The organism is Mesotoga sp. Brook.08.YT.4.2.5.2., from assembly GCF_003351125.1.
Taxonomy (GTDB): domain Bacteria; phylum Thermotogota; class Thermotogae; order Petrotogales; family Kosmotogaceae; genus Mesotoga.
The window spans coordinates 1-57,671 of sequence record NZ_JPGZ01000056.1 but is presented as its reverse complement, the minus strand read 5'-3'; the positions used below and the strand labels follow the sequence as shown (position 1 = coordinate 57,671).

General features: G+C 47.1%; 53 protein-coding genes and 1 pseudogene (1 of these 54 running past the window's edge). 30 read left to right on the top strand and 24 right to left on the bottom strand.

Features of this window, described 5'->3' with window-relative positions; genetic code table 11:
- From Q502_RS13590 to Q502_RS13555, 8 genes are all read right to left on the bottom strand, one after another.
- Positions 1 to 563, bottom strand: partial view of a carbohydrate ABC transporter permease gene (locus Q502_RS13590; protein WP_099829699.1) — the 5' portion only. It extends 277 nt beyond the left edge of the window; the window shows 563 of its 840 coding nt (coding positions 1–563); the start codon lies at positions 561 to 563; its stop codon lies off the left edge, out of view.
- Positions 564 to 572: 9 nt separating this feature from the next.
- Complete coding sequence (locus tag Q502_RS13585; RefSeq protein WP_099829698.1) at positions 573 to 1,439, bottom strand: carbohydrate ABC transporter permease; 867 nt, start codon at positions 1,437 to 1,439, stop codon at positions 573 to 575.
- Between the two features lie 59 nt (positions 1,440 to 1,498).
- On the bottom strand, positions 1,499 to 2,809 hold the full coding sequence (locus Q502_RS13580) for an ABC transporter substrate-binding protein (protein ID WP_099829697.1): 1,311 nt from the start codon (positions 2,807 to 2,809) through the stop codon (positions 1,499 to 1,501).
- Between the two features lie 171 nt (positions 2,810 to 2,980).
- A complete protein-coding gene (locus Q502_RS13575; protein WP_099829696.1) occupies positions 2,981 to 4,363 on the bottom strand; it encodes a PLP-dependent cysteine synthase family protein in 1,383 nt (460 codons plus the stop codon).
- A 30-nt stretch (positions 4,364 to 4,393) separates the two neighbouring features.
- Positions 4,394 to 6,694, bottom strand: coding sequence for a xanthine dehydrogenase family protein molybdopterin-binding subunit (locus Q502_RS13570; protein ID WP_099829695.1), 2,301 nt, complete (start codon positions 6,692 to 6,694; stop codon positions 4,394 to 4,396).
- A complete protein-coding gene (gene ade, locus Q502_RS13565; RefSeq protein ID WP_099829705.1) occupies positions 6,687 to 8,435 on the bottom strand; it encodes an adenine deaminase in 1,749 nt (582 codons plus the stop codon). The genes Q502_RS13570 and ade overlap by 8 nt, the downstream gene beginning before the upstream one ends.
- A 63-nt stretch (positions 8,436 to 8,498) precedes the next feature.
- Complete coding sequence (thrS, locus tag Q502_RS13560) at positions 8,499 to 10,445, bottom strand: threonine--tRNA ligase (protein WP_099829694.1); 1,947 nt, start codon at positions 10,443 to 10,445, stop codon at positions 8,499 to 8,501.
- 13 nt (positions 10,446 to 10,458) lie between these two features.
- Positions 10,459 to 10,836, bottom strand: a complete 378-nt coding sequence (locus tag Q502_RS13555; RefSeq protein WP_099829693.1) for a RidA family protein — start codon at positions 10,834 to 10,836, stop codon at positions 10,459 to 10,461.
- A 57-nt stretch (positions 10,837 to 10,893) separates the two neighbouring features.
- Between Q502_RS13555 and Q502_RS13550 the strand changes: the two genes are divergently transcribed.
- Positions 10,894 to 11,679, top strand: coding sequence for a radical SAM protein (locus tag Q502_RS13550; protein WP_243392293.1), 786 nt, complete (start codon positions 10,894 to 10,896; stop codon positions 11,677 to 11,679).
- Here Q502_RS13550 and Q502_RS13545 read toward each other — a convergent pair whose 3' ends face one another.
- Positions 11,680 to 12,159 (bottom strand): hypothetical protein, encoded by a 480-nt coding sequence (locus Q502_RS13545; protein ID WP_099829692.1) that lies wholly within the window; start codon positions 12,157 to 12,159, stop codon positions 11,680 to 11,682.
- A gap of 412 nt (positions 12,160 to 12,571) precedes the next feature.
- Here Q502_RS13545 and Q502_RS13540 point away from each other — a divergent pair, with 412 nt between their 5' ends.
- From Q502_RS13540 to Q502_RS13470, 15 genes are all read left to right on the top strand, one after another.
- On the top strand, positions 12,572 to 13,690 hold the full coding sequence (locus Q502_RS13540) for an ABC transporter substrate-binding protein (RefSeq protein WP_099829691.1): 1,119 nt from the start codon (positions 12,572 to 12,574) through the stop codon (positions 13,688 to 13,690).
- A gap of 69 nt (positions 13,691 to 13,759) precedes the next feature.
- Complete coding sequence (locus Q502_RS13535; RefSeq protein WP_099829690.1) at positions 13,760 to 14,650, top strand: branched-chain amino acid ABC transporter permease; 891 nt, start codon at positions 13,760 to 13,762, stop codon at positions 14,648 to 14,650.
- Between the two features lie 10 nt (positions 14,651 to 14,660).
- Entirely contained in the window at positions 14,661 to 15,623 is a 963-nt protein-coding gene (locus tag Q502_RS13530; RefSeq protein ID WP_099829689.1) for a branched-chain amino acid ABC transporter permease, read from the top strand.
- 12 nt (positions 15,624 to 15,635) lie between these two features.
- Positions 15,636 to 16,394: an ABC transporter ATP-binding protein gene (locus tag Q502_RS13525; RefSeq protein WP_099829688.1), complete on the top strand. Its 759-nt coding sequence runs from the start codon at positions 15,636 to 15,638 to the stop codon at positions 16,392 to 16,394.
- 2 nt (positions 16,395 to 16,396) lie between these two features.
- Entirely contained in the window at positions 16,397 to 17,113 is a 717-nt protein-coding gene (locus Q502_RS13520) for an ABC transporter ATP-binding protein (RefSeq protein ID WP_099829687.1), read from the top strand.
- 1 nt (position 17,114) lies between these two features.
- Positions 17,115 to 18,362 (top strand): lactate racemase domain-containing protein, encoded by a 1,248-nt coding sequence (locus Q502_RS13515; RefSeq protein ID WP_099829686.1) that lies wholly within the window; start codon positions 17,115 to 17,117, stop codon positions 18,360 to 18,362.
- Complete coding sequence (locus Q502_RS13510; RefSeq protein WP_099829685.1) at positions 18,362 to 19,615, top strand: LeuA family protein; 1,254 nt, start codon at positions 18,362 to 18,364, stop codon at positions 19,613 to 19,615. The genes Q502_RS13515 and Q502_RS13510 overlap by 1 nt, the downstream gene beginning before the upstream one ends.
- On the top strand, positions 19,612 to 20,652 hold the full coding sequence (gene buk / locus Q502_RS13505) for a butyrate kinase (RefSeq protein ID WP_099829684.1): 1,041 nt from the start codon (positions 19,612 to 19,614) through the stop codon (positions 20,650 to 20,652). Before Q502_RS13510 ends, buk begins: the two co-directional genes overlap by 4 nt.
- Before the next feature lie 11 nt (positions 20,653 to 20,663).
- Positions 20,664 to 21,566, top strand: a complete 903-nt coding sequence (locus Q502_RS13500; RefSeq protein WP_099829683.1) for a phosphate acyltransferase — start codon at positions 20,664 to 20,666, stop codon at positions 21,564 to 21,566.
- Positions 21,567 to 21,576: 10 nt separating this feature from the next.
- Positions 21,577 to 22,407: a sugar phosphate isomerase/epimerase family protein gene (locus tag Q502_RS13495; protein WP_099829703.1), complete on the top strand. Its 831-nt coding sequence runs from the start codon at positions 21,577 to 21,579 to the stop codon at positions 22,405 to 22,407.
- Positions 22,404 to 23,129: a GntR family transcriptional regulator gene (locus Q502_RS13490; RefSeq protein ID WP_099829682.1), complete on the top strand. Its 726-nt coding sequence runs from the start codon at positions 22,404 to 22,406 to the stop codon at positions 23,127 to 23,129. Before Q502_RS13495 ends, Q502_RS13490 begins: the two co-directional genes overlap by 4 nt.
- Before the next feature lie 2 nt (positions 23,130 to 23,131).
- Positions 23,132 to 23,431: a UxaA family hydrolase gene (locus tag Q502_RS13485; RefSeq protein WP_039659601.1), complete on the top strand. Its 300-nt coding sequence runs from the start codon at positions 23,132 to 23,134 to the stop codon at positions 23,429 to 23,431.
- Positions 23,418 to 24,617 carry a UxaA family hydrolase gene (locus Q502_RS13480; RefSeq protein ID WP_207759741.1) on the top strand — a complete coding sequence of 400 codons (1,200 nt, stop codon included), beginning with the start codon at positions 23,418 to 23,420 and terminating at the stop codon, positions 24,615 to 24,617. Before Q502_RS13485 ends, Q502_RS13480 begins: the two co-directional genes overlap by 14 nt.
- Positions 24,614 to 25,717 (top strand): M20 family metallopeptidase, encoded by a 1,104-nt coding sequence (locus Q502_RS13475; RefSeq protein WP_099829680.1) that lies wholly within the window; start codon positions 24,614 to 24,616, stop codon positions 25,715 to 25,717. Before Q502_RS13480 ends, Q502_RS13475 begins: the two co-directional genes overlap by 4 nt.
- A 2-nt stretch (positions 25,718 to 25,719) precedes the next feature.
- Entirely contained in the window at positions 25,720 to 26,820 is a 1,101-nt protein-coding gene (locus Q502_RS13470) for an Ldh family oxidoreductase (RefSeq protein WP_099829679.1), read from the top strand.
- Positions 26,821 to 26,828: 8 nt separating this feature from the next.
- Here Q502_RS13470 and Q502_RS13465 read toward each other — a convergent pair whose 3' ends face one another.
- The 9 genes from Q502_RS13465 to Q502_RS13425 form a co-directional block, all read right to left on the bottom strand.
- On the bottom strand, positions 26,829 to 27,146 hold the full coding sequence (locus tag Q502_RS13465; protein ID WP_243392292.1) for a hypothetical protein: 318 nt from the start codon (positions 27,144 to 27,146) through the stop codon (positions 26,829 to 26,831).
- A gap of 21 nt (positions 27,147 to 27,167) precedes the next feature.
- Complete coding sequence (locus Q502_RS13460; RefSeq protein WP_099829678.1) at positions 27,168 to 27,731, bottom strand: hypothetical protein; 564 nt, start codon at positions 27,729 to 27,731, stop codon at positions 27,168 to 27,170.
- Between the two features lie 144 nt (positions 27,732 to 27,875).
- Entirely contained in the window at positions 27,876 to 28,319 is a 444-nt protein-coding gene (gene smpB / locus Q502_RS13455) for an SsrA-binding protein SmpB (protein ID WP_099829677.1), read from the bottom strand.
- Positions 28,320 to 28,533: 214 nt separating this feature from the next.
- Complete coding sequence (locus Q502_RS13450; protein WP_099829676.1) at positions 28,534 to 29,640, bottom strand: Xaa-Pro peptidase family protein; 1,107 nt, start codon at positions 29,638 to 29,640, stop codon at positions 28,534 to 28,536.
- A gap of 32 nt (positions 29,641 to 29,672) precedes the next feature.
- A complete protein-coding gene (locus Q502_RS13445) occupies positions 29,673 to 29,984 on the bottom strand; it encodes an antibiotic biosynthesis monooxygenase (protein WP_099829675.1) in 312 nt (103 codons plus the stop codon).
- Positions 29,981 to 31,342 carry an 8-oxoguanine deaminase gene (locus tag Q502_RS13440; RefSeq protein WP_099829674.1) on the bottom strand — a complete coding sequence of 454 codons (1,362 nt, stop codon included), beginning with the start codon at positions 31,340 to 31,342 and terminating at the stop codon, positions 29,981 to 29,983. The genes Q502_RS13445 and Q502_RS13440 overlap by 4 nt, the downstream gene beginning before the upstream one ends.
- 16 nt (positions 31,343 to 31,358) lie before the next feature.
- Positions 31,359 to 34,196: an AAA family ATPase gene (locus tag Q502_RS13435; RefSeq protein WP_099829673.1), complete on the bottom strand. Its 2,838-nt coding sequence runs from the start codon at positions 34,194 to 34,196 to the stop codon at positions 31,359 to 31,361.
- Positions 34,193 to 35,359: an exonuclease SbcCD subunit D gene (locus Q502_RS13430; protein WP_099829672.1), complete on the bottom strand. Its 1,167-nt coding sequence runs from the start codon at positions 35,357 to 35,359 to the stop codon at positions 34,193 to 34,195. Before Q502_RS13430 ends, Q502_RS13435 begins: the two co-directional genes overlap by 4 nt.
- Positions 35,360 to 35,369: 10 nt before the next feature.
- On the bottom strand, positions 35,370 to 35,795 hold the full coding sequence (locus Q502_RS13425) for a PPC domain-containing DNA-binding protein (protein ID WP_099829671.1): 426 nt from the start codon (positions 35,793 to 35,795) through the stop codon (positions 35,370 to 35,372).
- 168 nt (positions 35,796 to 35,963) lie between these two features.
- Here Q502_RS13425 and Q502_RS13420 point away from each other — a divergent pair, with 168 nt between their 5' ends.
- The 11 genes from Q502_RS13420 (at position 35,964) to Q502_RS13370 (ending at position 45,940) form a co-directional block, all read left to right on the top strand.
- On the top strand, positions 35,964 to 36,530 hold the full coding sequence (locus Q502_RS13420) for an isoprenylcysteine carboxylmethyltransferase family protein (RefSeq protein ID WP_099829670.1): 567 nt from the start codon (positions 35,964 to 35,966) through the stop codon (positions 36,528 to 36,530).
- A 20-nt stretch (positions 36,531 to 36,550) separates the two neighbouring features.
- Positions 36,551 to 36,967 carry a secondary thiamine-phosphate synthase enzyme YjbQ gene (locus Q502_RS13415; protein ID WP_099829669.1) on the top strand — a complete coding sequence of 139 codons (417 nt, stop codon included), beginning with the start codon at positions 36,551 to 36,553 and terminating at the stop codon, positions 36,965 to 36,967.
- A gap of 150 nt (positions 36,968 to 37,117) precedes the next feature.
- A complete protein-coding gene (locus Q502_RS13410; RefSeq protein ID WP_099829668.1) occupies positions 37,118 to 37,492 on the top strand; it encodes a hypothetical protein in 375 nt (124 codons plus the stop codon).
- 245 nt (positions 37,493 to 37,737) lie between these two features.
- A complete protein-coding gene (locus Q502_RS13405; protein WP_099829667.1) occupies positions 37,738 to 38,517 on the top strand; it encodes a MetQ/NlpA family ABC transporter substrate-binding protein in 780 nt (259 codons plus the stop codon).
- Positions 38,518 to 38,528: 11 nt separating this feature from the next.
- Entirely contained in the window at positions 38,529 to 39,518 is a 990-nt protein-coding gene (locus tag Q502_RS13400) for a methionine ABC transporter ATP-binding protein (protein ID WP_099829666.1), read from the top strand.
- Positions 39,518 to 40,150, top strand: a complete 633-nt coding sequence (locus tag Q502_RS13395) for a methionine ABC transporter permease (protein WP_099829665.1) — start codon at positions 39,518 to 39,520, stop codon at positions 40,148 to 40,150. The genes Q502_RS13400 and Q502_RS13395 overlap by 1 nt, the downstream gene beginning before the upstream one ends.
- A 138-nt stretch (positions 40,151 to 40,288) precedes the next feature.
- On the top strand, positions 40,289 to 40,813 hold the full coding sequence (locus Q502_RS13390) for a UPF0158 family protein (protein ID WP_099829664.1): 525 nt from the start codon (positions 40,289 to 40,291) through the stop codon (positions 40,811 to 40,813).
- Positions 40,814 to 41,652: 839 nt separating this feature from the next.
- Entirely contained in the window at positions 41,653 to 43,275 is a 1,623-nt protein-coding gene (locus Q502_RS13385) for an OPT/YSL family transporter (protein ID WP_099829663.1), read from the top strand.
- A gap of 18 nt (positions 43,276 to 43,293) precedes the next feature.
- Complete coding sequence (pgsW, locus tag Q502_RS13380) at positions 43,294 to 44,397, top strand: poly-gamma-glutamate system protein (RefSeq protein ID WP_099829662.1); 1,104 nt, start codon at positions 43,294 to 43,296, stop codon at positions 44,395 to 44,397.
- Complete coding sequence (gene pgsB, locus Q502_RS13375; RefSeq protein WP_099829661.1) at positions 44,394 to 45,500, top strand: poly-gamma-glutamate synthase PgsB; 1,107 nt, start codon at positions 44,394 to 44,396, stop codon at positions 45,498 to 45,500. Before pgsW ends, pgsB begins: the two co-directional genes overlap by 4 nt.
- On the top strand, positions 45,497 to 45,940 hold the full coding sequence (locus Q502_RS13370; protein ID WP_099829660.1) for a poly-gamma-glutamate biosynthesis protein PgsC/CapC: 444 nt from the start codon (positions 45,497 to 45,499) through the stop codon (positions 45,938 to 45,940). The genes pgsB and Q502_RS13370 overlap by 4 nt, the downstream gene beginning before the upstream one ends.
- 9 nt (positions 45,941 to 45,949) lie before the next feature.
- On the opposite strand, the gene Q502_RS13365 is transcribed toward Q502_RS13370, so the two are convergent.
- Positions 45,950 to 47,239, bottom strand: a complete 1,290-nt coding sequence (locus Q502_RS13365) for an SLC13 family permease (protein ID WP_099829659.1) — start codon at positions 47,237 to 47,239, stop codon at positions 45,950 to 45,952.
- Between the two features lie 171 nt (positions 47,240 to 47,410).
- Here Q502_RS13365 and Q502_RS13360 point away from each other — a divergent pair.
- Positions 47,411 to 47,629: pseudogene (locus tag Q502_RS13360) on the top strand (ISNCY family transposase); the annotation flags it as partial.
- 35 nt (positions 47,630 to 47,664) lie between these two features.
- On the opposite strand, the gene Q502_RS13355 reads toward Q502_RS13360, so the two are convergent.
- From Q502_RS13355 to Q502_RS13345, 3 genes are all read right to left on the bottom strand, one after another.
- Positions 47,665 to 48,018, bottom strand: coding sequence for a GntR family transcriptional regulator (locus Q502_RS13355; RefSeq protein ID WP_099829657.1), 354 nt, complete (start codon positions 48,016 to 48,018; stop codon positions 47,665 to 47,667).
- A 361-nt stretch (positions 48,019 to 48,379) separates the two neighbouring features.
- Complete coding sequence (locus Q502_RS13350) at positions 48,380 to 49,327, bottom strand: phosphotransferase enzyme family protein (protein ID WP_243392291.1); 948 nt, start codon at positions 49,325 to 49,327, stop codon at positions 48,380 to 48,382.
- 92 nt (positions 49,328 to 49,419) lie between these two features.
- Positions 49,420 to 50,697, bottom strand: coding sequence for an MFS transporter (locus Q502_RS13345; protein ID WP_374704118.1), 1,278 nt, complete (start codon positions 50,695 to 50,697; stop codon positions 49,420 to 49,422).
- 225 nt (positions 50,698 to 50,922) lie between these two features.
- Between Q502_RS13345 and Q502_RS13340 the strand changes: the two genes are divergently transcribed.
- Both Q502_RS13340 and Q502_RS13335 read left to right on the top strand, forming a co-directional pair.
- The gene (locus Q502_RS13340; RefSeq protein WP_099829654.1) at positions 50,923 to 52,116 is read left to right on the top strand and encodes a hypothetical protein; all 1,194 of its coding nucleotides are present in this window, start codon (positions 50,923 to 50,925) and stop codon (positions 52,114 to 52,116) included.
- A 25-nt stretch (positions 52,117 to 52,141) separates the two neighbouring features.
- A complete protein-coding gene (locus tag Q502_RS13335; RefSeq protein ID WP_099829653.1) occupies positions 52,142 to 52,687 on the top strand; it encodes a hypothetical protein in 546 nt (181 codons plus the stop codon).
- A gap of 409 nt (positions 52,688 to 53,096) precedes the next feature.
- On the opposite strand, the gene Q502_RS13330 is transcribed toward Q502_RS13335, so the two are convergent.
- On the bottom strand, positions 53,097 to 54,833 hold the full coding sequence (locus tag Q502_RS13330; RefSeq protein ID WP_099829652.1) for an ABC transporter ATP-binding protein: 1,737 nt from the start codon (positions 54,831 to 54,833) through the stop codon (positions 53,097 to 53,099).
- Positions 54,823 to 56,235 (bottom strand): radical SAM/SPASM domain-containing protein, encoded by a 1,413-nt coding sequence (locus tag Q502_RS13325; RefSeq protein ID WP_099829651.1) that lies wholly within the window; start codon positions 56,233 to 56,235, stop codon positions 54,823 to 54,825. Before Q502_RS13325 ends, Q502_RS13330 begins: the two co-directional genes overlap by 11 nt.
- Between the last annotated feature and the right edge of the window lie 1,436 nt (positions 56,236 to 57,671).

Genomic DNA, 57,671 nt, shown 5'->3' with positions numbered 1-57,671 from the left:
ATCTTCAAGAAATACTTGATAGGTCCGGCTCCATCGATTCTTGCAGCATCCTCCAGAGATAGGGGAATCGTCATGAACTGCTGTCTCATCAGAAAAGTGTTTGTTGCGCTGGCCATAAACGGAATAGTAAGGGCCCAATATGTATTCACCCATCCAAATCTGTTCATAAGCGAGAAGAGAGGAACTATCATTATCGTCTCTGCCGGCAGGAACAGCGTTGCAAACAGAAAACCGAAGGCCAGTCCTCTTCCGGTGAACCTAAAGTTTGAAAAGGCGTATCCCGCAAGCGTTCCCGTTACGAGCTTGCCAAGAGTAATCGCTGTTGACACGATTGCGCTGTTCAGAAGAAGGCGTGCAAAAGGAACTGTCTTGAAAGCATCAAAGTAGTTCTTGAAATAAAACGCAGTCGGGAAAAACTTCGGAGGAAAGGAAAAGACACTTTGAGGCGGCTGAAGGCTCATTGTAATAGCCAAGATCACCGGCATGATGAAAATGAAAGAGACCGAAATCAGCACGACTTCAATAATCACTGTATTCAGTAGTTTCCTAGTAGACTTCTTCATAGCCGCACCTCATTGGTAGTGAACTCGCCTTTCTGCAACGGCAAAGTAGATGATAGTAACAACTACCATAATCATGAACATTATTACGCTCTGAGCCGAGGCAGGTCCTCTTTTCTGGAAAGTGAAGGCATCCAGATATAGCCTATAAATCATGTTTGTCGTGTACCCTGCAGGACCTCCTCTTGTCATCACGTCTACTATTGCAAATGAGGAAAACATCGTACTAACAATATTCATAATTACCAGATAGAAAGTTATCGGAGAAACCATGGGGAAGATGATTCTCCAGGTTTTTTTCATCACCCCTGCCCCATCAAGAGTTGCAGCTTCGAGAAGGTCTCCCGAGACGTTTTGAATACTCGCGATATAGAATATCATATTGAAAGGCAGTATCTTCCAGACAGTGGCGAAGAGCAAGGCATAGAATGCATACGGTTTCGAAGTCAACCATTCGACCTGAATTCCGAAAAGCTTCATGAACACATAGTTGACATGACCAACAACCGGGTTGAGAAGGAAGGTCCACAGTGTGCCGGCAATCGCCGGAGAAACAGCATAAGGCGCAAAGAGAAAGGTTCTGTAAAGCTTCGTCCCCGGGACGTTTTGAGTAAGGAGCATAGCAATTATGAAGCCGAGGAATACAGATAGTGTTACAGAAAGCCCAACATAGACCACCGTTAGCTTCACTGAGGAAAGATACTGCTCATTGTTGAAAAGGTTTATGTAATTCTGAATTCCCACAAATGTTGTTTTGTTGCCAAAGGTGGAGACTCTGTAGAGACTCATCCTGAATGCTTCTACTGCAGGATAATAAATGAATAAAACAATAACTAGAAAGGTAGGTACCAGCAGAAGGTATGGTAACCACTTTCGCATTCTACACCTCCAGCATTAAGCGGAGCGGGCAGTCAGCCCGCTCCAACTAAAGAAAAGTATCAGTAGTTAGCTTCGTTATAATCGCGAATTGCCTTTGTTGCACCGTCCTCGGCATATTTTAGCGCCTGTGCAGGTGTCATTTCCCCTGCAATCATCTTCTCGATGGCAGTGGTCACAACCGTCCTGATCTCAGGAAAAGCGCCAGTTATTGCACCGTTTGTATTGTAGCTTTGCACTGAAAGCAGCAGCTGCAGTAACGCCGTTAGGTGATCGGGATAATCACCGTAGTAACCACTTGCAACAAGCTTTTCAACCGAGTCTTTCCTGACTGGGAAGTAGCCGGTCGCCTTGTGCCACTCAATCTGCTGCTCTGTTCCGGCCATGAATTTTATGAATTCCCATGCTGCCCTTGTTTCTGCTTCAGGATGGCCATCAATCAACCACAGACTTCCTCCGCCGATAATCGCTCCTCCGGCCTTTGAGTCTGCCGGTCTAGGCAAGAAAACACTGCCAAGTTCAAATCCGTTTGCCTTTGCAGATTCCATCATAAGAGCTACATCTGAAGTTGAAGTCATGAGCATTGCGGCTTTCTGAGAAATGAACAGGTTTCTTGCTGCAGTCCAATCCTCAAATTTCGTGTTAATCATGGTGCCTTCTTGGGACATGGCATTCCACCATTCAAAAATCGCAAGACCCTCTGGCGTGTTAAACACAGCTGCAGTAGGTCTCCCCGTTCTACCATTGTTCTGATTGATAAGCGGAGCATCTTGAGCTGCCATAAGCTGTTCAAAGAACCAGGAATTCAAAGATACAGTAAAGCCTGCCTGCTCAACATTCCCCGAGGCATCCTTCACAGTTAGCTTTCGCGCCACATCGATGAAGCTCTCGAAAGTCGTTGGTGGATCGTTGGGATTCAAGCCTGCTTTCTCAAAAAGCGTTTTGTTATAAAATACGATGGCATTAGAAGAGTTGAAGGGCATAGAATAAAGCTTGCCGTTCACTCTGTAATAGTTCAGCACCTGAGGCATGAACTTCCCGATGTCAAAGGACGGATCGGCCTCCATCATCTCTTCGATTGGAATTGCGACCTCCCCATCAATCATCATCTGAGTACCAATTTCGAAGACCTGAACTACATGAGGAGCCGTTCCTGCCTGAACACCGGCGATCATCTTGTTCAGAGTGTCTCTGTAGCTTCCAGTGTACTGCACTTCAACCTTGATGTCAGGGTGCAATTTCATAAATGCATCTGCCTGAGACTGCAGAAAGTCAATTCTCCAGCCACCCATTGCATGCCAGAACTGGATTGTTGTTGCAGAAAGTGCGAGTGAGAAGATCAGCACAATCGACAGAAGAAGAAGCTTTCTCAAAAGAACCACCTCCAGAATTGAGTTAGGAACTTAAGCCAAAGCAACTGCTCAGACCAACAAAGAGAAAACCGCCTAGTTTTGATCAGGGCGGTTTTCTCTTTGTCAGTACCACCATGTTTTCATTGTACTACAAAGCTTACAAAAAACAAAACATAGAATTACTCTTCTAGACTATGTGGTTCTTTCGCGGTAGTCTAGGAGGAGCCTGTCGATCTCACCAATCTTTTCACTTTCAGCCTTCCAGAAATCTTGAGACATCGTGCTGTTGAGTTCGTCAACTGTCCTCCCCTGTTGTTCAACCCAGGTATAATACTTCAAATTGTGCCATCTCATGCGGTTCTCCATTGTCCCTTCGAATATCCAGTCCGTCTTTGCTCCAAGGGCAAACGATTCGAACCTGTGCTTTGCTTCATCCCTGGTGAGGCTACCGTAAGTCTTCGTCATGTTCGCCATCACAGAATGATAACGATCCATGTTGTCTGTAGCAATGGTCACGATGTTATCTTTGTCGGTCATTTTGTAGTACTTCGCCATCTTTATCGCACCGACAACATTTGCAACTCCCGAGATACCAAATATGTCTGCCATTGTCTCTACATCTTCTTCCTTCAAAAACTCCTTCAAGAAGCTCTTGCCCTCGCCATCGGTCATAACCTGGAGCAATTTTTTGCATTCGATGTCGTCAAGCGCGACAACGGCATCGTTGTTCATCACATTGTGAATCCAGGTCACGTGTTTGTCTCCGATTCCCTGAATGTCGTGGCCACCATAACCATTGAGCGAAAGAGTCGGACACTGCACAGGCTCACCAGCAACGATTTTGACCTCAGGATACACTTCTTTTATCCTGTCTCCACAAGCTATTGTTCCGGCAGAACCGACGGTTGCAACAACTGCGGAGACCCTGCCGTTACCGAGCCTGAGCTCGTCCATCATCTCCAGAATCGTGTTTCCTGTCACATAATAATGAAATCTGTAATTTCCTAGCTCGTCAAACTGATTGAGAACACGCACTTTTTCTGGATTGGCTGCCTTCAATTCCTTTGCTTTGTCGTAAATCTCCTTCACGTTCGACTCACAACCGGGGGTTGCTATAACTCTCGCACCATACTCTCTAATTATGTCGAATCTCTCAGAGGACATCTCTTCCGGCAGAATTACCACGGAATCGAATTTCATTCTGCATCCGACCCAAGCGCCTCCGATTCCATAGTTCCCCGTGGACGGCCAGACAAGTGTGTGATAAGTTGGATCCACTTCGCCTCTCAAAACCTTTTCCATCAAAATCGAATAAGTCGCTCCCACCTTGTGGCTGCCTGTTGGAAAATCCTTTCCGTACAGGACAACAATATTTGCATCGACTCCTGTAAATTCTTTTGGAAGTACGAAGTAGTAGATCCTGTTTTCAATGTCTCTCCATGAGATGTTAAACAGGTTGATCGGATCCAGGGGATCTTCCTTTCTCATCTTCCAGGCGATCTCTCTCGTTTTTCTGTCGATCTTCTCTGGATGCAGCATTTCTTCAAACGTTGGACCAAGAACAAACTTAGCCATTATAAGCCTCCTTGTTAACTAACTACTGTATTATGAAGAAAAATCACTTTCAGTTAGTCGAAGCACGTACTCAGGAGTAACCGGTACCTGCCTTACTCGCCTTCCTATAGCCATAGAAACAGCGTTAGCAACTGCTGCAGGAACAGGCATAAGTGAGGGCTCACCTATCCCCTTGGCTCCATATGGCCCTTCTGGGAAGGGCTCTTCAACGACATCAATGACCAACTCATGAGGGATTTCGTGGACCGTTGGAATAATGTAAGTGTTGAAATTATCTGAAACGATCCTTCCATCTCTCTGCTTCAAATCCTCGTAAATCGCGTACCCCATCCCCTGAGCGAATCCTCCTTGTATTTGACCAATAACTCCTTCGGGATTTACGGACTTTCCCACGTCATGAGCTGTGAAAGCCTTCAAAACTTTGGTTGAGCCCGTTGCTAAATCGACTTCAACCTGTACAACCTGACTCGCATAAGAGTAGGTAACGTAAGCCTCGCCTATCCCGTTTTCCATGTCAAAACTCAATTTGGGAGTCTCATACCAACCTGTCTCAAACAACTTGACATTTCTCTTGTAGGCCTCTTCGACTATTTCATCGAATCGCATTCTCTTTCCATCTTCATAATAAACAGAGCTGCCTCCAAACTTCACACCGGCGGGGCTGCCACCCGTTATTTCGCAGAATACGCCAACCAATTTCTCTCGCAATGCAATACAGGCACTTCTTACCGCGTTCCCTGAATAGATAGTAGTCCTGGAGGCCACTGTCGGTCCACTGTCAGGGACAAAGGCCGTGTCCGGCTGATGGACAAGGATTTTTCCTATACTCTGACCCAGCTCTTCGGCAGCCATTATCGCGATTACTGTTTTTGCGCCCTGTCCCATTTCCGTTCCACCGATTCTTACTTCTACAGATCCGTCTCTATTAATCAGAACGTGCGCACCGGACTTGTCAAGAGCCTGTCCACCGGCGCCAAGACTTACTCCATAGAAGATGTGAGAAACTCCCACACCTCTCTTAAAATCATCGTGTTCCTTGTTGAACCGCTCTGTCTCCGCCACAAGTCTCTGCCAGTTCGAAGCCTTCTTGACTCTCGATAGAGTCTCCGGTGCTCCGACACTGTTAAGCAGAAGATGATCTGTAGAAGTTCTCGATCCTCTCTTTAGCGTGTTGATTTCTCGGAACTCCATGGGATCGAACCCCATCTGAAAAGCTATATCATCAACCATACTTTCAACTGCAAAGAGAACCTGCGGCGATCCAAAACCCCTGAAAGCTCCGGGCGGAACCTTGTTGGTGTAGACGGCGCAAACATCGACGTCCACATTATCAATCTCGTAAGCTCCGGCTGCATGCACAAGCGTCCTAAACATGACGATTGGTGTGAGCGTGGCATAAGCTCCCATATCCATATAAGCCTTAATCTGCATCGCCTTGATTTTCTTTCCTTCAAGCGCAACTTTATAATAAGACTTAACTGGATGGCGCTTAGAAGTGGTCTGAATATCGATCTCTCTTGAATAAATGAGCTTCGCAGGTCTTCTTAAATTGTATGCAGCTACGGCCGCATAAGAAGCAACGTAAGACGGAACGTCTTCCTTACCTCCAAACGCTCCGCCCGTCTCAGTCTGAATTACTCTGACCCTGCTCATCGGGACACCGAGAACGTGTGACACTGCCCCCTGCACATAGTAAGGGCACTGCATCGATCCGTAAACAGTGAATCCGTAGTCGATATCCGGAACCACAATTACTCCCTGAGGCTCCATATAAGCCTGCTCTTGATAATGGGCATAGAATTCCCCTTCAAAAACGAGTTCTGAGTTCTCGATATAATTCGAGGCATTGCCCTTTCTTATCCTCTTCGACACACCAACGTTCGTATCCTCATGGACCAGAATCTCATTCTTCAAAGCGTCTTCTATTGTCAAAACCGGCTCCAATTCCTGAATCTCAACTTTGACTAGATCCGCGGCTTCTTCGGCAATTCTCTTGCTTTGTGCGGCAACCACAGCTATAACATCACCGTAGAACCTGACCTTTTCCCCTTCCCTGACCAAACACGGCATATCCCTCACCACATCGCCTAGCTGATTCTCACCGGGAATATCCTTCCAGGTGAAGACACCTTCCACACCGGGGAGCCTTATGGCTGCTGAAGCGTCAATCGATTTGAGAATACCGTGTGCTTTCTTCGCAATAACCAGAGCACAATAGACCTGTCTGTCAAAAGAAACATCGGCAGCGAATTTAGCCCGGCCATCGACCTTCTCCAGGGCATCGACCCTCTTGATTCTTCTGCCAACAACTCTCTCTTGTGAATCAGACATCTTCATCCTCCTCAACGAAAAGCGGTACGAAATCGTTCTTCTCTACATCGACGAGACCGAGATTCGTTAGCTTCAACTTGGGAATAACTGAAAGCTGAACAAAAGAGAGCGTCATGAAAAGGTCAGGAAGAATGCTTCCCATTGATTTTGTCGCTTCCTTCAACTCCACCAGTCTCTCAGCCACTTCTCTGCTTGTCAGATCCGACATCAGTCCAGCGATCTTCAGAGGCAGTTCAGATATTATCTTTCCATCTACTACTGCAACAAGACCTCCACCCATGTCAATCACTCTATTGGCGGCAAAAACCATGTCTGAATCACTAACGCCCAAGACTCCCAGATTGTGAGAATCATGACCGACAGATGTTGCCACTGCCCCCTTCTTCAACCCAGATCCCTTCGCAAATGCTACCGACATGGATTTCCCTTCACAATATCTGCAAATAGCGGCGAGCTTCAAAACGTCTTGAGAAGTATCGCTGACTGCCTTTCCTTCCTCTATCTTCGCCTCCACGATGGAGCCTCCTGTAAGAACCTCGCTCCCAAGAAGCTCTATCACCCTAATGAATTTACTTCTGGCTCGGACAGCCAGGTCGCTCTCATTGATTCTCTGGCACTTGAATGTATTCGTTTTTTCCTGCGGAAAGCTTCTGGATATCACATCAGCAACCAATTTTCCATCTCTTGCAACCACCCTGGAGTCTTTGAAAACCATTCTGGGGTTGAAGGACTTGAGGTCATCGACCACTACTAGGTCTGCCTTGTATCCGGGCGCGATGGCCCCCATCGATCTGAGATTGTAATGTCTGGCCGTATTGATAGTCGCCGCTCTTATTGCGATTATCGGATCTATCCCGTGTTTTATGGCCTTTCTAATATTGTGATCGATATGACCCTCCCTGATGATGTCGTCGGGGTGCTTGTCATCGGTACAGAAAGAGACGAACGGATAGGTCTTGTCATTTATGAGTGGAAGAAGCGGAACGAGGTTTCTCTCAACACTGCCCTCTCTCATGAGAATCTGCATTCCTCTTGAAAGCTTCTCACGCGCCTCCTCAACATATGTGCATTCATGCTCCGATCGCACAAAGGCGCAAATGTAAGCATTGAGCGGTTTGCCAAGAACTCCAGGGATATGTCCATCTATCTTCTTGTATTTGTGACGGATCAATTCGATTTTCGCTATTGAATCACGATCACCGTTTATGATATCGGGGAAATTCATCACCTCTCCCAGCCCGAGAACTCTGTTTTGAAACTTCTCCACAAAGCCTATCATATCCATTACACTGATCGTTGCGCCGGAGGTCTCCATTGTCGAAGCAGGGACGGCCGAAGGAATCATGATATACAGATTGACAGGAACGCCTTCCGTAGATCTTATCATGTACTCTATACCGGTAAGCCCCATTACGTTTGCAATCTCGTGAGGGTCTGCTATCGCTGTCGTGGTTCCTCGTGCAAGAATCGTCTTGGAGAATTCGACGGGAGACACCATAGATGATTCTATGTGAAGATGCGCATCAATAAGGCCGGGCACTACAAATGAGCCTTCAAGATCTATAACTTCAACACCTTCTTCGTAATCCCCGATTCCAGCAATTCTCTTCCTGAAGAGAGCAAGATTCGCTTCTTCCACCTCGCCACTGAAAACATTGACCACTTTGCAGTTCTTCAGCAGAACGTCGGCCGGCTTATCACCCCGCGCTACCGGAATAATATCAATGATATTCGTGCCAATCGCCTCCTTTCGAGGAGTTCTCGGATAGGAAAACAAGACCCCCGCATTGCAGGGGTCTCTTTATCATTCAAAAACACTCGTGGCCCTTCTAGTCTTGATCTCTTCAGAAAGCTTCTCGATAAACTTGTCGAGTTCAATGGATCCAAGATCTTTTTCACTTCGCAGTCTTACAGATACGGTGCCGCGCTCTCTTTCTCTATCACCGACTATCAACATATAGGGCACTTTTTGCATCTGAGCATCCCGTATCTTGTAGTTTGTAGATTTCTGCCTGTCATCAACCTCGACTCTGAACCCCTTGTTCTTCAGTTCAGAAGCGACTGACTCGGCGTATTCGATGTGTCTGTCGGCTATGGGGATGACTGCAACCTGGGTCGGAGCAAACCACGTTGGGAAGGCTCCTGCGAAGTGCTCGATAAGTATTCCCATGAATCTCTCAACTGAGCCGTAGATGGCTCTGTGAATCATAACTGGCTGGTATTCCTCGTTGTCGGAGCCCACATACTTGATTCCGAAGCGCTCGGGCATCATGAAATCGAGCTGAATAGTGGCGCACTGCCATTCCCTTCCTAACGAATCCTTTATATGGTAATCGATCTTAGGACCGTAAAACGCCCCATCACCTTCATTGACCTTGAACTCCATATTCTTTGCCTTCAGAGAATCTTCAAGTGCCTTTGTAGCAATATCCCAGAGCTCCACTTCGCCCATGTAATCTTCAGGCCTCGTCGAGAGCTCCGCCCTGTACTCGAAATTGAAAGGCGAGTATATCTTCTCTACGAAGTCGATCACGCCCATGATCTCCTGCTGAATCTGTTCTCTTGTGCAGAATATGTGGGCGTCATCCTGAACGAAGCCTCTTACCCTGAAGAGCCCATGCAGGACACCTGAACGTTCGTATCTGTGGACCTTCCCAAACTCGAAGAGCTTCATCGGAAGATCCCTGTAGCTCACAGACGAGGACTTGTAGACTATGATATGACCGGGACAATTCATTGGCTTTACCGCAAACTGCTGGTCCTCTTTCTCCGTGAAGTACATGTTGTCCCTGTAATGATCCCAGTGCCCTGATGTTCTCCACAGGGCATCCGACATGACCTGTGGCGTACTCACTTCCCTGTAACCGTCCTCTATGTGCTTCTCTCTGGAGAACTGAAGGAGTTGATTCAACACTTCCGTACCTTTCGGAAGGAAAACCGGCATCCCGGGAGCGTATTCGTAATTGATTGTAAACAGACCTAGAGCAGGACCAAGCTTTCTATGGTCCCTCTTCTTCGCTTCTTCTATCATCTTTAGATAAGCTTCGAGATCGCTCTTCTTGGCGAAGGCAGTACCATAAACCCTCTGAAGCATCTTGTTGTTCTCATCGCCTCTCCAGTAGGCCCCGGATACAGATGTAAGCCTGAAATACTTAACCTTGCCCGTCGAAGAAACGTGAGGTCCCCTGCAAAGATCGACAAATTCTCCCTGCTTGTAGAATGTGACGCTATCAGTACCAGTATCCTTTACAAGATCCTCTATCAGCTCTACCTTGTAAGGCTGGCCCTCCTTTTTCATCAGAGCTATTGCATCGCTCACAGGCAGCTCGAACCTCTCCACCGTGAGATCTTCCTTGATTATCTTCTCCATCTCGGATTCGATCTTCGGCAAATCCTCTTCAGTTATTCTAATATCTCCCAGATCTATGTCGTAGTAAAATCCATTCTCAATTGTAGGCCCTATGGCCAGCTTGACTTGATCCTTGCCATAGATCCTCATAACAGCCTGTGCCAAAATATGAGACATCGTGTGCCTAAAGAAGACAGCCGATTCAGGATCTTTGTCGAGAATCAGTCTCACAGAAGCATCCCGTTCAATTGGCCTGTCTGCATCCCAGAACTCATCATTGACAACAGCACCGAAGGTTCGTCTGGCAAGGCCCTCGGAAATGTCACTTGCCAGTTCTGATGGTGTTACGCTTTGCCCGTACTCCTTGATTGTGCCATCGGGCAGCTTTATAGAAATACCCATGATATCCTCCTGATTACGGTATTATCGCCACAGCTTCCATTTCTACCAGCGCATTCTTGGGCAAGTTAGAGACTTCAACGACAGCTCTCGCGGGCTTGTGTTCCTTGAAATACGTCATGTAGATTTCGTTTAGTATCGAGAATTTCCCCATATCTCTAACATAGATGTTCACTTTCACGATATTGTCCAGACTCGACCCGCCGGCGGCGATAACCGCGAATAAATTCTCCAGTGATTGTCTGCATGCTCCTTCGAAATCCGTCACCAGTTCACCGGTCAACGGGTTGAGGGGGATCTGTCCAGAAACAAAGAGGAAACCGCCCGCCGCTATCGCCTGAGAATATGGTCCAACCGCTGCCGGCGCCTTGTCAGTACTGATAACCCTCAACACAGTAACACCTCCTATTTTGGTTAATTATATCATTACAGAATAGATGAAGCGACGCATATGCACTTTCAAAAACGCATTCGTGAAGAGAAACGCTGTAGAATCTATCTGTATATGATTGAAGAGATAAGAGCAAGCAAAGCCCTTACAAAATCAGGTATTCCTTTGACGGATTTCACGGTCAATCCTTATGTTGGATGCACAATCGGCTGCAAGTACTGTTTTGCAAGGTTTATCGGCCCTTTCAAGTACAGCCGCGGCAGATGGGGCAGAGACGTTCAGGTTCGTAAGAATATTGTCTCTCTTCTGAGGAAAGAGATCGCTCACCATCCCAAGCGCGCCGTGTTTCTCAGTACGGCCTGTGATCCATATCAGCATATAGAAGAAAAGTATGCAATCACCCGTGAAATTCTGAGAATACTCATCTCTCACCGAATTCCTGTATTCTTGATGTCAAAGTCCGCTTTGATTAGAAGGGATATTGAACTGCTGAAAGCCTCCGAAGGAGAGGCAAGGGTTTTGATAACGGTCACTACGGACATAGACGCTGTCAGAAAGATCCTTGAACCGGGTTCATCTTCCTTTGAAGAAAGACTCGAGACAATCGACATGCTTACTGCCAGCGGCATCAAGGTCGGAGCTTTTGTCGGTCCGGTTCTCCCCATGAACGCAGCTAGAGTTGCCTTCGAGCTTTCAAAAAGGATCGAAGAAGTACACATAGATCCGATGAACTACATTTTTCAAGTCAGAGACACCTACAGAAAATACGGCTGGCAGAGATGGCTCACTGGCGATGCCTATAAAAATGTTAAAGAAGAATTCTCCAAACTACTCAAGGTCAATTAGCTAGAAAACCAGTCCCGCCGCAATGTAAGGACAGAATTCCATATTTTCGAGTGACGGCGTAAAATCGAGATTCAAACCGCCCTCAAGAAAAAGACCAGAATCAGAAACACCGAAGCCGGCCCTAACTCTGGCTGGAAGATCCCAGCCTTCGATTTTTGCTCCAAGTACGTCAATCACTCCCCTTACCTGAACACCTAAACCGGCTTTTATGAATAGAACAGTAATGGGAAGCTTCAGATTAAGGCCAACATAACTTAAGAACGGATCCGAGAATTCAATCCTTCTTTCTGAAGGCCACACTTGAGCGACAGGAATATCCAGAGAGATTGGCCCGATACAGCCGAGAAGCGAAAGCCTGGCACAGCTAAGGCTGTTTTGATCGGATTGAGTAACATCCACACTCATTCCCAGATCGATCTCCACAGCTATCATAGTGGAAACTAAGACCAAAGAAAGAATCATCAGAAAGAACACCCTCACAGACAACACCCCCAGAAAGAGCCCCTACACAAAATATGCTCTAAAGCTATTATAAACCAATCGCTAGCAAGAAAGCGGATTACCAGCAGCAACTCATGATCCTTTCATGAATGGTTGTGCGTCAGCGCGAAAGAACCGTGTTGTAAGGCAAGCGTTGATCTGATCTGCTCCTGATATTGGACTGAAACCATTTCAGAAAACAACCTCCGACTGCAATCAGTCCAACTATAGCTTGATAATCAAGCCTATTTTGAATTATTCGATCGTGATCGGGTCTGAAGACATTAAAACCATTCAAGAAAATAATGATACACTGTGCATGATGTATAATGCATCGCGTTCATTTCGTGTTAATCTTTCTTCCCAAAGAACGGGGCTTGCTCTAGAAGGCCCCAAATATGGAGGTGTTTGGATGAAGTTAAGCAAGGTACTCGTAGTCGCGATTGTCTTGTTAATCGGGGTTGCGGCATTTGGAGCAACAATCAAGGTCGCATTGGTTGCACCGTTTACCGGTCTCGGTTCGATTTTGGGCGACTACATCAAGATGGGTGCTCAGTTAGCACTGGAAGAGATCAACGCTGCCGGTGGAATTAATGGAGATATGCTTGAAATGATTGTATACGACGATGCTGCCAATCCTAGCACGGCTTCCAGTGTTATTAGAAGGGCATTATTTCAGGACAACGTAGTGGCAGTTTTTGGACCTAACATGAGCAGTGCGGTTATTGGAGTTCACCCGTTGGCTCAGCAGGCCAAGGTTCCGATGCTAGTCGGTGCTACTTCTCCTTCGTTCAGGTACTCAGTTATTCCCAACGATTTTCTTTTCAGACTCAGAGCTGACGACAAAGTAAAGGTTATTCAGCTTGTGAAATACGCGGTTGAGGTTCTTGGGATTGAAAAACCCGGAATCGTCTACGGATCTACTGATTACTGTCTTGCAGGCCTTGACGTTGCAAAAGAAGAGTTTCCCAAGTACGGAATAGAGATTGTGGCAATGGAACAGATCAAGGAAGGAGACAAGGATGCGACTGGTCAGCTGTTGAAGCTCAAAAACGCAGGCTTCGACGGTTTGATTGGACTTACTCACGAATCCGAGGCCGCCGTTACTGTCAACCAGCTAAGGCAGTTGCAGATTGATGTGCCGATTATCGGTTTCTCTGCATGGGGCGTTCCGGCATTTACAGATCTCGCTCCAGAAGCCGCAATTGGCGTCTATTCTGTTCAAGGTTTTAACCCGGTCGATCCAGATCCCGCGGTCCAGGCTTTTGTTGAAGCTTACAAAGCAAGATGGGACGGAAAGGAACCGAGCGATCCCGCTCAGGCGTATTACGATGGAATGTATCTTCTAGCGGATGCCCTGAGGAATGTTGGAACCGACGGTACTAAGCTCGCACAGTACCTGGCCAATGAAGCAAATATCGTTGGTGTTCAGGGAGAACTGAAGTGCGATGAACACCATAACTTCACCAACGTCTGTCTAATCTCCCAGTTTGATGGAAAGGACTGGCAGATTATCAACAAACTGTACTGAGCCTCTTTGCGGGAGGGGGCGTGCTCAGCCTGCCTCCCGCTTCACTTATCAAGACAAGGAGTGTGAATAATGCTTCAAGACATTCTCCAAATCATTGTTTCAGGGGCTTCAATCGGTGCTACGTATGGACTTGTAGGGCTCGGAGTTGTTTTCCTGTGGCTGACGATCTCAAGAATAAACTTTGCCAACATATCGTCGGCGATGTTGGGAGCCTATCTCTTCTACAGTTTCTATACTCAACTGAACTTGGGTTTTTTCATTTCTTTCGTTTTGTCTATAGCCGTAATAGCGCTCTATGGGTTGGGATTGAGAGCCTTTATATATGAGCCCATAAGGAAGCGGGGAGGCGGACGTCTCGAATTCGTGGTCGCCACGCTTATGCTGTGCACCTTCTGGCTCAACTTGATAATCGTCACTTATGGGGCTTTGCCCAAGCCATTTCCACCGGTATTTGGGGGAAGCCAAGACTTCATTTCTTTAGGCGGAATAAGAATTCCTACTCTCTATCTCAATATCTATTTGGTAATCGGAATCCTTATGGTATTCATTTACTTCTTACTGAACAAGACGCTCATAGGAAAATCATTCCGGGCTGCCGCACAGAATAGGGAAGCCGCGGCTCTTATGGGAATAGATGTGAAGGTAACGACCTCTCTTTCTTTTATACTGGCCACGTGTGTGGTGGGAATTGCAGGTATACTTCTTGCCCCGATATACTTCGTGTCATTAGAACTTGGTGGTGGGTCAATTGGTGTCAAAGGGTTCGCATCTGCCGTTCTCGGCGGATTGACCAATCCGTACGGGACGATACTGGGCGGAATATCTCTTGGATTGCTGGAGAACTTCTCCACCCTCTACATCTCTTCTACATACAGAGACATCATATCCTTCTCGGTTCTTGTCGCCGTTCTAATACTCAAGCCTTCCGGAATATTCAACTGGAAGAGCAAGAAGATATAGGGGGTGCGAGATGAAGAAGCTGATATTGATTGTAGGAGCGATACTACTAATAATACTATTCCCACTTTTCACGAATAACATGTATCACCTTTACCTAATGAACAGGGCTTTGATACACTCCATCCTTGCAACAGGGTTGGTCTTCCTTACAGGTTTCGCTGGCCAGATATCGCTCGGGCAGGCGGGTTTTTACGCAATTGGAGCATACACTTCGGCATACTTCACTGTGCGGCTGGGACTACCAATTTCGATTGGGGTTATTGCGGGAGTAGTTCTGAGCGTTGTTGCGGGCTTCCTGCTGAGTATCCCCTCGTTCAAACTAAAGGCCTTCTTCTTATCTCTAGTAACAATCGCCTTCGGGCAAATAGTCTGGATGCTCGTGATAAATCTCACACCGATAACCGGGGGGCCATATGGTTTCTTCGGAATCCCATTCTATTCAGTGGGAAATAACATGCTTTCCTACGGTCAGGTGTTCTGGCTTTTTGGAGGGATACTGCTCGTGTCAGTTTTCATTATGTACCGCATCAAGCACTCTCACTTCGGCAGAGCGATGCTTGCTATGAATGACGATGATGTGGCCACTGAGACCTGCGGAATATCTACAAAGAAGTTAAAGATCGCCGCTTTCGGTTTTTCGGCAGGCTTGGCAGGGCTTGCAGGAGCGCTTTACGCTCATCTGGCAGGATTTCTTTCGCCCGAACCATTCACGTTTTTTGAGTCATCGAATTTCGTTGCGATGGCCGTTGTTGGTGGTCTTAGACACATGAGCGGAGGAGTTGTCGGCGGAATCGGGCTCACTCTTCTGCCGGAATTCCTCAGATTCGGCGGCTGGGAGAACTACTACTTAATGGTGACCTCACTGATCGTTATCGTTATCATAATATTCGTACCCATGGGGCTCGGGCCGATACTTGAGAATCTCTTCAGAAAGGTCTTCAAACTTAAGAGAAGCAACACAAAGACATTGTAAGGTGGGCTGAAGATGGACATACTAAGAACGGAAAAGTTGACAAAGAGATTTGGCGGAGTTGTGGCAAACAATGAACTTTCGATAGGAATTTCTCAGGGAAATATCACAGCTCTTATCGGTCCGAATGGCTCCGGAAAGACGACGTTCATAAATGTAGTAACAGGAGTACACCCGATTACAAGCGGAAAAGTGTATTACAAAGATCAGGATATCTCTCAAATGGACATAAACAGGATAAGTAGATTAGGTATTGCGCGCACATTCCAGAAAATCCGGCTCTTCGAGAACCTATCAGTTATAGAGAACGTTCTGGTTGCTCGAAAGTCGTTTTACAAGTCAGGCCCATTGAGCGTCGTTTTGGGAACCCCGAAGTTTAGAAGAGAGGAAAGTGAGAACAAAGAGAAGGCTCTCGAGCTCTTGAGGCTTGTTGGACTTGAGGAGAGAGCATATGACTCTCCTACCGGCATGGCATACGGATTGAGACGCTGTCTAGAAATAGCAAGAGCACTAGCCCTTGAACCTCAGTTGATTTTCCTCGACGAACCGGCAGCGGGTATGACTAGAGATGAATTCAAGGTGATCATGGACTTGATGATTATTCTTAAGGAAAGAGGAATAACGATTCTACTGGTAGAACACACGATGGACTTTATCAAGGCAGTTGCCGACTGGGTATATGTTCTCAACTTCGGTCAGGTTATTGCGGAGGGAAAGTTCGACGAAATCGAAAAGGATCCACTTGTCCTTAAAGCCTACCTGGGGGAGGATTGATTATGGCCTTGCTTGAAACCATAGATCTTTCAGTCTCGTATAACGAGGTTCCTGCTCTCAGAAAAGTCTCTATAAAAGCCCAAAAGGGAGAGGTCGTCTCTGTTCTTGGACCAAACGGAGCAGGTAAGACAACTCTACTAAAGAGCATTTCCGGACTAGTGGCTTCCGAGTCGGGAAGCAAGGTCTTGCTGAACGGAGATGAGATTCAACATCTGCCGCCCCACAAAATCACCAGGTTGGGGGTAATACACGTTCCAGAAGGAAGGCAGGTATTCCCAGAACTCTCCGTGCAAGAAAACCTTGAAGTTGCTGCTACTAGAATTGGACTCGCAAAGGCTCGCCCAAACATCGAGAAAGTTTATGAGCTTTTCTGGGAACTGAAGTCCCGGAAAAATCAGATGGCCGGCACGCTTTCCGGTGGAGAGCAACAGATGCTTGCAATTGGAAGGGCCATCGTTTCCGATCCATTGATCATGATGATAGACGAACCTTCCATGGGACTGGCTCCTGTTATCGTTAAGAGAATATTCGAGACTCTGAAAAATTACGTCAAGGATACGGGTCTTACAATGTTGATTGTGGAACAGAACGCGAAGCTCTCGCTCCCAATGAGCGACAGAGTTTACATCGTATCGCAAGGTCAAATAAAACTCGAAGGCTCCGTCGATGAAGTGAAGAGCGACGAGAGAATCCGAGAAATGTATTTCGGTGGTAAGTAAGATGAAATTCTCGCTTGACTATAGAGAGAAGGAGAGACTTCAGCTGGAAGTTCCGGCGGGAAGAGTACTTCTTCCGACTTCACCTGTTGAGAGAAGCGGAGAGGGCAGCTCTCTGCGTGAATCGCTACTGAAGCCATTTGATGCTGCTCCGATCCTGGAGCTTGCGAAATCTGCGAAAGAGATAGTCCTGATCGTAGAGGATCATACAAGGCACTCTCCAATCTTTGAGACTCTCTCTTTCATGAAATCGCTTTTCGTCGAAAACAAAATTCCCTGGAGCAAAGTCTCCTTGCTGGTTGCGACTGGAACTCACAGACAAATGACGGCTGATGAGCTAACCGAGAAGTTCGGCAGTTTTTCTCGCGATACCAGAATCCTCCAGCACGATGCAGAAGCAGCCGGCAGGATGAAAGACTATGGAGAATTCCTTGGAGTTCCGATCAGGATAAACGAAGCGGTTGAAGCCGACCTCACAATTGGAGTGGGTTCGATCGTTCCTCACAGGTTCTCCGGATGGTCGGGTGGAGCTAAAATTGTAATTCCGGGCGTCTCTGCATATGAAACTGTCTTTGAGTCCCACAGGATGGCAATTCTGAAGAGCAGAGCCGACGTCGGAGTTCTTGACAATGAGTTCAGGGAACTTATAGATGAAACCGGAAAACGAGTGGGACTTGATTACATTATAAATTTCTACTACGATATCGAAGGAAGAATCGCCGGATGTGTATCGGGCAATCATGTAACTGCGCACAGAGAAGGCGTCAAAGTCGCGAGAGAAGAGCTGCTCCGAGAGTTCCCGGAAAAAGCCGATGTCACCGTGATATCTTCATTCCCCTCTGTGACCGATTTCTGGCAGTGCGGCAAAGCGCTGTACACATCCGATCTTGTTACCAGAAATGGAGGAGACATCGTTATGGTCTCGTCACTCGATGAAGGCTTTGGCGACCATCCTCTATTCGCCTCATTACTCAAGTTGGAGGCAGAAAAGATCCTAGAAAGACTGGACATGATTACCACCGAAGACCCGCTAGCGTATGTGGCGGCCTATGCAGTAAGGAAAGTTATTGAGAAGAAAAGGATTCACATTGTGAGTGACACAAAATTTACAGATCGGTTCAATGAACTCGGGTTAACGGTCCATCAAGATATTCAATCGGTTGTTGACCGAGTGGCGCCGGCCGGCAAAAGCATCGCGGTTCTTCAGAACTCACTTGTATTGCCGGAAATATCGAATAAGGAGGCACAATAATGAAACCGAAAGATCTTGATTACATGAAGCTAAATGAAACACCATACTTCGATGAATCCCGCTGGGTGAGTCCTCTCAACTATGAGAGAGATATCCAGGGAGAAAACGCAAAAGACAGTATCTACATACACGACGTTACGCTGAGAGATGGAGAACAGACTTGTGGTCTTACCTGGAGCGAGGATCAAAGGGTGAGAATCGGAGTTGCGCTGAATGATTTGGGTGTGAAGTCCATTGAGGTCGGAATGCCGATAGTCTCCGACGAGAACAAGAGGGCTATACGTAGACTCGTTGACATGGATCTCGATTCGGAAATCGTTCCATTCGCAAGGTCTTTGAAGAAGGATATCGATGAATCTGTCGATTGCGGCGCCACACGAGTAGTGGTCGAACACGCGGTAAATCCATACGATAACGAGCTTGTCTATGGTGTATCCCCCGAAAAACTGATCGACCGAGTCGTTTCGGCAATACTCTACGCGAAGGAACAGGGCATGAAGCCGACCTTCATGGGCTGGGACGCAACAAGATCGACCCCCGATTATGTCCTGAAAGTCTTCACAGAAGTGGCAAAGCAAGCGAAACCGGAGAGTATTGTCTTTGTGGATAGCTTTGGAGTCGCCTCCCCATTTGCAATCGAGTTCATCTTCACTGAGCTTAGGAAGGCCATTCCGGACATCCCGCTGGAGTTCCACGTTCACAATGAATTTGGTCTGGCAATGGGATCGGTTTTCGCCGCAGTAAGAGCTGGTGTATCAGGCATTCACAGCTCGATCAACGGGCTTGGCGAAAGGACGGGCAACGTAGCTACCGAAGAGGTCGCCGCCGGCCTGAAACTCCTGATGGGGATAGATACAGGAGTCGATCTGAGGAAGATCGGATACACTTCGCGACTGGTCGAGGATATTTCGAAAATCCCAGTGGCGAACAATAAGCCGGTCGTTGGGAAGCGTCTCTTCTGGGTCGAATCGGGCATCGTAGTTGATGCAATCGACAAGTTGAATGCGGCCGGAATTAACGCCGCCATGACCCCGTACCTTCCTTCGCTCGTAGGAATGGGCGAGATAGACGTGAAGCTCGGCGCCTTCAGCGGTCAGGCAAGCATAAAATACTGGTTGAAGAGATTGGGCATACAGGCGACAGAAGACCAGCTTGAAGAACTGACGGAAATTGTGCGAAAGGAAGGACGAATAAGAAACACAGTCCTCGAACCTGACGAATTCAAGAGAATAGTCGGAGATTACATGAAATGAGTCTGATTCTCGTCATAAATCCCGGTTCGACATCAACCAAGGTGGCCGTCTTCAAAGATGGAAATGAAGTGTTCAAGAAGACGCTTTCCCTTGACGATAACATGCTCGACCTTCCCCTTTTTCCCGATCAGTACACAATAAGGAAGGATCAGATCCTCAAAGAACTGGACAGAAACGGGATAAGACCATCCCAACTGACTGCCGTGGCGGCCAGAGGGGGGAGATTGAAACCACTGAATTCCGGAGTTTACCACATTAACAGAGAGATGGTCAGTGACGCCAGGAAGGGCCTTCAGGGCATTCACCCTGCAAACACAGCTGTCGTGATAGCTTTTGAATTGGCTCAGGAATTCGGAATGCAGGCTTTCACCGTCGACCCGATCAGTGTGGACGAACTCGCCGAGTGGGCAAGAATAACAGGAATAGAGGAGATCAGAAGAAACTCACTCTCCCATGCGTTGAACATGAAGGCAGTCGCGAAGAAAGCTGCGACTGAACTGGGAAAGAGGTACGAGGAAGCGAAGCTCATAGTGGCCCATCTAGGAGGCGGCTCCTCGGTAAGCGCCCATCTGAACGGAAAGATGGTCGATCTGTATAACAGTGACAAGGAAGGTCCCTTTTCTGTGGAAAGAGCGGGCGCCCTCCCGACTCACGAATTGGCGGAGTTTGTACGCTCGAGAGACGATTATCTCGAATACCTGGCTCACAGGGGCGGTCTGTTTTCCCACTTTGGAATGCGCGACGTTGAACGGATCGCCGAAGGCGTAAAAAATGGAGAAATCGATTCTATGCCGCTTGAAGCGTACATTTACAATATTGCAAAATACTCATACAGTCTGCTGGCGGTATTTGACGGAGTTCCCGACGCCCTTGCCATTACGGGTGGCGTAGTGAAGTGTGACTACGTCAGAGAAAGACTTCTTGCGAAACTAAAGGGTATAAGAGTTCTTCTTTTCCCGGGAGAATACGAGATGGAAAGCCTTGCCGAAGGAGCGCACAGAGTAATACAGGGGATCGAAGAGGCCCTGGAATACTGAGGTGATGATCGATGATTAATTCCCTTTCTGAGTTCATTCTTGAAGCAAGTAAGTTGCAGAAGCGCGTGAGAGTAAATTGCGTGCAACCGCATGATCGAAAGACGATGAAGGCCATAGAATCAACTGCCTCCTCTAACGGCAATTTTGAATTCACTCTCTTCGGAAGATTGGAAGAGATAAAGAAGGCGGCATCTGAAGGGTTTCTGAACACGACGCGTGTTGTCGAAGGAGAATCTGAAGAAGATAATGCTTCAAATGCTGTCTCTGCTTTGGAGGGAGATACTCCCGCCGTCCTAATGAAAGGCGACATCAATACCACCGTGTTTCTGAGAGAGCTCTTAAAGAGCCCCAGGGTAAGGGCTAGCGGAAGGCTTATAAGTCACATTTCCTGTATGGAGGTCCCCGAGCATCCAAGACTGCTTTTCATAACTGATGGGACGGTCAACGTTGCACCTGATTTGAAGGAAAAGGCAGAGATACTCAGGAATGCCGTTGAGTTTGCAAGATCGATCGGAATAAGTGAACCAAGGGTCGCGGTAATCGGAATAAATGAGCGAGTCTTGGTAACAAATCGCGACCTCGTTGAAGGAGCTGTGTTGTCAAAAATGGCGGAAAGAGGGCAATTTGGAGTGTGTCTCGTGGACGGCCCCCTGCCCATAGATACTGCCCTGAAAAAGGAAGCGGCACTGAAGAAGGGAATTACGTCTAAGGTCGGAGGCGAGGCCGACATACTGGTCTGTTCTAATCTTGAATCAGCGGCCAACCTTATTAAAGGGCTCGTACATCTAGGCAAGTCCAAGACGGCCGGGCTCCTTTTGGGAGCAGGATTCCCCGTTGTTCTCACATCGAGGAGCGACAATGAATTCGCAAAAGCGGTGTCGCTCTCAATGGCGCTAGTGAGTGCGGTGGGCTGAGGTGAAAGAGATGGCAGTAAGCTTTATGGTGGCCAACGAGGATATTCCGGCCAGTGCAAAGGTCACTGGCCTCACCGGCAGGTTGGAAGAGACGCTCGCCGCAGTGGCGGGTACCGGTTTCAACTCTTTTGAGCTCATGATCGCCGAACCCGAAAAAGTGGATGTTGAAAAACTGAAGCGACTCGAGCGACAGTACTCTTTGAAGTGCATATTTCTCTGCACTGGCGAGATGGCAGGAACTGCCGGCCTTTACCTGAACCACATAGACGCGAACGAAAGAAAGAGAGCGCTGAACTCCTTTTTGCAGGCAGCCAAGAAGGCACATGCTCTAGGAGTTAACCTTAATATCGGCAGACTTAGGGGAGTAATATGGTCCGACGGCCTCCAGAGGTCACTCGAGAGGCTTGGAGAATCGCTGGAAAAAATCGATTCGTATGTGAGAAGTGAACTCGAGGGCTTGTCCGTCTTGATAGAACCATTGAGGAAGGTGGTCTGCCCGATCCTTAATAACTGTGTCGAAGCCGCCTCTTTTCTTTCTGAGAGAGAGCTGAGGAGTTTTGGAATTCTCCTTGATTCTGACCATTTCGATGAGTTGAAGGATCCCGCTTTTGTAAGTTCGAACATCGAGCTGATAAAACACGTTCACCTAGCAGATACGAATCACAAACCTCTGGGGCGGGGCGCGATTGATTTTCAGAGCTTCTTGAAAATGCTGAGCAAATCGAGTTATGTCGGTGAATACAGTGTCGAGGTCTTCTGCGATGAAGATCAGATAGAAACTCTAAGGGAAACTGCTTCATTTCTGAAAGCTTTCCCTCAAATCCTGGGGGGATCACTTTGAACAGATCGGCAGACACAAATCACTTTCAGGGAATCCAGCAGCAGCTTTACAGATCAATAAGGGATAGCATCGTAGAACTGGAAATCCCTCCCGGAGCGAGATTGACGATCGAGAAGCTGAGAAGAATCTACGGTGTTTCTTCTACTCCGGTAAGGGGGGCTCTCCACAAGCTGAAGGAAGATGGTCTTGTCGCGCCGGGAGCCGCCAAGAGTTTTTACGTAAAGGAGATTCTCGAAAATGACGTCAGGAAGCTCTTCCCGATAAGGCTTGTGCTGGAGAAACTTGCATTGAGTGAATCAATTAATCGGATCGACAGAGAGATCATATCGAATCTGATCGTGAGGATGAGAAGACACCTCTCGGAACCGGAGGAGACAAAGAACAAAGTTCCTTACGATATTGACTACAGGCTGCACAGGGAGATACTCAATAACTGCAATAATGAATATCTAATTGAAATGATGTCGAAGATCTCGATACTGCTCGCCAGAATGCGGAACGTGATCAAATACTACCTTCTTGAACAGCAAAAAGACTGGATAATTAACGAGATGGAGGAACATTTCAAAATCGCGCAGAGCATCCTGGAAGGAGACCTGGAGAAGGCTTCTGCTGCCCTGGAAGTTCATCTCAAGCACTCAATGAATATGATATGTTCTATACTCAGTTCCAACCATATTGACTATGCTGCCAAAGAAAGCTTTGCCCATTTGGAGGATTAGAAATGAAGCATGCTATTTTGCTGTCTTTAAACGACAATGTCGCAACGGTGCTTGAGAAAGTGGATATCGGCGAAGAGATAGAGGTGAAGGGTGTTTCCGGATTGCAGATGCTGGTTGCGAAGGAAGAAATACCTTTCGGTCACAAAGTCGCTGTGAGAGACATCAAAAGAAACGAGAGAATAATCAAATACAATAACAAGATAGGGATTGCAACTTCGAACATCTCGACGGGCCAGCATGTTCACATCCAAAATGTTGTAAGCGAACGAACGGAGATCAAAGAGGGAGGTGACAGGGCTTAGGCCAGATATTATGAAGACCATGATGGGTTATTTAAGAAGTAACGGAAGTGTTGGAGTGAGAAATCACGTCCTCGTTCTCCCCAGTGTTCTTTGCTCTTCGAATGTTGCCAGAAAGATTTCGGCCGCTGTTCCCGGATCGGTAGTGGCCAGCCACAATCAAGGTTGCGCTCAACTGGGAGATGACTTTCAGCAGACTAGAAGAACGCTGATAAATACTGCGCTAAATCCTAATGTGGCAGCCGTTCTTGTTGTTGGGCTCGGTTGTGAAAGGGTGTCCCCACATGAACTGAGGGACGTGATTCTAGACAGCGGAAAACCGGCCGGACTAATAATGGTTCAAGACTACGGAACCGTAGAAGCTGTAGAAAGGGGAACTGCAATTGTCAGGAAAATGGTAGAGGAAGCTTCGAAGAGTGAAAGAGAGGAAGTTCCGCTTTCAAGACTTGTCCTAGGCATGGAATGCGGTGGTTCCGACTTCTCTTCGGGTTTGTCGGCCAATCCTGTAGTCGGCGAGGCTGCCGACATTCTATGGAAGGAAGAAGGTCGTGTGATACTCTCTGAGACCACTGAACTGGTCGGTGCAGAACACCTCCTCTTTGAGAGAATGAAAAACGAAGAGATGAAGAGGCGATTTGCAGGGATGCTAAAGAGAATGATTGATGAAAGCATGAAGAACAGCCGCGATGTGGTGGATAAAGAAAACGTCCCCAACAACATCTCTCCTGGGAACGTACGGGGAGGACTGACCACACTTGAAGAAAAGTCGCTTGGAGCAATGATTAAGGGCGGCAAAGTACCGATAGTAGGTGTTAAAGAGTACGGCGAATTAATTGATCCGGAGCCAGGTCTTTACCTTATGGATACGCCCGGATATGATGTAGAATCTGTCACAGGAATGGTTGCCGGTGGCTCTACAGTTGTGCTTTTTACTACCGGGCAGGGAACTCCTACAGGCAATGCGATAGCACCTGTTATAAAAATAACTGGAAACCACGAAACGGCTAAAAAGATGAAGATGAACATCGATTTTGATTGCAGTGCGATAATCTCCGGAAAAGAGACAGTAGAAGAAGGCGGAAAGAGGCTTTTCGAACTTGTTCTGAGAGTTGCTAACGGCGAAAAGACTAAATCAGAGATTCTTGGACAGGATGATTTCTCAATCTGGAATGTGGGGATAAAACTATGAGTTACAGTGATTCCCAACTCGAAAGTCTTCTTTTTGAGTTATGCTCTGCCAACACAACGAATCCTCCGGGTAATGAAGATCTCGCCGTATCGATAATCGAGAGAACTCTCACGCGAAAAGAAGTGAGCGTAGAGATTCACCGAGTTGCCGATAACCGTTCGAATCTCCTTGCAAGGATCGAACGCGATCCCCGAATCTCATATTTAGTCTTCTCCGGTCATATGGATGTTGTACCCGCCGGTTCAAACTGGAATACCGATCCTTTCAAACCTGAACAGATAGACGGGGAGCTCTATGCCAGAGGTTCCGCAGATATGAAGGGTGGTCTTTCGGCCTTAATTGCGGCGCTTGTAGATCTTTCGGAAGATAGGGAGTTCTGCGGAAACGTGGCTCTTCTTGCCACGTGCGACGAAGAAGTCGGTTGCTCGGGAATACAGTACTTTCTTGAACACAAACCATTCGACATCTCGGCTGTGCTGATTGGTGAGCCCACTTCTTTAGGACTTGCCACCGGAGAGAAGGGAGCGCTCTGGCTTAAACTGAAATTCAGAGGCAAATCAGCGCACGGTTCGCAACCGCAAAATGGAGTTAACGCAGTTATAAGGCTTTTCAGTGCCTACAATGAGCTTTCTCAGGTTCTAGGGAAAATAGAAGGCCTTACTGAGAGCCTGAACATCATTCGAGGTGGATCAAAAGAAAATACCGTCCCCGATGAGGCCGAATGTGTTATCGACATTCGTTTTGCAGAGAACACAGATTCTTCAGAAATCATCGCTCTCGTTGATTCCGTTCTAAGCAAATACAATCAATCAGAGAGAATCATTTTGCTCAACAGGGAGTCTTTCTCCTCTTCAGGCACTCTCACTGAATCTGTTAAGGAAGTGCTCAAAAAGAAAGCCCTGAAAGCCGAAGAGCTCTCAATGACCTACTTCACTGACGGTGCCTTTACTGCATCGCAAGGGATTGAGACAGTAATACTAGGTCCCGGAAGCCCCTCAATGGCGCACAGGTCGAACGAATATGTGGAACTTGAAGAAGTCCATAGGGCCCGAAGGCTTTATGTAGAAATAGCAAGGAACTTCTTTGAAAGGACAAGATAATTATGGGTAGACTCGTAGCATATGAAAACCTCAGGAAGCTCTGCGAAGAGATCCTTGTTTCCGAGAATTTCAACATAGAGGCCGCTCATGAAATAGTGGACGTTTTGTTGGAAGCTGATTTGCGTGGCATTCCTTCACATGGTGTTGCAAGACTTGGTAGGTACATTAAGGAAAGAGATAGCGGAAATATCCTGCTCGATTCCAAGCCATCGATAGTACATGATACTCCGATTTCGGCTACAATTGACGGTAACGGCGGCCCAGGACAATGTGTTTCCAACTACGCGATGGATCTTGCAATAACCAAAGCGAAGAAGTCGATGATCGGCTTTGTCTCGGTCAGAAACTCAAATCACTACGGAATCTCAGCCTATTACTCCGAAAAGGCGCTTTCAGAAAAGATGATAGGGATAGCAATGACCAACAGCTACCCTCTCGTCGTTCCGACTTTCGGGAAGGAGGCCGTTCTCGGAACAAATCCCTTTTCAGTAGCCATCCCTGGATCGAAGAAGGATTTCATACTGGATATGGCTACTAGCGTTGTGACCAGGGGAAAATTAGAGGTTTACGATAGGCTGGGAAGAGACATTCCAAACGGCTGGGCAGTGGATGAAACAGGTAGTAGCACAACCTCTCCCAGAAGGGTTCTGAACAACTTCAACAATCGAAACCTCGGAGGTATTCTTCCCTTGGGAGGATCCGATGAGGATTTTGGTGGTCACAAAGGGTTTGGGATGGCGCTTCTTGTAGATCTGCTGTCTGCCGGGCTATCTTTGGGGACTTGGAGCGCAAAGACTTACTCGAGTTCCCAGGCTGGCGTGTGCCACTTCTTTGGCTGTTTAGACCTTAAGCTCTTTGGAGAAGCTTCACACCTAGTAAGACACATGGAAAGGATAGTCGACGAAATCGTTTCAAGTGACAAAGCCGAGGGTCATGAAAAGATCTACTATCACGGAGAGAAAGAGGCATTAGCAAGGGAGAGATCTCTAGAGTCGGGAATAGAACTGGATAACAAGACAAAACTACTGCTCACAACACTGGCAGAGAAACACGGCATCAAGAAACCTGCCGATTGGCCGCTGACCGGAACTCAACATGAATGAATTGCCCTCTAGAATATCCATCTAAAGATTATTATCGGCCTGAAAGGCAGGCTGTGAACAAAACTATACGCTGATGCTATGCCTGCAAAGTCTGCGATGAGGTCTCCAACCTCCGCGGAACCTCTGCCTGAAATCAGATCCCAGACTTCCTTCCCCACACCCAGTAATGCGGTAAAGGCAAAACCGCCTGTGTCCCCAAGAAGGTAACTTGAAAGGCCAAAGGCGGTATAACTAACAGAATAATGTAAGAATTTGTCGTAACCCGTTACCGCTAAACCAACAATAGAAAAAAATAGAACAAAGAATAGCAAAAAATACTTGCTCAAAAAAGCCTCTTTAGCTCTTGATTAGAATTCGTAGAGTACTCCAAGTCCTGCAGAGAAGAACTCGGGAAGGGGCCAGTAATCTCCGCCGGGGAAGTCTCCCTCCTGGCGAGTTTGATAGTCTTTCACTCTGTAACCCCTGGCAAATCCATTGAGAATCATCTTGTCAGTGATCGGTGTCATTATCTGGAACCCACCACCGACAGCAAGATGAGGAGCTCCGAGATTAAGTATTCCTATCTCCCAGCCGGGTTCACCGAAATTAGAGTCCTGAACTGAACCCACACTAACAAGCAGCCTCACCTTCAGATTGAGTGTCTCGAGAACCTGAAAGTAAATGTCAGCATTTAAAAGGCCAATCTTATTGGTCGGATATCTGATTGCAGCCTGAGCACTCAACATGGTTCCAATCTTATCAGTAAATGGAAGCTGAAGAGAGAGATCAAAAGCACCGGCACCCCATCTCTCTGGCTGATAAACTGGATTAGTGGCATTGATTCCAAAACCACCACCTATAAGCGCTTTAGGCGTAGAGAGACCCAGTGAGACCGCAAAAAGGAGCAAAGCTACTAAAGCGACTTTCTTCATAAATACACCTCCCCTTAATAATTGCAAAGCTATTGGCGTTATTGGCACTATATGACAGATTGATTATACCACAACAGTATTGAGGTTCAAAGCCATTATTGCTGCTCTATTCGGAAGAAAAATACGCCCAGGAAGCAAGATTATTCACAAGTCTGTCCGTTGACGCATCCTTCTTTCAACATCCCTCTTCGCGATATCTTCCCGCTTGTCGAAAAGCCTCTTTCCCTTTGCAAGCGAAATCTCAACCTTAGCCTTTCCCTTGTCGTTGAAGTATATTCTCAGAGGGATAATTGTCAATCCCTTTTCCTTGATCTTCTGATCGAGCCTCAGTATCTCCTTCCTATGCATAAGGAGCCTTCGTTTTCTGCGCGGCTCGTGATTCCAAACATTTCCATGTGTATACTGACTGATATTGCATTCCATAAGAAAGATTTCTCCATTCTCGATCTTGCAATAGGTATCAATCAAAGAAGCGCCTCCAAGGCGCAGAGATTTGACTTCCGTACCGACAAGCTCGATCCCGGCTTCGTATGAATCCATAAGATGGTACTGGAAACGTGCCTTTTTGTTCGTAACTACCGTTTTCATTGAGATCCCTCCGTCTCGCTGAACGGAATTCATTTTAGCACAAGGTCTATGCATTTTAAAAAAGGGATCTTAACAAGATCCCTTTCTATGGTCTGCTCTTTATTTTAGACAAGAGAAAACCATGCCCAACTTATTATAACTCTTATTCGTTGACTCAAATGAAACTTGATAAGTCAATTATGAAAAAAAGCGATTCTCGGTCTGATACTGTCGCTCAGTCAACAATAACAATCGCAGGCCTCTTAACTGATACACCGTCTATTTCGAATTCAAGAGCCGGCCAGGAGCTCGAATCGGGAAATGACAGAATCGTGTTCTGTGACTTGCCTACAAGTACAGTATCCTCGGACTTCGTGCCTCTAATTGTCGGGTTCCAGGCAACCGCGTTTCCAATTTGGAGAACGATATCACTCTTCAGGTTAGCAATCACCTCTCTGGGGAGGTAACCCGCAGTTCCTCCCTGGTGATGAAGTTTCCATTCACCTGCCCTGCCAGCCGTTTCATAGGCCTCTACTAGCCTCTCAAAAACCTGTGAAAGCTTCACTCCTGGCTTCGAGCATCCGATAACCTTTGCATCAATGAGGCAGTTCTGTTCGTGTTGCCTCCTGATATCATCTGATGCCTCAAACAGAAAAGACCTGCTCGAAGAGATTATCAGCCCTCGTTTCCTTGCACAGATACTCGCGAAGCCTCTCTTCCCCAGTCTGACATCTCGCGAAAGATTGTGTCTGTAACTGAGAGAGCTCTCCTCCGAGAAGACCAGTGTCAACACCGGCTCTATATCCCTCTCTGCCATGGCCCTATAGAAAAGCCCTTGAACCTCCAGCTCAGTCATATGACGATTCAAATCCGGCACTATCAGGGAGAAGATTTCATCGCACTCTCTTCCCAGAGCTTTGTACGTGTCGATTTCCGTCTCACTTAAGACGCTCCGCATGGGTGTTATATCAACATACTCGCTTGAGTATCTTCCCGTATCCGATATAAGCTTCCCGTTTACCACGCTGTCCAGCAGCCTTTTCTCTCCGGAGGGCTCAAACCAGCTATACTCAAGAAACCCGAACTCTCCGAGAAGACTTTCATCCAGCTCGATCTCCTGAATTCTCAGCTTTTCAATATTGTTTGTGATCATGTAGACGCGATCCCCTGTTATGAGAATTGAGGCTTCTCCCTCGGTGGAGTTCAGGGTAATGTGACTCCTGGCTCCGAAAGTGAACCATGAGAAATTACAGCACTTGCTCAACAAAAGGGCGCTTGCACTTCTGGCAGCTATTAGCTCTCTCAAGCTCTTAACCCTATCTCTAAACTCTTCTAAAAGCATTATTCCCCTCATTCCTGCCCGCAGCACTTGGTTTATTTCCAGTTTTCTATTCCATTAGGTTCGATCACTTTCGTCCGTGTTCCGACACGCGGTCGATCCATGAATGGTTCCACACTTTCTTTCCAGAGTTTGTAGTGTTCCGTGCATTTATGCTCCATCGCAGCTTCGTCAGACTCGTAAGCCTCATAGAGATAAAAGTGGCACGGATCACTTTGATCTTGAAGAAAATCGAATCTGAGATTCCCCGGTTCTCTTACCGAATTCCTGTGATTTCGGCTTGTTGCTTCGATGAACTCTTCTAAAAACGCACTCTTGACATGAATATCAACTATTGTTACAATCACAGCCTCTCACCCCTGACCAACCTTATAGACATTTCGTTGTGCCTCTTGATTAGTTCTGAGAGTTCGCCATCGACTATCCTGCCGTTCTGGACGCGGATCTTCCCGTCAATCATAACCAGGTCGCTGTTGTGAGGGTCGCATAGAACAAGAGAAGCCACCGGATCGGATAGCCCTCCGGCCATCGAGAGAGTGTCCAGTCTGAAAGCGGCCAAGTCGGCAGACTTTCCCGGCTCGATCGAACCGATGAAGTCGTCCATTCTCAAGACCTTAGCTCCGCCCAGCGTCGCGAATTCCAGAACATCCCTCGGCGAAAGGGCGTCGGCTCCATTGAGGACTCTTTGAAGCATCAGGGCATTTCGTATCTCAAGAAGCATGTTTCCCGTATCGTTCGATGAGCTTCCGTCAACGGCAAGACTGATCCTGATTCCGGCTTCCTTCATCTCTTTCACACGGGCGATTCCCGATCCAAGTCTCATGTTTGAGGAAGGGCAGTGAGCCATGCCGCAGTCATGCTCGGCGAGCCTCTTGATGTCTTCATCGCTCAGCCATACGAGATGGGCGAACCAGCTTCGCTCGTTGAGCCAGCCGACCTTTTCCATGAAATCGACCGGTCTCAATCCCTTTTTCTCGATACAGAAATCGTCTTCGTCCCTAGTTTCGGCGAGATGTGTGTGAAGAAGCACGTCGTATTGCCCGGCGAGTTCGGCCGTCCTGACCATCGACTCTTCGGTCACCGAGAAGGGAGAACATGGAGCCAGGGCTATCCGCAGCATCGAGTGTTTTTCTCTATCGTGATACTTCTCTATTAGTCTTACGGAGTCCTCGATTATCTCTCTCTCGCTCTGGACGACCGAGTCGGGAGGTAATCCTCCGTCTTTTCTGGAGAGAGACATCGAGCCCCTGGTGGGATGAAATCTCACGCCGGTACTGCGGGCCGCTTCTATTTCGCTGTCGATGAACTCTTTCCTTCCCGTCGGGTGAAGGTAAAGCATGTCGGTTGTCGTTGTCACGCCGGAGGCCATCATCTCGTAAATCGCCACTTTGCTGCTGACATATATCGCTTCGTTGTCGAGATTTTTCCACCTCTCGTACAAAAAGACAAGCCAGTCGAACAGCTTGGCTGAGGCGACTTCCTTTACGCTGCGGAAGAGCGACTGATAAAAATGATGATGAGTGTTGACAAAACCGGGAGTGATGATCCGTCCGGCCAGGTCGATCTCCACGTCGCCCGGAGGAGGAGTTCCCCTGCCGACATCGACTATTATTCCATCTTCGACGACGACATAAGCGTCTTTCAGCTCTTCTCTCCTTTCATTCATTGTCACGAGATAGTCTATGTTCTTGAGTACTGTTTTCAAGCACTGCACCTCCGATTCAAAGAGATTCGTCTTCATTCCTGCCGTTCAGTCGTATTACCTTCTGAGCCATTTCAGAGAAGACGTCATCGTGAGTAACTATTATTGATTGATCGAGTTCACCAAAGAGCTCTCTGAGAGAATGGGCAAGAAGTTCTTTTCTCTCTTTGTCGAGATTCGATGTCGGCTCATCGAAGACGGCAAATCTCGCTCCGCTGAGGACCCCCGTCATTGCGGCTCTCAGACAAAGAGAGACCAACACCTGCTCCCCACCGGAGAGATTTGAGAAACTTCTGACGCTACCGTCGCCGTATTCGGATGCTTTGACGGAAACTTCGTAATCTTCGTTCCATCTTATTGACTCTTCGGTCCCGGATATTCGTTGGTAGTCTAGGGTCGCCTTTCGCTCTATCGCGTCCCGAAATCCGGCGGTTATTCTCTCTCCGGTGAGATTGAGATTGTCTCTAATCATCTCTCCGAGTTTGATTTTTCTGGAAGTTTTTTCGCCGGCTCTCTTCTTGAGCTTCTTCTTTTCTTCCATCTCTGCGAAGTTCTTCAGATCTGCCCGCAGAGAGACTATGTCTCTGCCGATGGATATTGTTTCGTCTCGTTTGAGAGCATAACTTTCTTCGGCCTTTGTCTCATTTCTCTTCACTTCTTCTAGACGGCAATAATCGAAGCTCTTTTCAAGAGCAATAATCTCTTTTCTGAGGCCGGTCACTCCAGCCGCCTTCTTTCTGCATCTTTCGAGCGAGGCCCGGCAGAGGCCTGAGTACTCCTCGAGATAGCCCGCAAGAGTCACATGTTTGTTGAATCTTTCATAATCGTTTTTGTTAAGAACCATCGCTCTGCGAATCTCTTCAATCTCCGCTCTCAATCCGGGAAGCTTTCCAAGTTCCTCCGCAAATTCCTTAACAATGCTTTTCTGAGCATCGATTTCGGTCGACCGGGAAGCGAGTTCTTCCTCCGTCTTCTTCTTCAGTTCGTTGAGTGATTTGATCTTGCTCTTGACTTCTTCCAGACGCGAATCCCTTTCTTCAATCTGGTTCTTGAGCGTGGAAATGTGTTTCTTTTGAAGTTCGAGCTCTGTGGAGGCATTTCCAACCTCTTTTTCTACACTCTCGCTCATCTCGTCGATCTCTCCGGACTTTCCTGAAATCGTCGAGAGCTGAAGGAGGAAGCTCTTCGCTCTCTCTTCAAGGTCAAGCTTCTCTTTTTCTAGATCAGCCTTTTCCTTAAGTTTCTTATCTGTCTCTTCTATCGCTTTGAGGGCAAGAGCCCTCTCTTCCGCCAGTTTGCCTAGCCTCGACGGGCTCTCCTTCACTTCTGCAATCTTTTTCGAGAGCTCTCTTTCACCGGAGGCAAGCTCGTTTATAAGACCTTCGATGTATCCTTCATAATCACTTCTATTTTCGATGTTCTTGCATTTCTCATCCAGGAGCGGACAGATGCCAACGGCGAGAGAGCCTCTGTATTCTTCAAGCGCCTTTCTCCGGGAAGCCTTGCTGACACAGGCCTCGTTCAGTTTTTCAAGGAGAAGGACTTCCTGTTTCGCTCTTTCTATACTGCTATCGATTTTCGCCAGCCTTTCATTGAGTTCCTCAGAACCTTCCAGTTTTCCAAGGCTCCTTAAGAGATCCTCAAGCGCGGCCAGCCGTCGCTCAGGCTTCCTGTATTCTTCGAGGATTACCTTAAACGCCTCTTTTCTCGAAAGACACAGGTTGTAGGCTTCCCGCCTCTTGCCCGCCTCGAGTTCCGCCGCTTCCATCTCTCTTCTTAGCTCTTCTCGTTCCTTTTTCAGTTCCTCGAATTGCTTCTCGCTCTCTTCCAGTCTTTCCTCTGAATTCGAGAGCGCTCCGCTTGACCGGGCAACTTCCGTCTGCAGTTCAGCGATTCTCTTCTCAATGGCCGCCGAACGCTCGCCAAGGCCTTCCAGTCTTCTTTTTTCGGCGCTTAGAGCATTTTCTTTCTCCAGTAATCTCTCATAGAGATCGTGGCCGTCCCTGCTTTTGTCAACGATTTCTCTGGCCTCGACCGCCCTCTCTCTTTGCCTCAGATTGCCTTTCAGCGAAGCAGCTTCGTCCCTCAACGACTTCAGCTGCTGCTCAAACTGTCCTCTCTTCGAAGAGAGCTCTCCTTTGATTTCCTCGAGACGCAGTCTCTCTGCTTTGACTTTCTTGAGGGCATCTTCCAGAGACTTCAGTTCCTCTCTTGCCCTGGAGAGGTCCTCCGAGAGAGTCTTCACCCTCTCTTCAACTTCTGTCTTTCTCTCCAGTTGCTGCTCCATGAAGGCGATCTCTCTCTCAAGAGCTTCGTTCTCACTCCTCAGGTCGGTGAGATAACTGCGCATGAAATCCGTTGAGATCTTCCTGTAAAGGTCGACCTGAAAGACCCTGTTGAAATAGTCCCTTCTCGCAGCAGGACTGCCGAGAAACTGATCGGCGATTCTATTCTGAAAAGCTACTATCACGTTCTCGAATGTCTTCGAGATGTCTCCCTGAAGACCACAGATAATTCTGATTTTCTCTATCACGTTTTCCTTCCCGCGGGCAATGAGAAGTTCCCCCTGATGCAGCTCGTGACTTGAACCGGTGCCGAAGACTTTCTCGACCCTGTACTCCAGACCGTCGTCGGCCAGAAAAGCCACGGTAATTTTCGATCTTCTCTCGTTCCACTTGATTGCGTCTTCCTGTTTGTCGCGCAGTCCACCTCCGAAGAGGGCCAGTCCGATAGCTTCGATTATCGATGATTTCCCCGAGCCGTTTCTTCCAAGGATGAGGTTTATTCCCTTCTCGAAGGTTTCGGAATATCTGGAGTGGCTGCGGAAGTTCTCGAGATCTATCGAAGTAATCCTCAAGAGCCACCACCCACTATAGCTTCAAGAAGGGCATCGACGGATTCTTTGAACAGGTCATACCTTCCATCTTCCTGAGACTGCTTCATCTTTTCTATTGCGACCACAAGGTCCTCGCCTCTTGCTCCGAGCTCCTTCCACTCCCTGGAGCCGAGTATGACCTCTCGTTCGATGTCTCTCGCACTCATCAGTCTGTAGTCGTCGAGAGTGATCTCTCTATCCGTTCTCCTAACTCTAACAAAGGCCTTAAGGGCTCCGGAAGACTCTATCTCCCTCTCCAAACGCCCGGGATCTACGTAGAACTCTCCGCTTCCCGTTACCGTAACGAGTACTATGGCTCCTCTATGAATCTCATGTTCGTTGACAAATCCGTCAAGGTCGTCGCCCTCACCGGGAAAAACGGAGAATTCCTGTCTTTCCCTCTTGCGAGAGTCGTGAAAATCGGCTGTTCCGCTCTCCGTATCGAATACGTAAAATCCCTTTCTATCTCTCTCCCAGACGTCCCAGTATTCGAGCGATCCGGGCACGAAGAAGAACGGCTCTTCCAGAGGAAAAGCGAGTTGAGAATGCAGATGTCCGCCTCCGGCATAGATCACCTTCGACCTGAGAATCTTCAAGACTTCGGGTGACACAAGGCCGGGAATGAAGTTGTCGTTCCCGGGCGCGGTGTGGATAAGTATTATATTGTCTTTGCCCTCAAGAAAAGAAGAAGCTTTGAGGATCATCTCCTCTGCCATGAAGCCGGGATAGCCAAGTCCGAACACTTTGATACCTTCGATGCTGACGTTCGGAAAGACGATGTCCTTTTCGCCCTGAACCGGGCAGAGCAGCTCCAGATACTCTGTCTCATGGAGAAATCTCAGCCAGGACTCATTCGCGCTAAAGCTCTTGTCGTGGTTTCCCTCTATAGCCAGCACCCTGATACCGTTTTCTTTCAGTCTGGAGAGAATACTCTGCGTTCTGGCAAGAGTGTCGGGATTGATGTCTCTCTTGTCAAAGAGATCACCCGTTATGAAGAAGGCCTCCGGTTTGTTCTGAACGGCCCAATCAACTACATAGTCAAAGGCTGAAAAATAATCTTCGTATCTTGCAGACGAATAGGGGCTGTTCGGGGAGCCGATCGGTCTTCTCCCAAGGTGAATATCCGAGCAGTGAAGGAATCTCAATTCGATGGACTCACTTTCTGAATTCCAGAGGCGTTGCGGCGCCGGAAGCATCTCTGGTGAGTTTCAGGTCACCGGTCCTGACGGCAAAGAGCTCCGTCGTGTTGCACACTGTTCCTGCGAACAGGTGGCCGCCAACTGCGCTTCTCGAAGGCCCGGCTAACGCGACGTGAAGATGCGGGAATGGAAAATCGCCCTTCGACGATACATTTCCCGATATGTGAATGAGCTCATGTGGAACAGAGATCATCTCCTTTTCGTACTGCTTTTTGGACACGTTGTACCAGCCGATCTCGAAATCTCTCAGCATCCCTATTCCGCTGATAACAACAAGTGAATCCAGGTTGTTCTCCGTAAGTGTTTGAACTAGAGTGTGGATGAAATCCTCGCCATCCTCGAAGCGAAAGAATAGTACTCTCTCACCTTTTCCAAAAATCATCTCATCACCACCTGTATTACGATTTTACTACATCTGCCGCACCCCCACATTTGCTAACAGTTACAGTCGAAAGACATCCAGCAAGGGCTTTGATGTGAGATTTTCTTCACCCTGGTCTGATGATAGAATCGAATCGAATTGCATTCACTTTCTCCTGGAGGTTTCGTTATGTCTGGTCAACTGTTCTTCTTCATCGTTCTCATTTTCTGGGTCGGATTCGACGTCTATCTTTTCTTCTTTCACAACAGAGAGATCAGTGGAAAACTCCAGGAGAAACGATCGAAATATATTATGCTTGCTTTCGTTCTATCTGGCATGTTTGGAGCGGTGGCTGTCGACGGCAGCTCAAAGGAAGCGTTCATGATGCCGTTCCGTCCTCATAGATGGGTTGGGGTTGCATTGATGATCTTCGCGGTCGTGGTCCGTTTCCTCGTAGTCAAGCAGCTGGGCTCTTCCTTTGCAATCGATGTGGGGGCCCTTCCCGGTCAAGAGCTGAGAACGGATCGACTGTTCAGAGTAATCCGTCATCCTGCCTATGCCGCCGAGATAGCAGGCTTTCTGGGTCTTGCACTCGTCTTCGATTACCCGCTCAGTTCGATCCTTGCTTTCATACTCCCGACGACAGGCATACTTTACAGAATCGTCGTGGAGGAAAGAAATCTCGAATACATCTTCGGAGATGTTTATAGGGATTACTGCAAAAAGACGTGGCGGCTAATTCCTTACGTGTTTTAATCAATTAGGAGGTGAAGAATTTGAAATCATACAGGAAGGAACTTTTTTTCAACACCGCTACCAGGCGAGAGATAATCAACATTACTCCAGATGTCGAAAGAGCGCTCAAAGAAAGCGGAATCCAGGAAGGACTTCTGCTCGTGAACGCAATGCACATAACTGCAAGTGTGTTCATCAACGACAATGAATCCGGGCTTCATAATGACTTCGAAAAATGGCTGGAAAGGCTTGCGCCCGAGAAACCATACTCGCAGTACGAACACAACGGATTCGAGGACAATGCGGACGCCCACCTGAAGAGAACCGTTATGGGTAGGGAAGTAGTAGTAGCCGTTACTGAAGGAAGACTGGACTTTGGACCATGGGAGCAGATCTTCTACTATGAACTGGACGGTATGAGAAGAAAGCGAGTTCTGATAAAAATAATCGGCAATTAAGATTCGAATTGTAACGGTTTTCAGAGGCTTTGTCAGATATACCGGCCTAAACAGCTCCAGACAACCAGGGAGTCTCTTGTTTGCCTTTGCGAAGGTCTTTCTAAGATGTTATGGTAATAATAACACTTATTATGTATGGAGGTGCTATCAATGAGCATTGGAGAAGCATCACTAAACTCCCAATCGGTCGTTTTTCTCGACGGGGGTTTGGTTGATGTTACACCTTTTGCGAAGAGGGTTGGAATCAAACTGCCGGTAGTTATCACGGAGAATCTCTGGAATGAAATGGTTAAGACCGACGAGAATTCCAGGATGTACGGACAAAAAGAAGAGAAGCGGCTCGACAGCCTGCTTTCCACATTGAGCATGGAACTGCTTAAGGGAAGAGCGAAGGATCTCTCGTTCACTTTCCTGATCTGCAAAGACCCGAAAACAACCAGTTGCAGGCTTCTGAAAGCATGCTACAAGGAAAGAGATGACGGTAATCGGTTCATAAGGATTTCTTGTTACAACGAATCTAACTGACTCTGGAACAGGCACGAGCTTTTATTTACAATATCGACTTGTTCTGGAAAGAGTCGTTGAGCTATAATGAGCTAAACGAACGCGAGGTTTGCATATGAACAATAAGACTTACAGAGGAAAAAACAGAAAAGCTATGATGATGTACGGCAACGCCCTTGTTTCTTCGGGTGCTTAGCTGTACCTGAGAAAATAGAAGCGGGGCGTCTCAAAGGAGACGCCCTTTTTTTATATCAGGAGGGATTTGTATGAAGAAGTTTCTAGTGTTACTGGTTCTACTGGGAGTCGTATTTGCGTTCGGTACCACGAAGATCAGGATTGGCGCCACTCCAGTTCCCCACGCCGAGATTCTCGAGGTAATCAAGGCCGACCTATCCGAGCTGGGCTATGAGCTGGAAATCGTTGTGTTCAATGACTATGTGCTTCCAAACATCGCCCTTTCCACAGGGGAACTCGACGCGAATTACTTCCAGCACGTACCCTATCTGGAGTCCTTCACTTCACAAAGAGGAATTAAAGGGCTGGTCTCAGCAAAGGCCATTCACGTCGAACCAATGGGGTTCTTTCTCAAGAAACCTCTTTCAGAGCTCGCACCAGGTGATAAGATCGCGGTTCCGAACGATCCGACGAATGAAGGACGGGCACTGATTCTGCTTCACAACAACGGGCTTATTGAGCTCAAGGATCCTTCGAAGCTGGAATCCACAGTTCTGGACATCAAAGAGAACCCAAGGCAGTTGACCTTTGTTGAAATCGAGGCCGGGTTCATTCCAAGGGTCTACACAGAAGACAAGACCGTCGCCGGTGCCGTCATTAACACCAATTACGCTCTTACCATCAACCTAAATGCAGTCAAAGACTCGGAGTTCATTGAAGGTGGTGAATCTCCGTATGCAAACATAATCACAATTCGAGAAACTGACAAAGGCGAAGCATGGCTCGAAGCTCTCATCAGTGTGTTGACGTCGGAGAAGGTAAGAGACTTCATAAACGAAAAGTATGATGGTGCGGTAGTACCCGTCTTCTGAGGTTTGATGCTTTGATACTGAGCGTTGACAGACTTAACCTCTCTTTCGAAGACAAATCGGGAAGGAGAAAGATCCTCGATGATGTCAGCTTCTCTATCGAAGAGGGCGAGATTGTCGGAATCGTAGGGTTGTCGGGAGCAGGGAAAACCTCTCTGCTCCGCACCCTTAACCTACTCCAGCCGGTGGACAGCGGATCGATCATGTTCGACGGCCAAAACATAGTCGGGCTTAACGAAAGCAAAGTGAGGAGCATTAGAAAGAAGATAGGAGTGGTTTTCCAGAGCTACAACCTGTTTCGCTACAGAACCGTCTACCAGAACATCGCTTTCCCTCTGAAAATTCAGGGAATCGGCAGGGGCGAGATCAGGGAAAGAGTTATGAGTATCGTTTCGGAGCTCGGCCTGGATCACAGGCTGAGCGCCTACCCTTCGCAGCTCTCCGGCGGCGAACAGCAGAGAGCGGCGATCGCCCGCGCTCTCGTAATGGATCCAAAGCTGATTCTTCTCGACGAACCCACTTCCGCGCTCGACCCGAGGACTACAGGCAGACTTCTCGATCTCGTAGTGAATCTCAACGAAAGACGCAGTGTCACCTTCGCGGTCGTAACCCACGATATGGATGTCATTAAGAGAACCTGCGACAGAGTCGCGTATTTGCAGAATGGGAAGCTGCACTTCTTCGGACCTACGCACGAATTCTTCGTCAAGATTGAGAACAATGAAGTGAGTGACTTTGGAAGCCCTCTCGAGCTGGAAAGAAGCGTCCTTTCTGGGCAGAAGCGGCTCTTGAGAGTACTCTTCTGGGGAGAGCGTACCCACGAACCCGTTTTATGGGAGATAGCGAGGGAGTTCGATATAATGATCAACATTCTGTACGGGAAGATCGAAGAACTGAAGAACGGGCCCTTCGGAACATTGATCATCGCGATTGATGGGCATAAACAGGATCTGTTCATAGAGAAACTTAGGGACTCCGTCTTCTTTCTCGAGGAGGTCCGGTGATGTTCTCACAAATACTTAAGGCGACGCTCGAAACTCTATACATGCTTCTTCTCTCCGGTTTCCTGGCAACTGTTTTCGGTATTCCGCTAGGCGTAGGTCTTTACCTCTGTTCAAGATCGCGAAGGTTGAAGACTCTCTATGCGCTGCTCGATCTGCTGGTAAATATCTTCAGATCAATACCTTTCATTATTCTCGTGTTGCTTCTGATTCCCGTTACGAAAAACGTAATGGGGACGATAATCGGGCCGAATGCCGCAATCTTCAATCTGACTATTGCAGCTATACCTTTCATGGCGAGGCTTTCGGAGAATTCTTTCAATGCCGTGCCTTCGGGAATAATCGATTCGTCAAACTCAATGGGATTGAACAAGTGGCAGATGGTCACAAAGGTTCTGATACCGGAAACACTGCCCGATCAGATAGGCAACATAACCGTACTCTTGATCAATCTCGTAACCTACACCGCCATAGCGGGGGCAGTCGGGGCCGGAGGTCTCGGTCAGCTGGCGATCAACTATGGTTACTACCGGTTTCAGTGGGACGTAGTTCTCTACGCTGTGATCGTTCTCGTGGCGATCAGTCAGCTTCTTCAGTTCACTGGAGGAAAACTGGCGAAGGGATTGCGAAAATAACTTTGGAAACAAGGTTTTTCGGAAGCGTCTCGGAAGTGAATCATTTTGACTTTCGTCGTCGAAGCCAGAATGTTGTAAACTGGTACCGGGCAAAACAAGTTGATTGGAATACAGGTTTGCCCATAAGGGTGAAGCACTATGAAAAGACTGCCGGTCGACATCGATATGTTGGTCAATTTGATGGATACTGACCAGAGAGAGTACGATGCGATTTCGTATCTAGATACGGAGACAGGAAAGATCATCTTCTATCAAGAAGATTGTTTTCCGGACGAACTAGTAAACTGCGAGGTTGAAAGAGAAGAGATAACTGAAGACCTTCTGAAGTACTCCTGGATGAGAATCGAAGATTTGTACACTTATTATGACTTGTTTTGCGGCGATGAATCGGAAAGATTCGAGGATATACCGTGGATTACTCCAGGAGAAAAATTCGCACTGATCGAAGAGTTCATTTACACAAGAGTGGAAGAAAGCGTCAGGGATGAAGTCTATTACGATATTTCGGGAAGAGGTGCATTCTCTAAGTTCCGCACATTTCTCGAACATCACGGAGAATACAAGGACGCATGGTTCAAATTCGAAAGTGAGAACTTGACAAGGATTGCTGTTGAGTGGCTCAACTCGATAGGAATCGATCCGATCGATACTTCTGAACAGTGATCTCGGTCTTCTCTTTGAAGTAAATCTCGCGGAGATTCGTCTGTATAAGAAAGACTGCCCGGGCCTTTTCTTTTGTCGGTTCACATAATTATCCATGAGTCTGGGAGTCATGTGCCATTAATACGCTGGTTCTTGCGTGAATGCTATGGTTCGCTCCTGATGGTCCTGATTTTAAGTCCTCCCTTGAGGGAAGAAAGCCACGGAGTGGCGGAGGGTATCTCTGAAGGAACGAGTGCAAGATCGAGAGAACGAGAAGACGCTTTGAACTTGAGATGAAGCTTCGCTTCGAGAAGGGTGGTATTCGAGACTGCCAAGAGTGGTGAGAAAAGCAGATCTGAATGTTGTCACTGCAGGTTGACAGATCTAAAGAGGCGAAAAACGATGCGAGACGCGCTTCAAAGATCACACACCCCACCGCAAGCGGTCCCCCCCGCTCAAGCGGGGATTTAGGATCATGATCGGAAGAGCGGTTCATTCTGCACTTCGTGTCGAGGTACTTAGCTAGGAAACGCGAGATGATGAAAGAGCGTGAGACGGATGAGATGAGATCCAGTTTGAGCAATCGAGAGGGGATTTAGGATCATGATCGGAAGAGCGGTTCATTCGGCACTTCGTGTCGAGGTTCTTAGCTAGGAAACTCGAGATGATGAAAGAGCGTGAGACGGATGAGATGAGATCCAGTTTGAGCGCTAGAGCGGGGATTTAAGATCAAGAGGGTAGAGATGCTTGAAACCGTGATTATTGATGATGGTTACCGATTCTGGAACTGAGGAACGAGATGACTGAGATCCATTGAAGATGATGTCAGTAATTATGAGGGTTCACAGGAGGATCAGAGCGTGAAGAACACTGGAGTGTCGCTGGAAGAAGGTAGTTCAAAGCAGTTGACGTTTAGGAGCCTGGTAATAGGGGCGCTCGGGTCGATAATTATCACTACCAGTTCAATGTACGTCGCCTTGAGAATGGGGGCTCTTCCCTGGCCGACCATTTTTGTTGCAGTAATGTCGCTGGCAATACTCAAGGCCTTGGGCAGGACTAACCTGAACGAGATAAACGTTACGCACACTGCAATGTCTTCCGGAGCAATGGTGGCTGGCGGTCTGGCCTTTACGGTTCCGGGCATCTGGATTCTTGAGGCTTCCTCAGAGGTAAGTTTCCTGTCACTGCTAGTCGTTACATTGTCAGGCACTATTCTGGGAGTTGTATTCACTGGAATGATTAGACGTTATTTCATCGAGAAGGAGAAGCTGCCTTTTCCCATGGGTTTAGCTTCCTACGAGACAGTTGTTGCCGGTGACAAAGGGGGGAAGAAGGCAAAGTACCTCTTTTCCACCATGGGGGCCGCTGCCGTATTTGTCGCAGTAAGGGACGGGCTGGGATGGATACCCTCTGCGTGGTCTTCGGTCCGGCTGTATTCAAGAAACATCTTCTTTGGAATGTGGATATCCCCTATGGCCGTTGGCATAGGTTACATAATCGGACCGCTCTTCACAGGAGTGTGGTTCCTTGGAGCTGTTATAAGCTACTTCTTCTTGATCCCCGTTGGAGTTGCGGTCGGATGGTTCGCTGATGTCGGCTCTGCGACGGCTTTCAAAGATAGTCTCGGGATCGGACTGATGGTCGGCACCGGTGTTGGGATACTGCTCAAGGGAATCTTGCCGCGGGCAAGAGAGATCTACCTTCCCGTAAAGAGCAGCGGGAAGGGATCGCGAATGAAGACGCTTCGCTGGATACCTCTGGTTTTTGCGGCCATCGCTCTCTTCCTCACAACTTTGACGGAAATGACTCTTGTCTCTTCTCTACTTACAATAGTTGGCGTATGGCTTACGACGGCCATGGCCGCCTCGATAACCGGACAGTCGGGCATCAATCCTATGGAGATATTTGGCATCATCATTCTTATTGCCGTGAAGTCAGTCGCCAGTCTCGGCACAATCGAAGCGTTCTTGGTGGCGGGAGTAGTGGCAGTTGCTTGCGGTCTTGCTGGCGATGTACTGAACGATTTCAAATCCGGCTACCTTTTGAAGACCAACCCCAGGGCTCAGATCGTCGCCGAGACGGTCGGCGGAGTAATTGGCGCAGTAGTCTCGGTAATCGTTCTCTTTATTATGTTCAGAGCCTATGGTACAATGGGCCCGGGAACGGAACTCCCCGCGCCACAAGCGTACGCCGTTTCCACCATGGTCGGTGGTCTCCCAAATACTCCGGCCTTTTTCTTCGGCTTGATGATTGGGATCATAATCTATCTTATGAAACTACCGGGGATGACGCTTGGAATTGGCATGTACCTCCCTATGGAGATATCTACCGCCGCATTCGTTGGAGGCGTTATTAGCTTAATTGTCGGCAAGATCAAGCCAAAATCGAAGGAGACCGGAATGATAGTGTCGTCGGGACTTCTCGGAGGCGAAGGTATAACGGGAGTAGTTTTGGCAATAATCAGGGTTCTAACAGTTAGCTAATAGAATAGAGGAGTTGTTTTGAAACACATTCACGCAGTGGGCAGAGTCCCTTTCAATCGCGTTCACATTTCTCTAAAATGGTTATTGCTCGGCGCCGTTGTCGGGGTAGCGGCCTTCTTCATCGTCAGTCTTTCAATGGAGAGGATCGAGTCACCTCACTTCTCTGCTCAGCTGTCCGCGGCTCGACTAATGGCCTCTTCCATAGCTGAACTTTCAGCTTTCCGGGAGTCGCTGGGCATAGAAATCGACCCATCCGTCGACCCTAATTTGACAGGGCTTATTGGACCGGAATTCACGGAGTTGACAACTACTCTAGGAAATCTGCAGGCGAAGAGAACCTCGACCAATCCGGACTTCGCGGCTCTCCTGGTGAAGTACTTCAAAGAACTCAATCTCAAGAGAGGCGATCCCGTAGCTATAGGAGCGAGCGGTTCTTTCCCCTCGCTTCTTCTAGCCACTCTCTGCGCCTGCGAAGTTTTGGAACTTGAACCCCTTGTGATCTATTCGATTGGCGCTTCAGAGCACGGCGCCACACATCCGGAATTCACCTTTGTTACGATGCTGGAAAGACTTGTAGAGGTAGGGCTGCTTAAAGACAGCCTGATCGCAGTCTCTCTGGGCGGTAATTACGATACGGCAAGTGGAATGTTTTTCCCGAAAGCTCGTGAACTGATGACGGAGATTGCTTTATCCAGCGGAAAGACCTTTATATATGAAGAGTCTCTTCAAGCAAGCATTGAAAAGAGACTTGAGCTCTATCTTGAAGAGTCGGCCGGACTGCCTTCTGTCTTCGTCAATATCGGGGGAGCAAGCACAAACTTCGGCAACAGCCATCTAGCTCTCAGCCTGGATAACGGTGTTTTGACTTCGTTCTCTTCGATCCCTAAAGGAGATGAAAGGGGACTGATTTTCGAGTTTGCGGAGCTCGGTGTGCCCGTGATTCATCTGCTGAACATCAGAGATCTCGCGATGGAGAATGGGATTCCGATCGACCCCGTTCCTCTTCCGGAGCCTGGAACCAGCGGAGTATATTTTGTCGATAGCTACTCGTTGCCTCTGACTTTGACCTTTCTATTCCTTATGATCCTCTGCGTTGTTGCGGGAAAGGTGATTAAGAAATGACAAACTGGCTGCTGGCTCTGGTCGCATTGTCTATCCTTCTGCTCTTTCTCGTCATTGAGAATATTCTCTCGAGAAAGAGAAGAAAACGGTTGAAAATCGCAGTCCAAGTGAACGGAACCAGAGGTAAGAGCGAGACAGTAAGACTAATTCACGCGGCCCTAAAAGCAAACGGCTTCAGCGTACTGGGAAAGACGACGGGAACCGTTCCTCTATGGATAACCCCCGACGGGAGACACGTCGAAGTGGTTCGTCGCGGCCCTGCAAACATACAAGAGCAATTCCTCGCATTGAAGAAGTCGGAGAGGGACGGCTGCAATGCTTTGGTCGTGGAATGCATGGCTATTAAGCCCGAGATGCAGCTTTCAAGCATGAGAATAGTCGAAGCAGACATTACCGTCATCACGAACGCTTATCCGGATCATATCGAAGAGATTGGAGCCGACGAAATCGAGACGGCCAAAGTGCTTTCTCTATCTATTACTCCAGGCGGAATTTGCGTTCTGGGAAACGTTTCGTCTGACGCATTGGAATCTGTAGAAAAACACTGTTCTAGAATGAATACTAGATTGGTTACTGTCATCCCGAAAGGAGAGGACACGGCCGGATTCAAATTCGAGCCAAATGAGGAAAACCTTTCTATCGCACTGAAGGTTGTAGAACTAATTGGTCTGGACAGAGAAAAGGCGCTTGAGGGAATGAGAGAGGCGCTGCCTGATGTGGGGACATTCAGGTATCTGCATCTCGGCGACGGGATAAATGATACCGTCCTGGCAAATGCGTTCGCGGCCAATGACATTCGGTCCACTTCTCTGCTTCTGAAAAAGGCAAGACAGGATTTTCCCGATAGACCACTCGTCGGATTCTTCAACTCCAGAGACGATAGGCCGGACAGAGCTCTCGTCTTCGAAGAAATGATTAGAGAGTTCGACAGGATAATAGTCAGAGGACCCGTTCCTCAACGAATACTGAAGAACAAGAACGTAGAAAAGCTGAAAGACCCGAGCCGGCTCGATTTGCTTCTTGAAGGGCACGAGCTCGTTTTCGGATTCGGAAATATACGCGGCCTTGTCCAGTGGCTGAGCGGGTTGGAGGAGATTCGATGAGTCCTGCATTGTTCTCGATTGGAATCGTCATAAGTACTGTATTCTGGTGGGTGACAGGGTTGTCGGCTGGAGGGCTTGTAACACCGGTCTACCTGTTCATCTTCATTGAACAGCCTTTGAGGCTGCTGTATACATGGGGTGTCGGTCTGGTCACATTCCTGATTCTGAACCTTCTCCAGAGATATCTGATTCTCTACGGAAGAAAGAGACTCGCAATAGGAATTCTTCTCGGAGTCGTCGTCAAGCTTTCCCTCGACACCTTTCTTATGCCCAATCTCCCGGTAGAACTGTTCTCAACCGTAATTGGAACCGTCGTTCCAGGGCTGATCGCGAATGACTTTTACAGGCAAGGAGTAGTGAAGACCTCTCTTTCGCTTATCTTCGTCACAGTGGTTGTCTGGTTGACAAACATACTGATAAAATCGATCATGCTTGTCTAAGAGTTCCCGCTAGCCGAAGAGCACGAGTCTTAACACAAGATAAAGGTTGGAAATGCCGAGAGATATAATTGCCGAAGGGAACCCGATCTTCATGAAGTCGAGGAAACTGTGCCTGTTTCCATACTCCTTGTTTACCATCTCAAAACACATCACATTCGCAAGATGACCGGTCACAGTTCCGTTTCCCCCGAGGTTTGCCCCAAGAGCAAGAGCAATCCATAGATCGTACTGAAGAGGGTAGTGAACGGAAAGCTGCGCCACGATAGGAATGAAGATCGTAACAACCGGAATGGCTCCAGTAACCATCGCTATCATTCCGCTTACCCAGAGAATAAGCATAGAGAGAACGGCCGGGTTGCTCGAAAGATTCAAAGCCAGTGCGGAAAGCTCTCCCGTTATTCCCGTGCTTTCAAGAGAGTGTGCAAGCGAGAAAAGTCCAATGAAGAAGAGAATCGCGTTCCAGTCCACTTCGGTAGCAACCGATTCGAAATTCTTTCCCGTATAGAGAAGCAAGAATGAAGCTCCAAGCACTGCGAATAGCGACATTTCTATGTCAACGATACTGTGCATGATAAATCCGATGACCACAACTACCACTGTTCCGAGGCTGACATACATCAATCTCTTATTGGTTATGACTCCATCGAGTCTTAACCCCTGAATCTCTTCCTTTTTTCCAGATATTGACGAGAGACCCTTCAGAATCTTGAATCTGGAGATCATCATCAGGGTGACATAGGTCAATAAGAGCGGAGCAAGCACAAGACCGCTGAAAGTCATGAAAGGAATCTTGGAGGCGTTACCAATAATGATGTTTGGAGGATCGCCTACCAGAGTCATACAGCCGCCGATGTTTGAAGCCAGAATCATCACCGCCGTGAACCCGAAGGGGTTGAATCCCGCAGTATCTGCAACGAAGAAGATTATCGGCATGAACATTATCATTGTAGTGACATTGTCCAGAACCATAGAGAAGAGAGCGATTAGCGCCGAAAAGAGCCCCGACAGCAGAAGAATGTTCCCCTTCGTTGCTCTGAGAGTACGGACCGCCACATATTGAAAGAACCCGGTAGATTTGAGCACGCCGACTATCACCATCATTCCTATGAGAAGAAATATGGCGTTGAAGTCGACAAACTCAGATATTGTCTCTATTCTCATTGTCTCAGAGACTTTGAGCACCACCAGCAACATACCTGCCGTAAAGGCAATCAGCACTCTCCGTCTTTTCGAAAGGACAATCAGAGTGAAAGTCAATATGAAATAGATTACAATGAATATTCTGTCCACAAGTCTCATTCTATCCCAAAATGCTTAACAAATGAAGAGGGCGATATGCATCACAAATAATCTACTTGAAAAGGGGAACGTTGCATCAAAAATGAAACTACTCGAAAGGTAAGGATGAAGGGGATAATCTTCGCGAATGCCAAGTTGAAAGAGGTAGGGGCGAAGATGAAGAGAATAGACATGACTGGATTGATTGAGAAACACTCAGAGAAGTACAGGAAGGCTGGAAAGAAGGAGAAGAGTAGAATCCTTGACGAATTTATTGAATTAACTAAGTACAACCGGAGCTATGCATCACTAAAACTTAGGAGAGGTTATTCTAAGAAGAACAAGAGAAGCAAATTCACAAGGAGTCGCGGAAGAAAGAAGAAATATGATTTCGAAGTATTGAGAAAACTAAAGGACGGAAGCACCTGCGGTCCCTGCCGAAGCGGCTAAACGACAACTGTCAGGCCGCAGGCATATGTATCGTGCTTTTGATAAGCGCTCTTGCATAATATCGTCGAAAAGCGACCGACGAAATGACACTGCTGTTCCGGCCGGACTGAAATGACGTAAGTACCGCTTCGCGATCTGGAATCCAGAAGGCCGTCCATCTTCAGTTCGTTATATGCTTTCACAACAACGCTCCTGTTCAGCCTGAGCAACTTCGAAAGCTCTCGCTCGGAAGGAAGTCTTGTGCCCAAGAAATCTCCCCCCCTCATTATCGCTGTTCTCAACTGATCTATCAGCTGCTTGAACAAAGGGACTCCAGAGCCTCTTTCGACGACGATTTTCAGCCCAAGCATGGATTCACCTCCTCAAACAGATTATACTTCGACACTAGCAATTGACCATACCATTAAGCCGTCAATAAAACATGCCGTTTATCTTCCATCGATCTGTTTCTCTTCTAAAATGACTCAGCTGAATAACATGGTCAAAGACTTCAATGCAAAGCGGATCGCTCCAATTGCCAGGATCCGACTGCCATTGTTCTGATGGCAGACATATAGCTTGAATATGCGAAAGCGATAGATTGGCAGAAATCGAGGCGAGGGATTCTCGGTATTCTATAAGAAATATTCAATTAGGGAGGAACAAATGAAAAGAAACGATGCTAAGGAGAAAAGAAAGCGTGGCGGGAAATTAACTATCTCTTGAACTACACTAGATCATCTTTTCGGAACCGGCCAGGACGAGACCCGCCTTTTCCTTGATACGACTACTGTTTTTGTACAGCCATTTGAAGACATTCTTTGCGAAGCGCGCTTCTTCAGTCAATTCTTTCGCAGTGAAGTAATGAATCTGGATGATCGAAATAGCAGAAAGAAGATAGACAAAACTCTCCCTCTCGCTCGAGGAAAGAGTGTTTTCTGAGGAGTATCCTTCAAGCAAGTACGGAAGCAAATAGAGGAAAAGCGATGGAGAACCCATCTTCAGAAACTCGGCGAAGACGCTATGAACTAGATAGGCAAGATCTAGCACTTTCACTTCTCGAGTCGCACAATCAAAATCTACTATCCCCGAGACCTTCCCCTCGTGGATGATTATGTTCCCTGGATGGTAGTCGCCATGGATGATCTGGACCGGCAGTCTATAATATATCTTGTAGAAATCGGTGAAGAATTCCTCAACACTTTCGAGTTCCATTTCTAAGTCCCCTGCACTGAAGTACCGCAGGGCAGCTGTCAGCGACTTCAGCAGATTCGTTCTTTCAAGCTGATCGTCGTCGATTTCTTCTAGAGCTTTGTGGAGCCTTCCAGTGAAAATGCCAAGCTCAACCGCCAACTCCGGAGTGGCATGAGAGATGTCGGAGTCGGCCTTTTCTCCTTCTATGTAAGAAAACAATGAGTAAACGTACTTGCCGATTGTTATTTCAAACTCGCCGTTGCGGGCATAAACGGGAGCCGAAACAGGAACTCCGGTACCGACAAGATTCGCCAGAAGATCACAACGACAAGATCCGGCAGGAACACTCGCGGCCCTTCTCTTCAACACATACAAACGACTACCTGAGCTGACTACCGAAGCTCTGCCATTCAATGCTCTCTCAAACCTGATCTTTTCCTTAAACCCCCAGAACCTGGTAATCCGGGAGAAGGGAATTCTAGACATATATAACCACCCCGGATATTCAAACAAAATCATTATACAACATTTCGATCCGATAACTCTCTCTTGAGTAGATTTAATTATGATGCATTACGTCATGCCTCCGAATCACTCTTCGCCGCTGAAATTCTCTTCCTAACTTTGTGGGCCATCGTTGTTCCCAAAACCAGCAGAACCGTGACTACACCTGCCCAGAAGAAGGCGCTCCCTGCGCCGGCTCGGTCCGCGATCGATCCGACAAACATGTTTCCGAGCGGCGTTGAGCCTGCGAATACGAGAGAGTAAACGCTCATAACTCTTCCTCTATACTCGTTATCGGAGTGAATTTGCATGAGGCTGTTTGCAGTTGTAGTAAAGAAGATGTTCGCGAACCCCATACTCCCGATCAGCAAAGCCGAAAGCAAGTACGAACTATTGAATCCCATAATGATGAAAAGAGAAGAAGTTATGAATGGGACAACAAAAAGCCTTACTCTCTTCGGCCCTCTGGAACTCCCCCCAGCTACAATCAAAGCTCCAAGCAACGACCCGACTCCCAAAGAAGACATCAAAAGTCCATATCCCTGAGCATCGAGACCGAGTTGATTTCTTGCAAAGACAGGAATCAAAACGCTGTAATTCATGCCGAACGTACTGACGATTGCGAGAATCAAAGTGGTGGTAGTCAGTATCGGACTCTTGAAAAGATAGATTAGGCCTTCTTTGATGTCAGGTATCACAGTCCCCTTTGGTCTCTTCTTTACGACCGGCGCTACGTCAATTTTGAACAGACCGACTATCACAGCTATGAAAGTGACTCCATTTATGAGGAAGCACCAACCCGCACCGACAAGAGCCATTACTACCCCCGCCAAGGCCGGTCCTACGATTCTTCCAAGATTTATGACCGTTGAGTTCAGCGCAACTGCATTAAGAACCACATCACGACCCACCAATTCGATCATGAAAGATTGTCTTGCTGGAATGTCGAGTGTCTTGACCATTCCGAGACCAAACGCCAGAAGGAAGATGTGCCAGTATTGAACTGTATTCGTGAAGACAAGAATCGCAAGTATAAATGCCAGGACCATCGAGGCTATCTGAGTTAAGATTACGATGCTCCTCTTGGGGAAACGATCTACGAAGACCCCCGCAGGTAGTGACAGAATGAGTACCGGCGTGAATTGCGCAACACCGAGAAGACCCAACAGGAAAGGGGAATCCGTTATCGTCAAGACGAGCCATGACTGAGCGGCTGTCTGCATCCATGTTCCCATGACGGATATCAGTTGACCTACCCAGAAATATCTGAAGTTCCTTACTTTGAGTGCCGGAAAAGTCTTTTCCATTCTAGAGAAGAACAAATCATGTAAACTGTTAGCCAAACGAATCATCTCCGTGGCTATTGTACTATATTTCCCGGGGTTATAATTGAAGTGTAGTCAATAGACTTCTTTTCTTTTTCTTTTTCTTTGCGATATGGTAGTTATAATTGAAGTGTAGTCAATAGACTTCAGATACTATAATTGAAGAGAGAGTACTGAGAATGGAAGACTGTGCCAAGAGTGAAAGCCCGTAGGTTCTTAACCACCAAGAAGCGAAGGAAGGAGGCAAATCAAATGGATAATGTCGCTACACGCGTTCTTCGAAAAGCTGAGATGGAAAAAGAACTTCAACAGCTACTCAGTGCAGAGGCCGGGATCAAATCAGATTCATATCTTCTCACTTTCTACTTTCCAATGGAGAATCTCAAAAGGAGCGATGCGGAAAAACATTTGAAGTCAAATATCCTAGATTGTCTGAGGAAGGACGAGAAGATAACCGGTATGGGGAAAATTCATCAGAAGGTTGTTGAAGCAGTCCTTACCAAACTCGGAAACATCGATGATTTGGGGAGGGGATTGGCTATTTTTATCGAGTTCCACACAGGCGAAGATGTAAAAAACGATAAAGCAATCGAAGGTGTCAAAATCATCCCGCTTCATAGAAAGCCCGAGAAGGAGATTTACGTAGGTAAGACATTCGATCTTGATCAACTGATATGGCTTTCAAGCTCATCTGCGGAGGCCCTTGTTGTCTCGCTGGAGAGGGAAAAATCAACATACTATCTAATGGAAGGAAGAAAACTCTCTCTTATTAAGAGCGTCGAAAATGAGTTCATTCGAGAAAAAGAACAGGAGTATCTGGAGGGGTACTCTCCCTCGCCTTCATCGGGAGCGATGTATCACGGGAACGCTTCGGAAAAAGTTAGCAAGGCAAAGGAAGAAGAGAACAGGAGGTTCCTTCAGAAGAACGCCTCATTGATAAAGAACGACGAAGAGATTCCAAAAGACGTCGAATACCTCGTCTTCTTTCACTCTTCTTCGTTCAGTGAAAGCATTGAAAAGTTCCAGAAGGAAGCGAAACACCTTATTCCAGAAGCATATCCAATCTTCGTTCAAAAGACACTCAATCTGGAGAGGCAACTTCAGGAAGAAGTCGACAAACTGATAGATAGCGAAAGCAGGAGACTTCGAAAGGAATTTCTGGAGATGGCCCGGGAGAATTTCGACAAGTATGTCGAAGGTTGGACGGAAGTCTCTAAAGCAGCAAATGACAGAAGGATCGACACGCTTTTCATTAATCCTCTTGAGAGAAAAAGAGGTTATGTTCTTGACAGAGAGCTAGTATATACGCATGCCGTAAAGGAAAGCAGAGAAGTTAGAAATTTGGGCCCCTGGATCGTGCGAAGCGTAATAAACAACGACGGAAAAGTCGTGGTGGTTGATAAGGAACTCCTTCAAAGTGAGATCGCTGCAAGACTGCGATTCTGACATAAGACTCTTAGGAGGTGTGTAAGTGAAACAGCTCGCAGTATTCGTTCTGATTATTGGTCTGGCCGCAGGTCTTATGGCAACCCACTTCTCAGTGGGAATGGGCTTTGTTCTCAATCAGGACAGACAGACAAAGGAATTTGATCTTCAGTTCTTCGGGAGGGCTCAGGTAGGCTGGATGTTGTTTAACAAACCCGTCTTAGGCATTATTGCAGATGTTCCAGTCTTTGGATTCGGCTTTGAGGAAATGGAACTCTATTCTCTTGACCCCATGCAAGCCCTCATAGGACTTTACGCCGAACTGGGACTCGAAGATCTCGCGCCTTCTCTTCCGCCTGTCTTCTTCAAGGCAACGGTGATGACTGAACTGTCCAGCGTCCTTGCCGCTCGAGACATAAAGTATCTTCCGCTAGTCTCTCATGTCGGAGTAGGCTACGACATCAGCGACTTCAGTCTTGAGTTGGCAACTTCAATCATAAATGTGGGATTCAATCTCGGAGGGCAGCTCGCAAGACACTCGACCTTCTTCCCCCACTTTCATCTGGCAGGAAGATACAATTTCGATTTCTAGTGAGACGGGCCCTACGGCCCGTCTTCGTTCGCTACGAGCTGAAAGGTCGCGGATCCGAGGTTAGAATTAGCAGGAAAAGAGTTTTTGAAGCAGTAGTAAGGGTAAGTTCTTGATAGATGGAAATCTTGAGGAGCGAAAGTGTCGTCCGAGGTACGAGATCGGGAACACAACTGAACCTGTCTTTCTCCCTTGACTCTGTTCCGAGATTTCATCCATGGTTTTTAGAACCCTAAACGGCTCCCGGACAAAGCGTTGGGAGTTTGAAAGTCAGCTTAAAACTCTCACATCTGGTATCATGCGCCAAGCTCTACACCCGCATCCCGATCTTGTCTGCTTTAGAAGTTACACCAGGAAGCCTGCCTGATACGTTCCTGTCCGGGGCTTTTACAGTTCACCGCTATGCGCTTGATCAATTATCCTGCTGTTCATCCTTTATCAACTGAAGCGAGTAAAGCTTCTTGTATTCGGAACTGGTCTTTAAAAGCTCGCTGTGAGTTCCGCTTGCAACTATAACCCCATTACTGATTAACGCCACTCTGTCGCTCAATAGAACAGTTGATAATCTATGAGCAACCATCAGCACGATTATGCCTTCAGATTTTAGACTTACAAGAGTATTCTGAATTATTTCTTCAGTCTTTGAATCGATATTTGACGTGATCTCATCAAGAATCAGTAGTTGTGGTTTCGAGACCAACGCTCTGGCCAGCGCGACCAACTGTCTCTCACCACCAGAAAGCTGAACATCTGCAACCAATGTGTCGAGTCCATTCTCGAATCTTCTCAACAATACGTCAAGGTTTGTTCTTTCGAAGATGTTTTCCAAACCGGCTTCAGAAATCGATCTACCCAGGGTAATGTTTTCCAGGAGAGTACATCTTTCAAACAAAGTTGGTGTCTGCTCCACAAAGCCGATATATGGTCTGAGTAATGCCGAATTCGATACCGGATCGCCATTTATGTATATGGTTCCCGACTGGGGTTTTTGTAGTCCCATAAGGATATTCAGAGTAGTGGTTTTGCCGGCGCCGCTCTCACCTACCAGCGTCGTAATTTCCCCTTTCCTCAGTTCAAGAGACAGGCCTTTCAGAATTTGCTTCTTGCCGTAGCCAAACTCAATGTTCTCTAAAGAAATGCTCCGAACATCTTCTAACTTAGGACTACTATCACTCATTTCTTCTTCAGGACCTTCCAGTACCTCGATTGTTCTCAGGAGCCCTCCCCAGCTTTGTCTTAGAAGAATGTTCACCTGCATGAGGAGCTGAATAGGGTTGAACAATGATTGAACATAAGCCCAGAAAGTAATCAGAATTCCTACGGTAATCTCACCCTTCATTACCAGGTAACCACCATAGGCAAGCAGTGAAAAGGAGATAAGTCCGTTTATCGACGTCTTGAGTGTGCCGGCGATCTTTATTGCCTTTATGAACCTCTTGCCCGCATAAACATGGTCTCCCTGAAAACGATCGAAGAAATTCATGACCCAGGCAAATGGCATGGCGATTCTGATCAGTTTCATATTATCGATTATGTTACTTGTGACTCCTGCCAGTTCGCCGAATTTCTCCCTCTCTACTTTGCTCCTTTTCTCCACCATAATATTGAAGAACATTATCACAAGAAAGGAAAACACGATGAAGCCGAGGGGCAAAAGAGTCAGTTTCCAGTTGAAAGAAAACATGATAGCTAGAATCGCCGATATCTGAACGACTCCCAATAACAGTATCGGAAATACCTGCGCTATAACGGTTCCTACAAGTTCCAGATCAGATATTAGTCTCGATACGAGCTCACCGGTTTTATTCTTGTGGAAATAGTCGAAAGGAAGAACAAACATCTTCTCTAACAATTGCTTTCGCAGGTCCGATTTTGCCATGAGGGCCGTGGTTTCAAAAACCACCTCGCCAAAATAGGTAAAGATCAAGCTTCCAAACCAGAGCCCGACGACAAGCAAAACGTACTTTAAGAGAAGATCCATGTTGTCAGAAGGGATAACAACATCTATTAGCAGTCTTATCAAGAGCGGGAAGACAACTGCAAGAGCAATCATCACTCCGACCAGAACTGCAGCCAGCAATTCCCGTTTCCAATAGACTTTGAACAGCTTGAAGACAAACCTGCGAACTATCTTCTTTTCATTCTCCATATTTCTCCCCCCCACCGGGCTGTCTTTTCACAGGCCATTCGAGGATATCTCCTTCTTTTCCGCTTATTCTTGAACACCGGGGATCTGGTGAATCGTACGAATTATAGTAAGAAAAGGCTAGAGCTCTGCAACCTCCATTACATTGAGCAAACTTTACACAATCAAGACACTCTGAGATTTCGCGATTCGTTCTAAATGCATCAGCTTGTTTAGAGAACCAAATCTCTTCTATTGAGTTACGGAATACATTTCCATAACTGAAACGTGCCCTGTCAAGACCTTCTACAACATCACACAGTAGAACCTCCCCGTCTGCACCAATCTGCATTGCGAGTTTAGCACCACCACAACTGAGTGAACTAGTATATCTGTGCACCCCAAAGACAATCTCTGGCTTATTGCCATACTTTGATCTGAACGCTTCCACAACCTCCAATGCACTTTCAATCTGATCTCTGTTAGGGATCTCATTGATTCTGGCTCTTCCAGAAGGCATCAGAGTCACTATTCTAATCTCGCTTACTCCCAAAAATGGGAGGTTTTCTAATAAATAGGGCAACTCTTCCAGATTCCGCCTTGATAGAGTTATTCTTGCTCGTGTAGAGACATTTGCACTCTTGCAGTATATGAACGATTCAATTGCGCTATTGAAGGCGTGTTTAGGTAATCCAACAATTTCCGACCACACCTCAGGATGCCACGCGTCAATACTTATCTGAATGTTCCTAATACCAGCAACAACAAGCTCATCAACTTTCTTCTTGCTCAGTAACAATCCCTTGGTAGAGAGCTCATAGGTTATTCGGCAACTTTCAAGATAACTTACTATTTCTGATAACCCTGAATGGGCAATCGGATCACCGCCTCCCAAACTTACATACTCTACCTTTCCGAGTTTTCTAGCATCTTCAATGATCGATATTACCTTCGCCGTAGGAAGGTAGAAAGCTTCGTTTTCGCTTCCAAAAGCTCCATAACAATATTCGCAATTGTAAGGACAGTAATTGGTTAATGCAAAGCCTATGCTGCTTATCCTTGCAGGAACAACTGGACAACTTTCATCTGCAGGAATGAAAACAAATTCATGCCAATCCTCCATAGTTGATAGCCTCTTCTCTAAAGCCATAGGCAGCATAACAAGGACATGCAATTCATGCAGTTTTTCAGCAAGCCTTGTTATATCATTTAGAATTGTTCTAGAATCTACTTTGTAAAGCTCAGACAAGAGGATGGCGATTTTGCTCATACTTCTAGTGCCATCACATAATGAAAGGAAGATAGCGTCGGTTTGTGTAACATAAAGTGCAACAGTTTTTCCAATGAACTTCAGTATTCCGCCTTTGTTAGTTTTTATCAAGTCAATTCCTGGAGAACGAAATGGAAAGCCTTCTTGTAAACTCATGCTCCTACCTCCTTGGTTTGACCTAACTAAACTGGACAATTGCCAAAATGGACAGGGCAGATAGCAATATCAACAAATTACCACGTTATTCCGCAGATGACAATAGCATCTCGACAGAAGCTGCAAGAGACAATTTCAGGAAAATCACTTGACAACATGTAATATCCCAAAAGCATAAAACCACTCCTTTATCAGAACAATCAGAACACTTATGGTCTGCTAGATGCAGCTACCAAATTATTCCACAAATGACAATCGCGCTCTCACAAAAAGAGCACAAAGACAGGTTCACTAAGTCAGTACTGATCTCATAGTACCCACTGAGCATCCTAACACCTCCATTTCTTTGTCAATAACAAACTCCTTCCACAATGTACACAAAGCACGAATTTGCCCTGTCCAACCAATTGCGGTTTAACATGTTTAACATGTTTGCAGAATCCACTTTATATTGTAGCATACTTGACTTATATTATGACTATAAACTACATTAGTGTTACATTATGCAATATCATGTGCTGAACACTACGAATGAGCTCAATATCTTGAGAGGTTATAGAGCTTGTGAAAATTGTGAGCATGTTTGCAGATTTTTGGCCGGATTTCGAAGCAAGCTGGAAGTGCCTCACCCTTTAGCTTGGAAAGGATTTCACACTGTTTACCAGACAGTTCACTTCTCTTGGAGAATTCACTCATATCCAAAGAGAAATAATCCAGTACATTCTCTCCAGTCCGTTTCTCATTCTCTTCCAACTTATCCCGTTCAGCGAGCTCCTCATTACACATAAGTCAGGGAGTTAAATACCGCCAATATACTGGTTCTTACGCGAGCTTGTTTTTGATGATTTTGAGTACTCCATTACGTGAGGAGGGCCATGCAGCGAGGAGGGTGTTAGTCTTTGTTTACGAGAAAAGGCAACGATCTGAAATAGTTCCACAAGAAAGGTTGTTCGATGCCCGTTCTTGGTTGCTGGAAGGAACATACATATGGATTACTGACCAAATAACGTGAAGAGTGAATCTCGGGAAGAGACATTTGCACTCCAAGATGCTCAAAACAAGAGAGGGATTTTGGAGCGAGATCCCGTGCAGAGGCATCATCGGATGACAGTATTAAGAAATTCTGGAAGCGTCCCTATTCGTCATGCTGACCTCGATTCTTTGAAGAGAATAACCGAGAAAGAGCTTTGTCGAGGGCTTCGCTATGCTCAAGAGAAAACGAGAGAAAAGGCGGTCACCTTCGGATGCCAGTTCCGCTTCGCGAACGAGAAGAGTTGGAAGTTGACTGTTCCAAGTTGCAAGAATAAATGACGAGGTTCGGGGTTGGTGTGTGCCAAGAAGGCGAAGAAGGAAACTTCAAGCCATGCTTAATCGAAGATGAGGGAGGGCCCCTCGAAGCCGCCATGCAGGTGGAGGCTTCAAACCACCGTAAGCTG

Coding starts and splice junctions, on each gene's coding strand:
- Q502_RS13585 (WP_099829698.1), bottom strand. CDS start 1,439: ATGCGAAAGTGGTTACCATACCTTCTGCTGGTACCTACCTTTCTAGTT.
- Q502_RS13575 (WP_099829696.1), bottom strand. CDS start 4,363: ATGGCTAAGTTTGTTCTTGGTCCAACGTTTGAAGAAATGCTGCATCCA.
- Q502_RS13570 (WP_099829695.1), bottom strand. CDS start 6,694: ATGTCTGATTCACAAGAGAGAGTTGTTGGCAGAAGAATCAAGAGGGTC.
- thrS (WP_099829694.1), bottom strand. CDS start 10,445: ATGGGTATTTCTATAAAGCTGCCCGATGGCACAATCAAGGAGTACGGG.
- Q502_RS13550 (WP_243392293.1), top strand. CDS start 10,894: ATGCACTTTCAAAAACGCATTCGTGAAGAGAAACGCTGTAGAATCTAT.
- Q502_RS13540 (WP_099829691.1), top strand. CDS start 12,572: ATGAAGTTAAGCAAGGTACTCGTAGTCGCGATTGTCTTGTTAATCGGG.
- Q502_RS13535 (WP_099829690.1), top strand. CDS start 13,760: ATGCTTCAAGACATTCTCCAAATCATTGTTTCAGGGGCTTCAATCGGT.
- Q502_RS13530 (WP_099829689.1), top strand. CDS start 14,661: ATGAAGAAGCTGATATTGATTGTAGGAGCGATACTACTAATAATACTA.
- Q502_RS13525 (WP_099829688.1), top strand. CDS start 15,636: ATGGACATACTAAGAACGGAAAAGTTGACAAAGAGATTTGGCGGAGTT.
- Q502_RS13520 (WP_099829687.1), top strand. CDS start 16,397: ATGGCCTTGCTTGAAACCATAGATCTTTCAGTCTCGTATAACGAGGTT.
- Q502_RS13515 (WP_099829686.1), top strand. CDS start 17,115: ATGAAATTCTCGCTTGACTATAGAGAGAAGGAGAGACTTCAGCTGGAA.
- Q502_RS13510 (WP_099829685.1), top strand. CDS start 18,362: ATGAAACCGAAAGATCTTGATTACATGAAGCTAAATGAAACACCATAC.
- buk (WP_099829684.1), top strand. CDS start 19,612: ATGAGTCTGATTCTCGTCATAAATCCCGGTTCGACATCAACCAAGGTG.
- Q502_RS13500 (WP_099829683.1), top strand. CDS start 20,664: ATGATTAATTCCCTTTCTGAGTTCATTCTTGAAGCAAGTAAGTTGCAG.
- Q502_RS13495 (WP_099829703.1), top strand. CDS start 21,577: ATGGCAGTAAGCTTTATGGTGGCCAACGAGGATATTCCGGCCAGTGCA.
- Q502_RS13485 (WP_039659601.1), top strand. CDS start 23,132: ATGAAGCATGCTATTTTGCTGTCTTTAAACGACAATGTCGCAACGGTG.
- Q502_RS13475 (WP_099829680.1), top strand. CDS start 24,614: ATGAGTTACAGTGATTCCCAACTCGAAAGTCTTCTTTTTGAGTTATGC.
- Q502_RS13470 (WP_099829679.1), top strand. CDS start 25,720: ATGGGTAGACTCGTAGCATATGAAAACCTCAGGAAGCTCTGCGAAGAG.
- Q502_RS13460 (WP_099829678.1), bottom strand. CDS start 27,731: ATGAAGAAAGTCGCTTTAGTAGCTTTGCTCCTTTTTGCGGTCTCACTG.
- smpB (WP_099829677.1), bottom strand. CDS start 28,319: ATGAAAACGGTAGTTACGAACAAAAAGGCACGTTTCCAGTACCATCTT.
- Q502_RS13450 (WP_099829676.1), bottom strand. CDS start 29,640: ATGCTTTTAGAAGAGTTTAGAGATAGGGTTAAGAGCTTGAGAGAGCTA.
- Q502_RS13425 (WP_099829671.1), bottom strand. CDS start 35,795: ATGATTTTTGGAAAAGGTGAGAGAGTACTATTCTTTCGCTTCGAGGAT.
- Q502_RS13420 (WP_099829670.1), top strand. CDS start 35,964: ATGTCTGGTCAACTGTTCTTCTTCATCGTTCTCATTTTCTGGGTCGGA.
- Q502_RS13410 (WP_099829668.1), top strand. CDS start 37,118: ATGAGCATTGGAGAAGCATCACTAAACTCCCAATCGGTCGTTTTTCTC.
- Q502_RS13405 (WP_099829667.1), top strand. CDS start 37,738: ATGAAGAAGTTTCTAGTGTTACTGGTTCTACTGGGAGTCGTATTTGCG.
- Q502_RS13395 (WP_099829665.1), top strand. CDS start 39,518: ATGTTCTCACAAATACTTAAGGCGACGCTCGAAACTCTATACATGCTT.
- Q502_RS13390 (WP_099829664.1), top strand. CDS start 40,289: ATGAAAAGACTGCCGGTCGACATCGATATGTTGGTCAATTTGATGGAT.
- pgsB (WP_099829661.1), top strand. CDS start 44,394: ATGACAAACTGGCTGCTGGCTCTGGTCGCATTGTCTATCCTTCTGCTC.
- Q502_RS13370 (WP_099829660.1), top strand. CDS start 45,497: ATGAGTCCTGCATTGTTCTCGATTGGAATCGTCATAAGTACTGTATTC.
- Q502_RS13365 (WP_099829659.1), bottom strand. CDS start 47,239: ATGAGACTTGTGGACAGAATATTCATTGTAATCTATTTCATATTGACT.
- Q502_RS13355 (WP_099829657.1), bottom strand. CDS start 48,018: ATGCTTGGGCTGAAAATCGTCGTCGAAAGAGGCTCTGGAGTCCCTTTG.
- Q502_RS13350 (WP_243392291.1), bottom strand. CDS start 49,327: ATGTCTAGAATTCCCTTCTCCCGGATTACCAGGTTCTGGGGGTTTAAG.
- Q502_RS13345 (WP_374704118.1), bottom strand. CDS start 50,697: ATGATTCGTTTGGCTAACAGTTTACATGATTTGTTCTTCTCTAGAATG.
- Q502_RS13340 (WP_099829654.1), top strand. CDS start 50,923: ATGGATAATGTCGCTACACGCGTTCTTCGAAAAGCTGAGATGGAAAAA.
- Q502_RS13330 (WP_099829652.1), bottom strand. CDS start 54,833: ATGGAGAATGAAAAGAAGATAGTTCGCAGGTTTGTCTTCAAGCTGTTC.
- Q502_RS13325 (WP_099829651.1), bottom strand. CDS start 56,235: ATGAGTTTACAAGAAGGCTTTCCATTTCGTTCTCCAGGAATTGACTTG.